The sequence below is a fragment of the Pseudoxanthomonas sp. genome, assembly GCF_051953815.1.
Taxonomy (GTDB): domain Bacteria; phylum Pseudomonadota; class Gammaproteobacteria; order Xanthomonadales; family Xanthomonadaceae; genus Pseudoxanthomonas_A.
Genome location: NZ_JBQCIJ010000046.1, coordinates 1 through 55,630, shown reverse-complemented (window position 1 = coordinate 55,630; position 55,630 = coordinate 1). Strand labels below are relative to the sequence as shown.

The 55,630-nt window shown below is 67.4% G+C and carries 55 protein-coding genes, 1 tRNA gene and 1 pseudogene (1 of these 57 cut by a window edge); 34 read left to right on the top strand and 23 right to left on the bottom strand.

The genetic code is table 11. The features are described 5' to 3' along the window. The 5 genes from lapB to cmk all read right to left on the bottom strand — a co-directional run. Positions 1-871, bottom strand: the 5' portion of a protein-coding gene (gene lapB, locus ACTHN1_RS14170) for a lipopolysaccharide assembly protein LapB (protein ID WP_440471579.1). 308 nt of this gene lie to the left of the window's left edge; only the first 871 of its 1,179 coding nucleotides appear in the window; its start codon is at positions 869-871; its stop codon lies beyond the left edge, outside the window. A 3-nt stretch (positions 872-874) separates the two neighbouring features. Beyond that, on the bottom strand, positions 875-1,153 hold the full coding sequence (locus tag ACTHN1_RS14165) for a LapA family protein (RefSeq protein ID WP_440471578.1): 279 nt from the start codon (positions 1,151-1,153) through the stop codon (positions 875-877). A gap of 116 nt (positions 1,154-1,269) precedes the next feature. Then, entirely contained in the window at positions 1,270-1,575 is a 306-nt protein-coding gene (locus ACTHN1_RS14160) for an integration host factor subunit beta (protein ID WP_141452670.1), read from the bottom strand. A gap of 95 nt (positions 1,576-1,670) precedes the next feature. After that, entirely contained in the window at positions 1,671-3,350 is a 1,680-nt protein-coding gene (gene rpsA / locus ACTHN1_RS14155; protein ID WP_440471577.1) for a 30S ribosomal protein S1, read from the bottom strand. Between the two features lie 202 nt (positions 3,351-3,552). Next, entirely contained in the window at positions 3,553-4,221 is a 669-nt protein-coding gene (gene cmk / locus ACTHN1_RS14150; protein WP_440471576.1) for a (d)CMP kinase, read from the bottom strand. A 159-nt stretch (positions 4,222-4,380) separates the two neighbouring features. Between cmk and ykgO the strand changes: the two genes are divergently transcribed. The 16 genes from ykgO (at position 4,381) to ACTHN1_RS14070 (ending at position 18,712) form a co-directional block, all read left to right on the top strand. After that, positions 4,381-4,506, top strand: coding sequence for a type B 50S ribosomal protein L36 (gene ykgO, locus ACTHN1_RS14145; protein ID WP_005913193.1), 126 nt, complete (start codon positions 4,381-4,383; stop codon positions 4,504-4,506). A gap of 124 nt (positions 4,507-4,630) precedes the next feature. Further along, positions 4,631-4,963, top strand: coding sequence for a hypothetical protein (locus ACTHN1_RS14140; protein ID WP_440471575.1), 333 nt, complete (start codon positions 4,631-4,633; stop codon positions 4,961-4,963). Between the two features lie 20 nt (positions 4,964-4,983). Continuing rightward, entirely contained in the window at positions 4,984-6,021 is a 1,038-nt protein-coding gene (locus ACTHN1_RS14135) for an agmatine deiminase family protein (protein ID WP_440471574.1), read from the top strand. 180 nt (positions 6,022-6,201) lie between these two features. Further along, positions 6,202-7,176, top strand: coding sequence for an aldo/keto reductase (locus ACTHN1_RS14130; protein ID WP_440471573.1), 975 nt, complete (start codon positions 6,202-6,204; stop codon positions 7,174-7,176). A gap of 7 nt (positions 7,177-7,183) precedes the next feature. Continuing rightward, positions 7,184-8,473: an NTP/NDP exchange transporter gene (locus ACTHN1_RS14125; protein ID WP_440471572.1), complete on the top strand. Its 1,290-nt coding sequence runs from the start codon at positions 7,184-7,186 to the stop codon at positions 8,471-8,473. A gap of 88 nt (positions 8,474-8,561) precedes the next feature. Continuing rightward, on the top strand, positions 8,562-9,449 hold the full coding sequence (locus ACTHN1_RS14120; protein WP_440471571.1) for a carbon-nitrogen hydrolase: 888 nt from the start codon (positions 8,562-8,564) through the stop codon (positions 9,447-9,449). 11 nt (positions 9,450-9,460) lie between these two features. After that, complete coding sequence (locus ACTHN1_RS14115; RefSeq protein ID WP_440471570.1) at positions 9,461-9,991, top strand: N-acetyltransferase family protein; 531 nt, start codon at positions 9,461-9,463, stop codon at positions 9,989-9,991. A gap of 4 nt (positions 9,992-9,995) precedes the next feature. After that, positions 9,996-11,240 (top strand): TraB/GumN family protein, encoded by a 1,245-nt coding sequence (locus tag ACTHN1_RS14110; protein WP_440471569.1) that lies wholly within the window; start codon positions 9,996-9,998, stop codon positions 11,238-11,240. 19 nt (positions 11,241-11,259) lie between these two features. Then, positions 11,260-12,105, top strand: coding sequence for a hypothetical protein (locus ACTHN1_RS14105; protein ID WP_440471568.1), 846 nt, complete (start codon positions 11,260-11,262; stop codon positions 12,103-12,105). Positions 12,106-12,187: 82 nt separating this feature from the next. After that, the gene (locus tag ACTHN1_RS14100; protein WP_440471567.1) at positions 12,188-12,712 is read left to right on the top strand and encodes an RNA polymerase sigma factor; all 525 of its coding nucleotides are present in this window, start codon (positions 12,188-12,190) and stop codon (positions 12,710-12,712) included. Between the two features lie 30 nt (positions 12,713-12,742). Further along, entirely contained in the window at positions 12,743-13,054 is a 312-nt protein-coding gene (locus ACTHN1_RS14095) for a DUF4880 domain-containing protein (protein ID WP_440471566.1), read from the top strand. A 126-nt stretch (positions 13,055-13,180) separates the two neighbouring features. Beyond that, on the top strand, positions 13,181-15,433 hold the full coding sequence (locus tag ACTHN1_RS14090) for a TonB-dependent siderophore receptor (protein ID WP_440471565.1): 2,253 nt from the start codon (positions 13,181-13,183) through the stop codon (positions 15,431-15,433). Between the two features lie 169 nt (positions 15,434-15,602). After that, positions 15,603-15,923, top strand: coding sequence for a DUF3649 domain-containing protein (locus ACTHN1_RS14085; RefSeq protein WP_440471564.1), 321 nt, complete (start codon positions 15,603-15,605; stop codon positions 15,921-15,923). After that, positions 15,920-17,545, top strand: a complete 1,626-nt coding sequence (locus tag ACTHN1_RS14080; protein WP_440471563.1) for a PepSY-associated TM helix domain-containing protein — start codon at positions 15,920-15,922, stop codon at positions 17,543-17,545. Before ACTHN1_RS14085 ends, ACTHN1_RS14080 begins: the two co-directional genes overlap by 4 nt. Beyond that, the gene (locus ACTHN1_RS14075; RefSeq protein ID WP_440471562.1) at positions 17,542-17,895 is read left to right on the top strand and encodes a DUF3325 domain-containing protein; all 354 of its coding nucleotides are present in this window, start codon (positions 17,542-17,544) and stop codon (positions 17,893-17,895) included. Before ACTHN1_RS14080 ends, ACTHN1_RS14075 begins: the two co-directional genes overlap by 4 nt. A 40-nt stretch (positions 17,896-17,935) precedes the next feature. Further along, on the top strand, positions 17,936-18,712 hold the full coding sequence (locus tag ACTHN1_RS14070; RefSeq protein ID WP_440471561.1) for a ferredoxin--NADP reductase: 777 nt from the start codon (positions 17,936-17,938) through the stop codon (positions 18,710-18,712). Between the two features lie 80 nt (positions 18,713-18,792). Here ACTHN1_RS14070 and ACTHN1_RS14065 read toward each other — a convergent pair whose 3' ends face one another. From ACTHN1_RS14065 to ACTHN1_RS14055, 3 genes are read right to left on the bottom strand one after another with little or no spacing between them, the layout of a single operon-like run. Continuing rightward, positions 18,793-21,903: an efflux RND transporter permease subunit gene (locus ACTHN1_RS14065; RefSeq protein WP_440471560.1), complete on the bottom strand. Its 3,111-nt coding sequence runs from the start codon at positions 21,901-21,903 to the stop codon at positions 18,793-18,795. Then, positions 21,900-25,415, bottom strand: a complete 3,516-nt coding sequence (locus tag ACTHN1_RS14060) for an efflux RND transporter permease subunit (protein ID WP_440471559.1) — start codon at positions 25,413-25,415, stop codon at positions 21,900-21,902. Before ACTHN1_RS14060 ends, ACTHN1_RS14065 begins: the two co-directional genes overlap by 4 nt. Further along, complete coding sequence (locus ACTHN1_RS14055) at positions 25,412-26,548, bottom strand: efflux RND transporter periplasmic adaptor subunit (RefSeq protein WP_440471558.1); 1,137 nt, start codon at positions 26,546-26,548, stop codon at positions 25,412-25,414. The genes ACTHN1_RS14060 and ACTHN1_RS14055 overlap by 4 nt, the downstream gene beginning before the upstream one ends. Before the next feature lie 293 nt (positions 26,549-26,841). Here ACTHN1_RS14055 and ACTHN1_RS14050 point away from each other — a divergent pair, with 293 nt between their 5' ends. Next, positions 26,842-27,252, top strand: coding sequence for a c-type cytochrome (locus ACTHN1_RS14050; RefSeq protein WP_440471746.1), 411 nt, complete (start codon positions 26,842-26,844; stop codon positions 27,250-27,252). 5 nt (positions 27,253-27,257) lie between these two features. After that, positions 27,258-27,713, top strand: a complete 456-nt coding sequence (locus ACTHN1_RS14045) for a c-type cytochrome (RefSeq protein WP_440471557.1) — start codon at positions 27,258-27,260, stop codon at positions 27,711-27,713. 154 nt (positions 27,714-27,867) lie between these two features. On the opposite strand, the gene ACTHN1_RS14040 is transcribed toward ACTHN1_RS14045, so the two are convergent. Both ACTHN1_RS14040 and ACTHN1_RS14035 read right to left on the bottom strand, forming a co-directional pair. Next, complete coding sequence (locus tag ACTHN1_RS14040) at positions 27,868-29,514, bottom strand: hypothetical protein (RefSeq protein WP_440471556.1); 1,647 nt, start codon at positions 29,512-29,514, stop codon at positions 27,868-27,870. A 15-nt stretch (positions 29,515-29,529) separates the two neighbouring features. Further along, on the bottom strand, positions 29,530-30,126 hold the full coding sequence (locus tag ACTHN1_RS14035; protein WP_440471555.1) for an NfuA family Fe-S biogenesis protein: 597 nt from the start codon (positions 30,124-30,126) through the stop codon (positions 29,530-29,532). A 91-nt stretch (positions 30,127-30,217) separates the two neighbouring features. Between ACTHN1_RS14035 and ACTHN1_RS14030 the strand changes: the two genes are divergently transcribed. The 3 genes from ACTHN1_RS14030 to ACTHN1_RS14020 are packed head-to-tail and all read left to right on the top strand — an operon-like array spanning position 30,218 to position 31,453. Continuing rightward, positions 30,218-30,568 carry a 4a-hydroxytetrahydrobiopterin dehydratase gene (locus ACTHN1_RS14030; RefSeq protein ID WP_440471554.1) on the top strand — a complete coding sequence of 117 codons (351 nt, stop codon included), beginning with the start codon at positions 30,218-30,220 and terminating at the stop codon, positions 30,566-30,568. After that, positions 30,568-30,981, top strand: coding sequence for an energy transducer TonB (locus ACTHN1_RS14025; protein WP_440471553.1), 414 nt, complete (start codon positions 30,568-30,570; stop codon positions 30,979-30,981). Before ACTHN1_RS14030 ends, ACTHN1_RS14025 begins: the two co-directional genes overlap by 1 nt. 7 nt (positions 30,982-30,988) lie before the next feature. Beyond that, on the top strand, positions 30,989-31,453 hold the full coding sequence (locus tag ACTHN1_RS14020) for a hypothetical protein (RefSeq protein ID WP_440471552.1): 465 nt from the start codon (positions 30,989-30,991) through the stop codon (positions 31,451-31,453). Positions 31,454-31,461: 8 nt separating this feature from the next. Here ACTHN1_RS14020 and ACTHN1_RS14015 read toward each other — a convergent pair whose 3' ends face one another. After that, the gene (locus ACTHN1_RS14015) at positions 31,462-32,451 is read right to left on the bottom strand and encodes an RluA family pseudouridine synthase (RefSeq protein WP_440471551.1); all 990 of its coding nucleotides are present in this window, start codon (positions 32,449-32,451) and stop codon (positions 31,462-31,464) included. 418 nt (positions 32,452-32,869) lie between these two features. Here ACTHN1_RS14015 and rne point away from each other — a divergent pair, with 418 nt between their 5' ends. After that, on the top strand, positions 32,870-36,007 hold the full coding sequence (gene rne / locus ACTHN1_RS14010; protein WP_440471745.1) for a ribonuclease E: 3,138 nt from the start codon (positions 32,870-32,872) through the stop codon (positions 36,005-36,007). A gap of 105 nt (positions 36,008-36,112) precedes the next feature. Here the strand turns inward: rne and ACTHN1_RS14005 are convergent, their stop codons facing one another. Then, a complete protein-coding gene (locus ACTHN1_RS14005) occupies positions 36,113-36,760 on the bottom strand; it encodes a response regulator (protein ID WP_440471550.1) in 648 nt (215 codons plus the stop codon). 173 nt (positions 36,761-36,933) lie between these two features. On the opposite strand from ACTHN1_RS14005, the gene ACTHN1_RS14000 reads away from it, so the two are divergent. From ACTHN1_RS14000 to ACTHN1_RS13990, 3 genes are all read left to right on the top strand, one after another. After that, positions 36,934-37,809, top strand: a complete 876-nt coding sequence (locus ACTHN1_RS14000) for a M28 family metallopeptidase (protein ID WP_440471549.1) — start codon at positions 36,934-36,936, stop codon at positions 37,807-37,809. Between the two features lie 241 nt (positions 37,810-38,050). After that, positions 38,051-38,410, top strand: a complete 360-nt coding sequence (locus ACTHN1_RS13995) for a hypothetical protein (RefSeq protein ID WP_440471548.1) — start codon at positions 38,051-38,053, stop codon at positions 38,408-38,410. A 330-nt stretch (positions 38,411-38,740) separates the two neighbouring features. Next, positions 38,741-39,556 carry an isocitrate lyase/PEP mutase family protein gene (locus ACTHN1_RS13990; RefSeq protein WP_440471547.1) on the top strand — a complete coding sequence of 272 codons (816 nt, stop codon included), beginning with the start codon at positions 38,741-38,743 and terminating at the stop codon, positions 39,554-39,556. On the opposite strand, the gene ACTHN1_RS13985 is transcribed toward ACTHN1_RS13990, so the two are convergent. Next, positions 39,520-40,464 (bottom strand): LysR substrate-binding domain-containing protein, encoded by a 945-nt coding sequence (locus ACTHN1_RS13985; protein WP_440471546.1) that lies wholly within the window; start codon positions 40,462-40,464, stop codon positions 39,520-39,522. The two genes, ACTHN1_RS13990 and ACTHN1_RS13985, sit on opposite strands and share 37 nt — an antisense overlap. 121 nt (positions 40,465-40,585) lie before the next feature. Between ACTHN1_RS13985 and ACTHN1_RS13980 the strand changes: the two genes are divergently transcribed. The 3 genes from ACTHN1_RS13980 (at position 40,586) to ACTHN1_RS13970 (ending at position 42,761) form a co-directional block, all read left to right on the top strand. Continuing rightward, positions 40,586-41,296, top strand: coding sequence for a glutathione S-transferase family protein (locus ACTHN1_RS13980; protein ID WP_440471545.1), 711 nt, complete (start codon positions 40,586-40,588; stop codon positions 41,294-41,296). 78 nt (positions 41,297-41,374) lie between these two features. Then, on the top strand, positions 41,375-42,139 hold the full coding sequence (locus ACTHN1_RS13975) for an SDR family oxidoreductase (protein ID WP_440471544.1): 765 nt from the start codon (positions 41,375-41,377) through the stop codon (positions 42,137-42,139). Positions 42,140-42,239: 100 nt separating this feature from the next. Continuing rightward, positions 42,240-42,761, top strand: a complete 522-nt coding sequence (locus ACTHN1_RS13970; RefSeq protein WP_440471543.1) for a hypothetical protein — start codon at positions 42,240-42,242, stop codon at positions 42,759-42,761. On the opposite strand, the gene ACTHN1_RS13965 is transcribed toward ACTHN1_RS13970, so the two are convergent. The 3 genes from ACTHN1_RS13965 to ACTHN1_RS13955 are packed head-to-tail and all read right to left on the bottom strand — an operon-like array spanning position 42,758 to position 44,336. Further along, complete coding sequence (locus ACTHN1_RS13965) at positions 42,758-43,249, bottom strand: SRPBCC family protein (protein ID WP_440471542.1); 492 nt, start codon at positions 43,247-43,249, stop codon at positions 42,758-42,760. The genes ACTHN1_RS13970 and ACTHN1_RS13965 overlap by 4 nt on opposite strands. Positions 43,250-43,287: 38 nt before the next feature. Then, positions 43,288-43,644 carry an ArsR/SmtB family transcription factor gene (locus ACTHN1_RS13960; RefSeq protein WP_440471541.1) on the bottom strand — a complete coding sequence of 119 codons (357 nt, stop codon included), beginning with the start codon at positions 43,642-43,644 and terminating at the stop codon, positions 43,288-43,290. Between the two features lie 2 nt (positions 43,645-43,646). After that, on the bottom strand, positions 43,647-44,336 hold the full coding sequence (locus ACTHN1_RS13955; RefSeq protein ID WP_440471540.1) for a glutathione S-transferase family protein: 690 nt from the start codon (positions 44,334-44,336) through the stop codon (positions 43,647-43,649). A gap of 252 nt (positions 44,337-44,588) precedes the next feature. Here ACTHN1_RS13955 and ACTHN1_RS13950 point away from each other — a divergent pair, with 252 nt between their 5' ends. Beyond that, the gene (locus tag ACTHN1_RS13950) at positions 44,589-45,014 is read left to right on the top strand and encodes a DoxX family protein (protein WP_440471539.1); all 426 of its coding nucleotides are present in this window, start codon (positions 44,589-44,591) and stop codon (positions 45,012-45,014) included. A gap of 15 nt (positions 45,015-45,029) precedes the next feature. On the opposite strand, the gene ACTHN1_RS13945 is transcribed toward ACTHN1_RS13950, so the two are convergent. Together ACTHN1_RS13945 and ACTHN1_RS13940 are read right to left on the bottom strand one after the other, a co-directional pair. Then, positions 45,030-45,776 (bottom strand): LytR/AlgR family response regulator transcription factor, encoded by a 747-nt coding sequence (locus tag ACTHN1_RS13945; RefSeq protein ID WP_440471538.1) that lies wholly within the window; start codon positions 45,774-45,776, stop codon positions 45,030-45,032. Then, positions 45,773-46,879 carry a sensor histidine kinase gene (locus ACTHN1_RS13940; RefSeq protein WP_440471537.1) on the bottom strand — a complete coding sequence of 369 codons (1,107 nt, stop codon included), beginning with the start codon at positions 46,877-46,879 and terminating at the stop codon, positions 45,773-45,775. Before ACTHN1_RS13940 ends, ACTHN1_RS13945 begins: the two co-directional genes overlap by 4 nt. A 229-nt stretch (positions 46,880-47,108) precedes the next feature. Between ACTHN1_RS13940 and ACTHN1_RS13935 the strand changes: the two genes are divergently transcribed. Then, on the top strand, positions 47,109-47,954 hold the full coding sequence (locus ACTHN1_RS13935) for a hypothetical protein (RefSeq protein ID WP_440471536.1): 846 nt from the start codon (positions 47,109-47,111) through the stop codon (positions 47,952-47,954). Positions 47,955-48,051: 97 nt separating this feature from the next. Here ACTHN1_RS13935 and ACTHN1_RS13930 read toward each other — a convergent pair. Together ACTHN1_RS13930 and ACTHN1_RS13925 are read right to left on the bottom strand one after the other, a co-directional pair. Next, positions 48,052-48,141, bottom strand: a tRNA-Ser gene (locus ACTHN1_RS13930). A 222-nt stretch (positions 48,142-48,363) separates the two neighbouring features. Beyond that, positions 48,364-49,371 (bottom strand): LysR family transcriptional regulator, encoded by a 1,008-nt coding sequence (locus tag ACTHN1_RS13925; protein ID WP_440471535.1) that lies wholly within the window; start codon positions 49,369-49,371, stop codon positions 48,364-48,366. Between the two features lie 116 nt (positions 49,372-49,487). Here ACTHN1_RS13925 and ACTHN1_RS13920 point away from each other — a divergent pair, with 116 nt between their 5' ends. Next, the gene (locus ACTHN1_RS13920; RefSeq protein WP_440471534.1) at positions 49,488-50,066 is read left to right on the top strand and encodes an FMN-dependent NADH-azoreductase; all 579 of its coding nucleotides are present in this window, start codon (positions 49,488-49,490) and stop codon (positions 50,064-50,066) included. 165 nt (positions 50,067-50,231) lie between these two features. Next, complete coding sequence (locus ACTHN1_RS13915) at positions 50,232-50,987, top strand: DNA alkylation repair protein (protein ID WP_440471533.1); 756 nt, start codon at positions 50,232-50,234, stop codon at positions 50,985-50,987. Between the two features lie 79 nt (positions 50,988-51,066). Here the strand turns inward: ACTHN1_RS13915 and serS are convergent, their stop codons facing one another. Next, positions 51,067-52,347 carry a serine--tRNA ligase gene (serS, locus tag ACTHN1_RS13910; protein ID WP_440471532.1) on the bottom strand — a complete coding sequence of 427 codons (1,281 nt, stop codon included), beginning with the start codon at positions 52,345-52,347 and terminating at the stop codon, positions 51,067-51,069. A 115-nt stretch (positions 52,348-52,462) separates the two neighbouring features. Here serS and ACTHN1_RS13905 point away from each other — a divergent pair, with 115 nt between their 5' ends. Together ACTHN1_RS13905 and ACTHN1_RS13900 are read left to right on the top strand one after the other, a co-directional pair. Further along, positions 52,463-53,122: an energy transducer TonB gene (locus ACTHN1_RS13905; protein WP_440471531.1), complete on the top strand. Its 660-nt coding sequence runs from the start codon at positions 52,463-52,465 to the stop codon at positions 53,120-53,122. Positions 53,123-53,275: 153 nt separating this feature from the next. Beyond that, on the top strand, positions 53,276-53,857 hold the full coding sequence (locus tag ACTHN1_RS13900; RefSeq protein ID WP_440471530.1) for an energy transducer TonB: 582 nt from the start codon (positions 53,276-53,278) through the stop codon (positions 53,855-53,857). 181 nt (positions 53,858-54,038) lie between these two features. Here ACTHN1_RS13900 and aroA read toward each other — a convergent pair whose 3' ends face one another. Beyond that, positions 54,039-55,343: a 3-phosphoshikimate 1-carboxyvinyltransferase gene (gene aroA / locus ACTHN1_RS13895; protein ID WP_440471529.1), complete on the bottom strand. Its 1,305-nt coding sequence runs from the start codon at positions 55,341-55,343 to the stop codon at positions 54,039-54,041. Positions 55,344-55,450: 107 nt separating this feature from the next. Continuing rightward, positions 55,451-55,630, bottom strand: a pseudogene (locus ACTHN1_RS13890) (prephenate dehydratase); the annotation flags it as partial.

Sequence of the window (55,630 nt, the reverse complement as noted above, 5' to 3'; positions counted from 1 at the left end):
GGACCGGCGCGATGCCCCGATAGTGCTCGCTCATCTCGGAAAGGAACGCGCGCGCGCCGGACAGATCGCCAACCTTTTCGTAGTTGGCCAACAGCCCTGGCAGCACTTCGGGCAGATAGTCGGGGTCATGCCGCGCGGCCCGTTCGTAGGCACGGATGGCCGCTTCATGGTTGCCGGCGTCCGATTCCAGGCGTCCTTCCAGGATACCCGCGCGCACGCTGCCGGCATCGGCCTGGTAGGCGCGGGCGATTGCCGCGCGGGCCGCGGGAACGTCATTGGCGGTGCGATGGCGCTCGGCAAGCTCGCATTCGAACTGCGCCACCAGCTTGCCCATCGCCTCGCCGGTCACTTCCTCGTAGCGCATGGCGTTGTCGATCGCCTTCTCCCAGTCGCGCTCGGCCTGGTAGATGCCAATCAGGTGCTTGAGCGCCTGCGGCGCGCGCTGATCGATGCGGGCGAGATCGCTGAACACCGTTTCCGCGCGATCCAGCAGGCCGGATCGCATGTAGTCCTCGCCCAGCGCCAGCAGGGCCTGGACCTTCTGCTGGTCGCTCAGGTCAGGACGCTGCACCAGTCCCTGGTGCAGCCGGATGGCGCGATCCACCTCGCCCCGGCGGCGGAACAGATGGCCCAGCGCGACCTGGGTCTCAAAGGTTTCCTTGTCCAGTTCCGCGATGTGCAGGAACAGTTCGATGGCCTTGTCGGGCTGCTCGTTGAGCAGATAGTTCAAGCCACGGAAGTAGGTACTGGACAGGCGGCTGACCTGGGTGTCGCCGTGGCGCTGCCCTCCCCGCCGGCCGATGATCCAGCCGCTCAGCGCGGCCAGCGGCAGGAACAGGAAGAACCAGAACCATTCGTTGAGGAATTCCATCGATCAGGGGCCCGTGCCGGAAGTCGGCGTTACGGAGGGAGCGGGTGCCGGAGCCTTGCTGGCCTTGCGCAGGCGGGCATAGAGCGGCAAGACCATCGTCGCCATGACGATGAGGCCGCCAATCAGCACCCCGAACAGCAGCGAGAGGATGATCGCGACGCCGGACGAGGTCGGGATCTCGGTGAACAACAGCTTCAGGACGATCGGCTGCGTGTTGAGCACGCCGATCACCAGACCGGCGGCGAGAAAAATCAGTGCGACAACCAGGCGGACGGTACTCATCGGGCAACTCCCTGTGCTTGCCAGTCGGCGCTAGCTTAGCCGAGCGGCGGCTCCGCGCGTAACCGGATGCGCTCCGCCCTGGAATACAGCCCCGCAGCCTGTCGGGATGGAACAGATCAGTCCGCGCTTTCTTCCACCGGCGTGACATCGCTGACGCGTTCGCGCAGTTCCTTGCCGGGCTTGAAATGGGGAACATGCTTGGCCGGCAGCGCAACCGAATCGCCGGTCTTGGGATTGCGCCCCATGCGGGGCGGACGGTAGTGCAGCGAGAAACTGCCAAAACCGCGGATTTCGATGCGATCGCCCTGCGCCAGCGCCCCTGCCATCATTTCCAGCAACGCCTTCACGGCCAGATCGACATCTTCGGCCTTCAAGTGCGGCTGGCGGCGGGTCAGGATTTCGATGAGTTCTGATTTGGTCATCGCGCAGGCTGTCGGGCGGGTACGTTCCGTACCGGCCCGGGTCTGAGACCCGGGCCGGCCGGAAGCTTGTGTTGCTTACAACGGACTTGCTTGGCTTACTCGGACTTGTTGCCGTCCAGCTGCGCGCGCAGCAGCGCGCCGAGCTGGGTGGTGCCGCCGGAAGCCGACTGGTATTCCTCCAGCACTTCGCGCATCTCGGCTTCGTCCTTGGCCTTGATCGACAGCTGCAGGGTGCGGCCCTTGCGATCCATGCCGATGAACTTGGCTTCGATCTTGTCGCCCACCTTCAGGTGCTGGCTGGCGTCGTCGATGCGCTCGTTGGCGATGTCGCGTGCCGACACATAGCCCTCGATGCCGTCGGCCAGCTCGATCACGGCGCCCTTGGCGTCGACTTCCTTCACCACGCCTTCGACCTTCGAGCCCTTCGGATGCGCCGCCATGTACTGGCCGAACGGATCCTGCTCCAGCTGCTTCACGCCCAGGCTGATGCGCTCGCGCTCCGGGTCGACGGCCAGCACCACGGCTTCCAGCGTGTCGCCCTTCTTGAAGTTGCGCACGATGTCTTCGCCGGTGGTGTTCCAGCTGATGTCGGACAGGTGGACCAGGCCGTCGATGCCGCCGTCCAGGCCGATGAAGATGCCGAAGTCGGTGATCGACTTGATCTGGCCGGACACCTTGTCGTTCTTCTTGTGGGTGGCGGCGAAGGTTTCCCACGGATTGGCGGCAACCTGCTTCATGCCCAGCGAGATGCGACGACGCTCTTCGTCCACGTCCAGCACCATCACTTCGACTTCGTCGCCGACCTGCACGACCTTGGACGGATTGACGTTCTTGTTGGTCCAGTCCATCTCGGACACGTGCACCAGGCCTTCCACGCCCGGCTCGATCTCGACGAACGCGCCGTAATCGGTGACGTTGGAGACCTTGCCGAACACGCGGCTGTTGGCCGGGTAACGGCGGGCGATGTTGTCCCACGGATCCTCGCCCAGCTGCTTCAGGCCCAGCGAGACGCGGTTGCGCTCACGGTCGTACTTGAGCACGCGGACGTCCAGCTCCTGGCCGACCTCGACCACTTCGGACGGATGACGCACGCGCTTCCACGCCATGTCGGTGATGTGCAGCAGGCCGTCGATGCCGCCCAGGTCGACGAACGCGCCGTAGTCGGTGAGGTTCTTGACCACACCCTTCAGCACCACGCCTTCCTGCAGCTTGTCCATCAGCTGCTCGCGCTCTTCCGAATGCTCGCTCTCGACCACCGCGCGGCGGGAGACGACCACATTGTTGCGCTTGCGATCCAGCTTGATGAGCTTGAACTCCAGCTCCTTGCCTTCCAGGTAGCCCGGGTCGCGGACCGGACGGACGTCGACCAGCGAGCCCGGCAGGAACGCACGGACGTCCTTGATGTCGACGGTGAAACCACCCTTGACCTTGCCGCTGATGCGGCCGGTGATGGTTTCGTTCTTCTCCAGCGCCTGCTCCAGCTCGTCCCACACCATGGCGCGCTTGGCCTTCTCGCGCGACAGGACGGTTTCGCCGAAGCCGTTCTCGATCGAGTCGAGGGCCACCTTCACTTCGTCGCCCACGCCCACGTCGATCTCGCCGGCGTCGTTCCGGAACTGTTCGATCGGCACGATGCCTTCGGACTTCAGGCCGGCGTTGATCACCACCACGTCGTTGCGGACTTCCACGACGACGCCGGTGACGATGGCGCCCGGCTTCAGCTTGGCCAGTTGGGTCTGGCTCTGTTCAAACAGTTCGGCAAATGATTCGGTCATTGTTGATTACTCGGTTGGACACACGGACGGGTGCGCGCCTGGCGGCGTTCCCCCGTCCACCCTTTCGGCACGGATGAAAAGTGCCGTGTGTAGTTGAAGTGGAAAAAACCGTCGCCCCGGTGCGGACACCGGAGAACGGGGCTGTTTCTGCTGGCGGATTCCGCGGCGTGCCGGACCCGTGAGTCGCCGCGATGAATTGCGATCAACGGCTCACGATGGCCAGTACGCGCGCCACGACTTCGTCGATGCCCAGGCCGGTGGTGTCGATGTGGACGGCGTCGTCGGCCGGCCGCAGGGGCGCCACCGTGCGCTGCGCGTCACGGGCGTCGCGGGCGAGAATCTCGCGTAGCAGACCGTCTAAGGTAACCGAAACCCCTTTGTCTTTCAACTGCTTATAGCGCCTTTCCGCCCGTTCCTCGGCGCTGGCGGTCAGGAACACCTTGTAGGGGGCGTCCGGGAAGATCACCGTGCCCATGTCGCGGCCGTCCGCGACCAGTCCGGGAGCCTGCCGGAAGGCCCGCTGGCGTTCCTTCAGCGCCGACCGGACCTCGGGAATGGCAGCGATGGCCGAAGCAAGCGCGCCGGTCGTTTCCAGCCGCAACTCCTCGGTGGCGTCGACGTCGTCAACGATGACCCGCAGCCCCTGCGGGCCGTCCTGGAAGCGTACCCGGGTATCGAAGGTGCAGCGGACCAGCGCCGCAGGGTCGGAAATGTCCAGATCCGCCCAGCTCGCGGCCACCCCGACGGCGCGGTAGAGCGCGCCGGAATCCAGGTAATGCCAGCCCAGGCGGTCGGCGACGATGCGGCTGACCGTGCCCTTGCCGGCGCCGGAAGGGCCATCGATGGTGAGGACGGGAGTGCTCTCGGGCATGGGGAATCCTGTGGTTTTGCGCCTATTATGCCGCCCCGCCCGCGCCCTGCCCCCGCCGGTTTCCCGCCAGCCCAGGCAACCACTTGATACAGCTGGGGAAATGCCTTTAGAATAGCGGGCTTCGTTTCGCCCCATATTCTTTTACGCCGAGGTTTCATCATGAAGGTCCTGTCCTCCCTGAAGTCGGCGAAGACCCGTCACCGCGACTGCAAGGTGGTCCGTCGTCGCGGCAAGGTCTTCGTGATCTGCAAGTCCAATCCGCGTTTCAAGGCGCGCCAGCGCTGAGTTTCCGCGTCGCGGGCAGTGCTTCGGCCTGACCTGCGCGGGACTCCCGGAAAGCCGCCTTCGGGCGGTTTTTTGTTGCACGGCATTTGCTATAAAGGCCGCCTCTTTCCCGGGGAAATCCGCCATGAACCGTCGCGTCCTCGTCGTCCCGATGTCCGTGCTGCTGGGCCTGGCCATCCACGCGTCCGCCGCCGATACGCTGCTCATCGAACGGGTGCAGGAGACCGCCACCCAGGCGGCGCCCGTGCGCGGCTGGACCAGCGCGCAGGTGCAGGCGCGCTTCGGGAGTCCGCAGCAGAAACTGGAACCCCGGGGCGGCCAGAAACGCCAGTGGCCTACCATCCAGCGCTGGGTCTACCCCGCCTTCACCATTTATTTCGAACGCGACCGCGTGATCGACGTGGTCGCCAACCAGGCGGGTCCGGACGAAATCGGACCCAAGCCGCCCATCCGCTGATACCGCTGCCGATTCGTACGATGACCGACGCTTTCCGCTTTCCCGCCGAATGGGAGCCCCAGTCCGCGATCCTGATCGCCTGGCCGCATGCCGATACCGACTGGGCCGAACGCCTGGGCGAGGTCGAGGAAACCTACGTGGCGCTGGTCGCGGCGATCACCCGTTTCCAGGACGTGGTGATCTGCGTCGCCGACGACGACCTGCAGATCTACGCCGAGGCGCGCCTGCGCTCGGCGCGTGTGGACATGGAGCGGGTGCGGTTCGTGCCGGCCGAATACGACGACACCTGGCTGCGCGATTCCGGCCCGATCACCCTGCGCGACGGTGGCCGCTTCAAGCTGCTGGATTTCCGCTTCACCGGTTGGGGCGGCAAGTTCGAGGCCAGCCGCGACGATCGTCTGGTCGGCGAACTGTCCGGCATGAACCTGTTTCACAACTACTTCGTCCAAAGCATTGATTTTGCTTTGGAAGGCGGCGCCATCGAGACCGATGGAGAAGGCACCCTGCTGACCACCTGGCAATGCCTGCACGAGCGTCATCCCCAGGCCAGCCGCGAAGAGCTGACCGCCAGGTTGAGCGGATGGCTGAAGCAGGACCGGGTGCTGTGGCTCGACCACGGTTACCTGGAAGGCGACGACACCGACGCCCACATCGACACCCTCGCCCGCTTCGCGCCGGGCAATGCCATCGTGTTCCAGGCCTGCGACGATCCGGGCGATTCCCACTTCGCGGCCCTGCAGGCGATGGCCGCGGATATCGCCGCCCTGCGCACCCGCGACGGCGAACCCTATCGCGCGTTCCCGCTGCCGTGGGCGCGCCCGGTGCTGGACAACGGCCGCCGGCTCGCCGCGTCCTATGCAAACTACCTGATCCTCAACGGCGCAGTACTGATGCCGGCGTACGGGGATCCGGCCGATGCCAGGGCGGCGGAGGTGCTCGCGGCGGCCTACCCTGATCGGGAGATCGTGCAGGTACCCTGCCGTGCGCTGATCTGGCAGAACGGCAGCCTCCACTGCATCACCATGCAGTTGCCGCAGGGCCTGCTCTCCACAGCCTGACGGCAAACGGCGCAGTGCGTATTGACCGGGGCGGATTCGCAAGAATCCGCCCCGTTTCACATTTCAGGTGGAAAGCGCGCGCACTAGGTCTTTCGTTGGGGCGGCGTTGAACGCTTCGTTTACACACGCGTGACACCGATCACTGATAACGCTCGCTTGCCCAAAGCGAAGGAGTCCACGGTGTACACACGACGCCAGTTCCTTGCTTCCACGGCCGCGGCCGCCGCCGGCATCGGCCTGGCGGCCTGCCGCGATTCCGCCCAGGCCGGCTTGTCGCAGGACGCACCGGAGGCGACGCCCGTCGCCAGCGCGACACCGCCACCGCCCGGTCCCCTCAATACACGTCTGATTCCGCGTACGCAGGAGCGCATTCCCGTCATCGGCATGGGCACCTCCGGCAGTTTTGAAGTGGGTCTTGGCGCCGCCGAACAGGATCCGTTGCGCGAGGTGCTGAAACGCTTCTTCGCCGCCGGCGCCAGCGTCATCGATACCGCGCCCACCTACGGCACCGCGGAAGATGTGCTCGGTCCCTTGCTCGCGGAACAGAACCTGCGCCCGAAAGCCTGGCTGGCCACCAAGCTCTCCGGCGTCATCGGCCGCGAGGAAGGACTGGCCCAGTTCAACGACAGCCTGCGTCGCCTGCGGACCGACAAGGTCGAACTGCTGCAGGTCCACAACCTCGGCGACCTGAAGACCCAGCTGGCGCTGGCGCGCGAACTCAAGCAGCAGGGCAAGGTGCGTCATGTGGGCGTCACCCACTACGTCGAGCGCGCGCAGGACGAACTGGCCGATGTCGTCCAGGCGGAGAAGCCCGATTTCCTGCAGATCAACTACTCGGTTGTCTCCCGGGGCGCGGAGAAGCGGGTGCTGCCGCTGGCGCAGGATCTCGGCGTGGGCGTGATGATCAACCGCGCGTTCGAGGACGGCCGGTTGTTCGCCCAGGTCAAGGACAAGCCGCTGCCCGGCTGGGCGGCCGAACTGGGCATCACCAGTTGGGCGCAGGCGTTCCTGAAGTTCGCGTTGAGCCATCCGGCGGTCACGGTGGTGATCCCCGCCACCGGCAAACCGGATCGGCAAAGCGACAACCTGCGCGCCGGTATCGGCCCGGATCTCGATTCCGCCCAGCGCCAGTCGCTGATCTCCCTGTTCGCATGAGCTCCCGATGAGCGCCACGCCGCCCCGCTCCAACCTGATCGCCCGCCTGTTCAATGTCGAGCCCCGCGAAACCGGCGCGGTCGTCGCGGGGCTGTTGCTGTTCTTCCTGCTGTTCACCGGCTACTTCATGCTGCGCCCGGTGCGCGAGACCATGGGCGTGGCCGGCGGCGTGGACAACCTGCAGTGGCTGTTCACGGGTACGTTCGTCGCCACGCTGGCGGCGATGCCGCTGTTCGGCTGGGTGGCGGCGCGGGTGCGGCGCCGGCATATCCTGCCGTGGACCTTTGGTTTCTTCGCGTTGAACCTGCTGGCGTTCGCGGTCCTGTTCGCCTGGCGACCGGAGAACGTCTGGATCGCCCGCACGTTCTACATCTGGCTGTCGGTGTTCAATCTGCTGACCATTTCGCTGGCCTGGAGCGTGCTGGCGGATCTGTTCGTGGTGGCGCAGGCCAAGCGCCTGTTCGCGCTGATGGCCGGTGGCGCGAGCCTGGGCGGGCTGTGCGGGCCGGTGCTGGGCACGCTGCTGGTGGCGCCGCTGGGACACGCCGGACTCGTGCTGCTGTCGGCCCTGTTCCTGGCCGCCAGCATCGCCGCCGCGATGTGGCTGCAACGCTGGCGCGACGCTCATCCGCTGCCGGAGCGCGATGCGCAGGCGCGTTCGCGCCCGCTCGGTGGCAATCCGTTCACCGGCGCCACGGCGGTGTTCCGTTCGCCCTATCTGCTGGGCATCGCCCTGTTCGTGCTGTTGCTGGCGAGCGTGAGCACCTTCCTGTACTTCGAACAGGCGCGGCTGGTGGCCGAGCACTTCCCGGATCGCACCCGCCAGACCCAGGTGTTCGGCCTGATCGACACCATCGTGCAGACCCTGGCCATCCTCACCCAGATCTTCATCACCGGCCAGATCGCGCGGCGGCTCGGCGTGGGCATCCTGCTGGTGCTGGTGCCGCTGGTCACCGCCGCCGGCTTCCTGTGGCTGGCGCTGGCGCCGACCTTCGCGGTGTTCGCGGTGGTGATGGTGGTGCGCCGCGCGGGCGAATACGCGCTGGTGCGGCCCGGTCGCGAGATGCTCTACACGGTGGTCGGCGCCGAGGACAAGTACAAGGCGAAGAACTTCATCGACACCGTGGTCTATCGCGGCGCCGATGCGCTCAGCGGCTGGGTGAAGCGGATGCTGGATCTGGTCGCCGAGCATCCCGCGCTGGCGATGTTCATCGGCGCCGGCATCGCCCTGGTCTGGGCCGGCAATGGCGCCTGGCTGGGGCGGGCCCAGCGACGTCGCGAGCAGGCCGGCGACTGAGTCCGGCGGCACCGGCCGTTCACCCGCGGTCGGCCCGGGGCCCGGCCATCCGCGTTACCATGCGCGTCCGCTCAGACCCGCCTCCGCCATGACCCGCAAGACCTCCCTGCCCGTCGCCCTGATCCAGGAAAAGAACCACGGCGATGCCGATGCCAACCTGTCGGTGATCGAGGATCGCGTGGCCGAGGCCGCCCGCCGCGGGGCCCGTCTGGTGCTGCTGCAGGAACTGCACAACGGCCCGTACTTCTGTCAGCACGAGTCGGTCGCCGAATTCGACCTGGCCGAACCGATTCCCGGCCCCAGCACCGAGCGCCTGGGCCGCCTGGCGAGGCAGCATGGCGTGGTGCTGGTGAGCTCGCTGTTCGAGCGCCGCGCCACCGGGCTGTACCACAACACCGCCGTGGTCTATGAAAAGGACGGCAGCATCGCCGGCAAGTACCGCAAGATGCACATCCCGGACGATCCAGGGTTCTACGAGAAGTTCTATTTCACCCCCGGCGACATCGGCTTCAAGCCAATCGATACCTCGGTGGGCCGCCTCGGCGTGCTGGTGTGCTGGGATCAGTGGTATCCGGAAGCCGCGCGCCTGATGGCGCTGGCCGGCGCCGAACTGCTGCTGTACCCCACCGCGATCGGCTGGGATCCGGATGACGCGCAGGAGGAGAAGAACCGCCAGCGCGACGCGTGGGTGCTGAGCCATCGCGGTCACGCGGTCGCCAACGGCCTGCCGGTGCTCAGCTGCAATCGCGTCGGCCACGAACCTTCGCCGCTGGGCGCGTCCGGCATCCAGTTCTGGGGCAACAGCCACGTGCTCGGCCCGCAAGGCGAATTCCTCGCCGAGGCCGGTACCGACGCCACCCTCCTCAATGTCGAAGTGGACATGGAGCGCAGCGAACACGTGCGCCGGATCTGGCCGTTCCTGCGCGATCGCCGCATAGACGCCTATGGCGATCTGCTCAAGCGCTACATCGACTGAGGCATCACCGCTTGCCCCTGCTCATCCGCGACGCCACCGAGGCCGACATTCCGGCCATCACCGCGCTCTACGCCGAGGAAGTACGCGAACGCGTGGCGACCTACGAGTACGACGTGCCCGACGAAGCGGAAATGGCGCAGCGCCTGCGTGCCGTGCAGGCGGCGGGCTATCCCTATTTCGTCGCCGAGCGTGACGGGCGCTTCGCCGGTTACGCCTATGCCAGCAGCTACCGCAGCCGCATCGGCTACCGCTGGACCGTGGAGGACACGGTCTACATCGCGCCGGATCACCAGGGCCAGGGCATCGGCAGGGCGTTGCTGCAACGCCTGATTGACGCCTGCGAGGCGAAAGGTTTCCGCCAGATGGTGGCGGTGATCGGCGAACCCGCCAATGGCGCTTCGGTCGCTTTGCACGAAAAACTCGGCTTCCACACCGTCGGCGTTTTCCAGGGCCTGGGCCGCAAGCACGGCCGCTGGCTCGATACCGTGCAGATGCAGCGCGCCCTCGGCGCGGGCGTCGGCACGGCCCCTTCCGATGAATGACACCATGAACGACCCCACGCCCTCTCCCGTTCCGGCCATGCACGATCCGCTGGCCGGCCAGCCGCACCAGATCGTCGAACGCGATGGCGTCCGCTACACCCTGCTGGGCACCGCCCATGTTTCGCGCAGCAGCGTGGACGCGGTGCGGGCCGCGGTCGCCAGTGGCGCCTACGACAGCGTGGCGGTCGAACTCGATGCCGGCCGCCTGCAATCGCTCACCGATCCCGACGCGCTGGCGAAGCTGGACCTCATCAAGGTGCTGCGTGAAGGCAAGACCCACCTGTTCGCCGCCAACCTCGCGCTGGCCGCCTACCAGCGCCGACTCGCCGAGCAGCTGGATGTGGAACCGGGCGCCGAGCTCAAGGCCGGCGCGCTCAATGCGCGCGAACGCGGCCTGCCGGTGCACCTGATCGATCGCGAAGTCGGCCTGACCTTCAAGCGCGCCCTGCAGCGGTTGAGCTGGTGGGGCCGGGCCAAGATCAGCGCCGGCATCCTGGCCGGCATGTTCGCCGACGAGGAAGTGGGCGATGCCGAGATCGAGAAGCTCAAGCAGGGCGACATGCTGGAATCCAGCTTCGGCGAGTTCGCCCAGGACAACCCGGCGCTGTATGAAACCGTGATCGCCGAACGCGATCGCTACATGGCCACCCGCCTGCGCCAGGCCGGCAGCGCGTTGCAGGCGGGCGAACGGCCGCACGAAATGCTGGCGGTGGTCGGCGCCGGCCATCTGCACGGCCTGGCCCGGCATCTGCGCGAGGACCGGGACGAGCCGGCGGCCACCCTGGCCGAGCTCGAACACATTCCCGAGAAGAGCAGCATTCCGTGGTTCACCCTCCTGCTGACGGCGTTCGTGCTCGGCGGTTTCGCCTGGGGTTTCTATCGCGGCGGCGTCGACGTCGGCTCCGATCTCATCGTCCAGTGGGTGCTGGTGACCGGCGTGCTGGGCGCGCTGGGTTGCGCCATCGCCGGCGGACATCCCCTGAGCATCGTGGCCGCGTTCATCGCGTCCCCCCTTACGCCGCTGCACCCGGCATTGGCGTCGGGCACGGTCAGCGCGCTGGTCGAAGCCACCCTGCGCAAGCCCACCTATGCGGACTTCATGGCCCTGCGCGACGACGTGCAGACCCTGCGCGGCTGGTGGCGCAACCGGGTGGCGCGCATCCTGCTCAACTTCTTCCTGACCAGCTTCGGCACCGCCATCGGCGTCTGGACGGGCGGCCTGCGCATGCTGGGCAAGCTGTTCGGCTGAGCTCCTCCTCCGCATGCCCATGCGCGATCCGCTCGCCGTCCTGTGGTCGCAGTTGCAACGCTGGAAAATCGATCCCTCCCTGCGAGTACCCGCGGAATGGCGTCGTCGCGGCGACGTGCTGGATCGCCTGGAAGCGACCGGCTTCCAGGCCGACCCTATGCTCTTCCGGCAGTCGGAAGACCTGCGCGCGGAGCTGGAAGACATCCATGGCGCGTTCTGTGCCTCGCTGCGCGAGGCCATCCGGAGCGGTCGCGGCGCCGACGCCCTTGCCGCCCTGCCAGGTCCGTCCACGGCCGGCGAGGCGCCCCACGGCGATGACTACGATGCGCTGGACACGCTGATCGCTCAAGTGCTGGCCGTGGATGCGCCATCCGCCGACATCGGCGTGCTGCGGCCCGGGATGGTGTTTTATCAACCGACGCCGGCACGGCACCTGTTCGCGTTGCTGCGGCGGCTGGACCTGCGCGAATCCGACGTCCTGATCGATCTCGGCTCCGGGCTGGGCCATCTGCCACTGCTGGCCGCCATCCTCACCCCCGCGACCTGCCTGGGCGTCGAACTGGAGCCCGCGTACGTCGCCAGCGCGCGGCTCAGCGCCGAAGCGTTGGCCCTGGAACGGGTGCGATTCATCGCCGACGACGCACGTGCCGCCGACCTTTCCACCGGTACCGTGTTCTATCTGTATTCCCCTTTCACCGGAGCAATGCTCGCCGACATGCTGGCCATCCTGGCCCGGCATGCCCGAACGCGGCCGCTGCGTGTCGTCACCCTGGGTCCCTGCACCCACCCTGTGGCGGACGTCACCTGGCTGCGCACCGACGAAGCTGTTCGCGGCGACGTCCCCGTGCTGTTTCACAGCCGCTGACGCCCATCCCGCGCCCGATGGCGGTTGCCCGCTCAAATGATAATGACTATCATTTGCATAAATTGTCATAACAGCCGACGGCATGGATGGATTCACCCGCGTTTTCGTCCGCGAGCGCCAGCGCATCGTTCACCTGGTCCGCCGCATCGTCGGCTGTGACTGCACGGCCGAGGACATCGTGCAGGACACCTACCTGCGGCTGAAGGATCGCCAGTTGGGCGAAGCCGATCTGAGCCTGGTGTTCCGCACGGCGCAGAACCTGGCGCTGGATCACCTGCGCGCACGCCGCGTGCGCAGCGAGCACGCGCGGCAGAGCGCCCAAGAGGCGGACGCGGCCTGCACGCCGGAACAGACCGTCGACAGTCGCGCGAGGCTGGAAGGTCTCCTGCGCATCCTGCGCACGCTCCCGCCGCGGACGCAGCGGGTGTTCCTGATGCAACGCATCGACGGCTGCACCTATCCCCAGATCGGCAAGGCGCTGGGCGTATCGACCAGCACCGTCGAAAAAGAGATGATGCTGGCCATGCAGCGATGCCGCGACTTCCTGCACCAACGTGCCCAGGCGGAGTCAACGCCGCTGCCCGGCGAACGTTGCCCCTTGACCTGACCCGCACACAGGCCCCGCTCGCAGGCACCCATGTCGGCACCCCACGAGACCCCATCCCCGCAAGACCAGGCCATCGCCTGGTACGTGCGCCTGCATTCGGGCACGCCGATGGACGACGCCGAGCAGAACCGTTTCCTGGCCTGGCTGGAAACGCCCGCACACCAGATCGCCTGGGAAGAGACCCTGCAATTGTCGGATCAACTGGAACAGCCTGCGCGATGGCTGGCGGATGAATCCGGCCACGTCGCGTCTCGTTCCATGTCCTTTCGACGCAATCCCTGGTGGCTGGCCATTGCGGCCCTGCTGCTGTCGGGCGTGGGCCTGTATTACCTGTTTCGCTGAGCCTGCTTGCCAGGCGATTCCGCTGAGAACGACACGCCCACGCTTGTTGAGTGATTCCCGTTGCCGGCGCGTTGTACGTCCGCACCCCACCCGGGGCGAACGTCACGTCACTCCAGGAATCACATCATGTCTCCCACCCTCGTTCCCACCCTTCCCTTCCGCCATCCGCTGGCGCAAGCCATCGCCCTGGCCTGCGCCCTGCTGCCCGCGCTCGCCGGCGCGCAGGCGGCCTCCGGCGGTCCCACCACGCTGGACGCGGTCGAGGTCCATGGCGAAAAGGAAAACAAGCACTCCTATACCGTCCGCGAAACCGGCAGCGCGACCAAATTGAACCTGTCGCTGCGCGAAACGCCGCAATCGGTCACCGTCATCACCCGCCAGCGCCTGGACGACATGGGGCTCTTCAGCCTGTCGGGCGTGATGCAGCAGGTCACCGGCGTGTTCGTCCAGTACACCGACAGCGAGCGTGTCAGCTACAACTCGCGCGGCTACGCCATCAACAACATCCAGGTCGACGGCATGCTCAACACCGGCGGCTACGTGAAAGCCGACGGCGATTCGGCGGTCTACGAACGCATCGAGGTGGTGCGCGGCGCCACCGGCCTGACCACCGGCGCCGGCGATCCCTCCGGCACCATCAACCTGATACGCAAGCGCCCCACCTCCGAGTTCGCGATGACCACCGCGCTCACCGTGGGCCGCTGGAGCAATCATCGCTTCGAAACCGATATCAGCGGCCCGCTGGGCTGGGGCGGCCGCCTGCGTGGCCGTCTGGTCGCCGCCAAGCAGCAAAGCGACTCCTGGCGCGACTTCTACACCCTGGACAAGGATGTCCTGTACGGCGTCATCGAAGCCGACCTGAGCCCACGCACGCTGCTCACCGCCGGCTACGACTACCAATCGCCGGAAACCCGGGGCGCCACCTGGGGCACGGTGCCCTACTGGATGGCCGATGGGCGGCTGGCGCGGCTGCCACGCAACACCAATTTCTCGGCAAAGTGGAGTTCCTGGCCACGTGAGGACCGGCAGGCGTTCGCCCGCCTGGAGCAGGGCTTCGGCAATGGTTGGCTGGCGCGGTTGGCCTACACCCGCGCCGACAGCGACACCGATGGTTACATGTTCTACGGTGGCAACGGTTTCCCGCGCCCCGACGGTGGCGGCATCACCGTGTGGAACTCGCGCTTCCTCGGCAGCACCCGCAGTGATGCCTGGGAATTCAATGTCGGCGGCCCGTTCCGTTTGTTCGGGCGCGAGCACACACTGCTGGCCGGCTACAGCACACTGACCCAGCGCGAGTACACGCCCTACACCGAGAACGTGCTGCCACCCGGCTACGCCAGTTGGGACGAGTACCTGCGTATTCCCGATTGGCGCAGTTGGGATGGCAACGTGCCCCGGTTCGGCGTCGTGCGTTATGGACACGACGGCTATCGGTCGCGGGTCAAGCAGACCGCCGGCTTCGTCGCGGCGCGCCTGACCTTCACCGATGCGCTCAAGGCCGTCGTCGGCGCGCGTTCCAGCAACTGGGAAACCGCGAACGAGGAGCGCTACAACGCCGCCGGCACTCTGGAAGCGCGTGGCGGCTACCAGGTCGATGACGTGTTCACGCCCTACGCCGGCGTGCTGTACGACTTCAGCGACCGGCTCACGGCGTACGCCAGCTACACCAGCATCTTCAAGCCGCAGGAGTACCGCGACCGCGACAACCGCTACCTGGATCCGATCGAGGGCGGCAGCTACGAGTTGGGTCTGAAGGGCGAATTCTTCGATGGCGGACTCAACGCGAGCGCGGCGGTGTTCCGCAGCGAACAGGACAACCTCGCCGAAATCGATGATTCGGTCCCGCCGATCATCGTCAACGGCTCGCCCACCTATGCCTATAAGTCCACCGGCAAGGGCAACAAGGTGCAGGGCTGGGAACTGGAACTGCAGGGCCAGTTCAACGAGAACTGGAACATCGCCGGCGGCTTCACCCACGCAAAGGCGGAGAACGCGGCCGGCGTGCGCATCAACACCATGCAGCCGGTGGATCTGTTCCGTCTCAACACGTACTACCGCCTGCCCGGCCGCTGGAACCGCCTGAGCATCGGCGGTGGCGTCACCTGGCAGGGCAAGCTCACCGGTACCGGCAACCGCCCCACCGGCGCCTACAACCCGGCCACCGGCACCCCCTTGACCCAACGCGGCGCACCGTTGGAACAACCCGCGTTCCATCTGCTCAACCTGTCGGCCACCTATCGCTTCAGCGACAACATCAGCGCCAGCCTCAACATCAACAACCTGCTGGACAAGGACTATTACAGCCGGATGGGTTTCTACAACGGCGTGCATTGGGGCGAGCCGCGTAACGTCACGCTGAACCTGCGGATCCGGCTCTGATTTCCCGCATACGCCGCACCGGTCCCGACATCCATTGAGGGATGCCGGGGCCTGGATCGTTGTCAGTGGATGGACACCGGCGCCGCGCGCCGGCCGCCGCCAGGGAAGGCGGCACGCGGACAGGTGGCATCAGTGCCCGCCTGTCTCCCGCCCCGGCCTGGACTTGTTCGTGAACGCTCCCTTCCCTCCTTTTCCACCACGCATCGCCGACGTATTCCGGCATCCCCGCGCCGGCATCACCTCGCGCAGCATCGCGGCCATCGTCGGCGGCTATGCCCTGGCCGCCACCACTTCGTCCTTTCTCGCCCTGGCGCTGCCGATGGAGCGCGCGCAGGCCGTGCTGACCGGCATGCTGCTCGCGATCGTCGCATGCGCCTGCGCGGCATTGTGGGCCTTCGCCACACGTTCGGCGCTGCGCGCTTGGCTCGGCATCGCGTTGCCGGCGCTGGCCATGGGAGCGGCTACCGTCTGGCTCGGGCGTCCGGCATGAAGCAGGGATTCCGCCAATCCATGGCCTGGCTGCACACCTGGACCGGGCTGCTGGTGGGCTGGTTCCTGCTGCTGATCTTCATGGCCGGGACCGCCAGTTATTACCGCGAGGAAATCAGCCGCTGGATGCGCCCGGAAGTGCCCACGACCACCGCGCGCGGGGCGGTGGCGGCCGAACGCGCCGTGCAATACCTGCAACGACACGCCGCACACGCCGAAAGCTGGACCGTTACCCTGCCGGACGAACGCAACGGCGCCCTGCGGGTGTTCTGGCGCAATCCGGAATCGGCCTCGCCGCCGCAGGAAGGCACGCGTCGCGGACGTCGCGGTGGCCGCTTCGGCGACGCCACCGTCAATCCCGATACCGGCGAGGCCATCGCCGCGCGCGAAACCCGTGGCGGCGACTTCTTCTACCGCCTGCATTTCGATCTGCACTACCTTCCGGTCGTGTGGGCGCGCTATCTGGTCGGTTTCTGCGCGATGTTCATGCTGGTGGCGATCATCACCGGTGTGATCACCCACAAGAAGATCTTCAAGGACTTCTTCACCTTCCGGCCCGGCAAGGGCCAGCGTTCGTGGCTGGATTTCCACAACGTGAGCGCGGTGATGGCACTGCCCTACCACGCGATGATCACCTATACCGGCATCGTCACCCTGATGTTCATGTACCTGCCCTGGGGTGTGCAGGCGGCCTATCCGGATGACGAAGACGCATTCTTCAGCGCGGCGTTCGCCCAGTTCGGCGAACCACGCGAGGCCACCGGCCAGCCGGCGCGGGGAATCGCCATCGCGCAGTTGCTGGAGACCTCCCGCCTGCATTGGCGGGGAGGCGAGCCCGGCGGTTTCAGCGTGCAGCATCCCGGCGACGCCGGCGCGGTGGTGGATGTTTTCCAGCGGACCGCCAAGCGCCTGTCGATCGACACGCCGTCGCTGCGGTTCGATGGCGTCAGCGGCCATCTGCTTGATGCCAGCCCAGCGCCGGGCGGCGCCACCCGCACCCGTGGGGTGTTGTATGGCCTGCACCTGGCCCGCTTCGCCGATCCGCTGCTGCGCGCGCTGTTTTTCCTGTCCGGGCTGGCCGGCTGCCTGATGGTCGCCAGCGGCGTGATCCTGTGGGCGATCAAAGAGCGTCCCAAGCACCTGAAAGCGGGACGCATCGGCTTCGGCCTGCGCCTGGTGGATGCGCTCAACATCGGCACGGTCGCGGGCCTGCCGATCGCGTTCGCCGCCTATTTCTGGGGCAATCGCCTGCTGCCGCTGACCCTTGTCGAACGCGCCTCCGCCGAGGCGAACGTGTTCTTCATCGCCTGGGCGCTGGCGCTGCTGGCGGCGTTCGCCTGGCCCCGGCGCGCGATGTGGGCGTGGCAGCTCTATCTGGCCGCCTTGCTGTTCCTGCTCCTGCCCCTGCTCAACGCACTGACCACCTCGACGCATCTGGGGGTATCCATCGCGTGTCACGACTGGGTGCTCGCGGGCTTCGACCTGACCATGCTCGCTTTGGGCGCCGGACTGGCGTGTGCGGGTCGCCGCATGCAGCGCTGGCAGCCGCCGGTGAGCGCGGCGACGCGACGACGACAGGCCGCCGGCGCCCCGGACGCGGCAACGACGGAGGCCACCGCATGAGCCTGCCACTGTTCCTGTTGTTGACCACGCTGGCCTATTCCGGCTTCACCGCGTTGTGCTTGTCGATGGAAAAGCATCAGATGGATCTGCATGGCACCGCGCGTGCCGGCGCGGCGCGCATGCGCTGGTGGCGCGGGCTGGGTTGGATTCTGCTGATACTCGCGCTGCTCGTCGCCAGCCAGGCGGAAGGCTGGGCCCGGGGTCCGGTCATCTGGCTGGGCGCGATGACCGCCGCGGGACTGTCGCTCGCGCTCGGCGTGCTGCCTTATCGCCCCCGCTGGCTGACTGGCCTCGGCTGGACCCTGGCAGGCCTCACCACACTCGCGGCACTGCATGCGTGGTTGGCATGAGTCCCTGCCCTTGCCGTTCTTCCCGTTCCGGAGTCCATCGATGAGCCTGCACGCAATCGAGCGCGTCACCCATGTCCATCACTGGAACGACAACCTGTTCTCGTTCCGCACCACCCGCGATCCCGGCCTGCGCTTCGAGAGCGGGCATTTCGTGATGATTGGACTGGAGGTCGAGGGGCGTCCGCTGATGCGCGCCTACAGCATCGCCAGCCCGCACTGGGAAGAACATCTGGAATTCTTCAGCATCAAGGTCCAGGAAGGTCAGTTGACCTCGCGCCTCCAGCATCTGCGGGTGGGCGATCCGGTACTGGTCAGCCGCAAGCCCACCGGGACGCTGGTGCTGCATGACCTGCATCCCGGCAGGCACCTGTATCTGCTGGGCACCGGCACCGGGTTGGCGCCGTTCATGAGCATCATCCAGGACCCGGAAACCTACGAGCGCTACGAGAAAGTCATCGTCGCCCACGGGGTGCGTCATGTCAGCGACCTGGCCTATTCGGCTTTCATCGAGCGGGAACTGCCCGAACATCCGTTCCTAGGCGCGCAGATCCGGCGGAAACTGATCTACCACCCCACCGTGACCCGCGAGGACTTCCGCAACCAGGGCCGGCTCACCGACCGGATCGCCGACGGCCGGCTAGCCGCTTCCAGTGGACTGCCGCCGCCGCATCCGGAGCGCGACCGCTTCATGATCTGCGGCAGTCCGGCGATGCTGGCGGAAATCCGCGCGCTGCTGGATCAGCTGGGTTTCCAGTGTTCGCCGCGCACCGGCCATCCGGGCGATTACGTGTTCGAGCGTGCGTTCGTGGAGAAGTAGCTCCTCTCCGCGCCTCGGCCGACAGAAAAAGAAGGCCGGCTTTCGCCGGCCTTCCTGTCAGGTTAGGTCCGCCGCGCACGCTACTCCGTGTGCAAGGCGGTCAGGCTGGCCGCGGCCGCCGGCGCGTCGCCCTTGCCGCGTGCACGCCGGATCGCGCGCACCGTGCCGTTGCGCAGGTCATCGAGAAGGGCGTAGATGGTTGGCAGGAACAGCAGGCTGACCACCGTGGAGAACGCCAATCCACCGGCGATGGCGCGGGCCATCGGGAAATATGGCGGACCGTCACCGGCCAGCTGCGTGTTGCTGATGGCGATGGGCACCATCGCCAGGATCGCGGTACCCATGGTCATCATGATTGGACGCAACCGCTCGCGGCTGCCTTCCACCAGCGCGTCGGTCCGGGACATGCCACGCCGTCGCAGGTTGTTGATGTGCTCGATCATCACGATGCCATTGTTCACCACCACGCCCATCAGCACCAGGATGCCGATGAAGGCCATGATGTTGAACTCGGTCCCGGTCAGCCAGAACAGCCAGAACACGCCCAGCACCGAGAACAGCACGCCGCTCATGATCGCCGACGGGAACAGCATCGATTCGAACACCGCAGCCATCACCACGTAGATCATGATCAGGGCGATCAGCAGGTTGAACATCATCTGCTGCATGGCTTCCTGATCCTCCTGGAAACCGCCGCCGTCGAAGCTGTAGGTGTAGCCGGCCGGATACGCGAGCGGCTTGAGCGTGTCCTCCATCGCCTTGCGGGCTTCCGGCATCGACACCTTGTCCGCCAGGTTGGCCTGGATGGTCAGGGTGGTCTGCCGGTTGGAACGCTGGACTTCGTTGGCCGAAGGCTTGACGGCCACATCGACCATCGCCAGCAGCGGCACCGTCCGGCCGTCCGGCGCCCGCACCGTGAACGACTCCAGATCCTCGGACCCGTAGTGCTCGGCGCCGGAGAAGCGTACCCACACCGGTACCTCGTTCTCGCCACGGCGGAACTCGCGCAGCGGCGCGCCACGCAGGGCCAGTTCGACGAAGCGGCCCACTTCCTGGGCGCTGAAGCCGAATGCCAGCGCGCGCTCGCGATCCACCCGCACCGCCAGCTCGCTGTTGCGGTCACCGCTGTTCACGCGCACGTCGGTCAGTTCCTTGCGCTTGGCCAGGATCGGCACGACTTCGTTGGCAAGTTCGGTCAGGGTCTGGGTGGAGTCGCCCACCAGTTGCACCGATACGCTCTGCGCCTGCTGGCCGCCCCCGCCACCCGGACCGCCCTGGTCACCGATACCGATGTTGGCGCGCGCCGACTTCGGCAGATCCTTGCGGATGGCGTCAATCAGCCGCTTGCTCTCGGTGATGTCCTTGGTGTCGAGCTTGATGTTGGTGCCGCCCCAGCCCTGCTCACTGAAGAACGAATAGATCTGGGTGATCTTGAAGCGCTTGCGGTTGGCTTCCAGGTAGGCTTCGATCTTGCCGACTTCCTGCGACATCTGCTCCTTGGTGTAGGCGCCTTTCCACTGATAGAAGATCCGGGTTTCGCCGGCGTCCTCGCCACCGAACATGTTGGTCTTCATCTGGGTCATCGGCACCACGCTGGCCGCGATGATCAGCAGAATGCCCAGCACGCTCCAGCCGCGATGGGCCAGGGTCCAGCGCAGCAGGCCGGCATAGCGGCGCTGCATGCGCGGGATCAGGCCATCGGGCTTGCTCACCGCCGGCGGCGTTTTCAGGCGCGCCGAGATCATCGGGATCAGGCTCACCGCCACCAGCCAGGACGCCAGCAGCGACACCGAGATGGTGATGGCGATCTGGGACAGGAAGATGCTCAGCATGTTGCGCTCGCCGAACATCGTCGGCACGAACACGATGCAGTGGCAGAGCGTGCCCGCCGACAGCGCGATGGCGACATGGCGGGTGCCGATGATGGAAGCCAGCACCGGCTGTCCCGGCATCCGTTCGCGTTCCTGGTAGATGCTCTCCACCACCACCACCGCGTTGTCCACGAGCATGCCTACCGCCAGCAGCAGGCCCATCATGCTGAGGATGTTCAGGGTGACGCCGGCGAAGTACATGAAGCCCAGGGTCATCACGAAGCAGATCGGAATCGCCAGGGTCACCATCAGCGTCGACGGCCAGTGGCGCAGGAAGAAGAACAGCACCGCGATCGACAGCACCAGGCCGATGCCGCCGGCCTCGGCCAGGCTGAGCAGCGAGGAGGTGACGTTGTCGCCCTGGTTGTCCATCACCAGCACCTGCACGTCGTTCAACGCCGGGCTCTCGCGGATGGCTTCCACTTCCTTCAGCGCCGCGCTGGAGACTTCCACCAGGTTGGCATTGCGCTCCTTGAAGATGTCCAGGCCCACCGCCGCGCGCCCGTCCAGGCGGCGGCCATAGTCCATTCGCGCGGGCTTCAGCCGGACCTCGGCGATGTCGCCCAGTCGCAGGCCGCTGTTGTTCAGCACCAGCGAACGCAGTTGCTCAAGGTCGGCCAATTCACCCACGGGCTGCACGCGCAGGCGGCGGCCGCCGTCGGTGATCTGCCCCGCCGACACCGAGAAGTTCACCGCCTGCAGGCGCGTGGTCAGCTCGTTGAGGCTGAGGTTGTGCGCCGTCAGCCGATCCGGCTCGATCGCGATCTCCACTTCATTGGCCGGCGCGCCGGAGACCTCGACCCGGGCCACGCCGGGAATGCGTTCCAGCCGGCGCTTGAACTCCCGGTCGATCATGTCGTACGCGCCGGTCAGATCGGTGGCGCTGGCCAGGCGTACCCGCAGGACCGGTTCGTCGGTGGTCGAGAACTTGAAGACGAAGTAGCGCTGCAGATCATCCGGCAGGTCGTCGCGGATGGCGTCGATGCGCTCGCGCGCCTCCGAGGCGGCGATGGCCACGTCGCGGTTCCAGTCCGAGAACTGGATGAAGATGTTGGCTCCGTCCGAACGCGCGGAGCTGTCCATCCGCTTGATGCCGGTCATGGTCGAGAGGGTTTCCTCGACCGGTCGCAGCACCGTGCGCTCGACCTCTTCCGGGGTCGAGCCGGTATACGGCAGCTGCACCATGATGAACGGTGGCGACACGTCCGGGAATGCTTCCAGCGGCAACCGGATCGCCGCGATCATGCCGATCACGAACAACGACACGAAGAACATGACCGTCGTGACGGGCCGCTTGATGCTGAACTCGGCGACGCTCATGCATGCTCCGCGGCGGTCGGGCCACCTTCACCGTCGATGCCTTCGGCCGAGGCGCGGTTGCGGCGGCCGCGCTCCAGGTAGTAGTCATCGGCGCGGCGATCCAGCAGGTTGTAGACCACCGGAATCACCAGCAGGGTCAGCAGCGTCGACACCAGCAGGCCGCCGATCACTGTGATCGCCATCGGCGAACGCACCTCGGCGCCCGGACTGCCGAACAGCGGCGCCACGGCCAGCGGCAGGAAGCCGAACAGGGTGCACAGCGTGGTCATCACGATCGGCCGCAGGCGGGAACGCGCACCCTCGATCAATGCCTCGCGCTTGGCCACGCCGGCCTCGCGCAATTGATTGACCTTGTCGATCAGGATGATCGCGTTCTTCACCACCAGTCCGACCAGCAGGATCAAGCCGATGAACACCACCACCGACACCGGCGAGCGCGTCATCAGCAGCGCCAGCACCGCGCCGACCAGGGCCAGCGGGATGGTGAACAGGATGACGAACGGATGCAGCAGCGATTCGAACTGCGAGGCCATCACCAGGTACACCAGGAACACCGCCAGCGCGAACGCGAACAGCAGCGAGCGCACCGACTCGGCCAGTTCCTCGCCCTGGCCGCCGATGTGCATGCCGATGGCCGCACCCAGCGGCTCCTTAGCCACCATGTCGCGCACCTCGGCGACGGCACCGCCCAGATCGATGTCGCGCAGATTGGCCGACACGACGGCCACGCGGATCTGGTCGGTGCGGTGGATTTCGCTGGGGCCGGTGGTCGAGACCACGTCGGCGACCGCGTCCAGGGTCACCGGCCGGCTGCTGCCCGGGTTGACGATCAGGCGGCGGATGCTCTCCACGCTGGCGCGGTCGGTTTCCTGCGCGCGCACCAGCACGTCGATCTTGCGGTCGCGGAAGCTGTAGCGGGTCGCGACTTCGCCGCGCACCTTCTTCACCACGACGTCGGCGATCTGGCGGGTGGTCAGGCCCAGCGCGCCGGCGCGATCCTGATCGAAACGGATCTGGATTTCCGGGAACCCCTCTTCCACCGTCGACTTGACGTCGGCGTAGTGCGGGTTCTTGCGCAGCATCGCCGCCAGCTTGCGGCCGGCCTGCTCGATCGACGCCAGATCCTGTCCGCGCAGTTCCACTTCCAGCGGGGTGGAGAAACTGAACAGCTCGGGACGCGCGAAGTCCACCTGCACGCCGGCCTTCGAGGCCATGGTCGCGCGCAGGCGCTCGGTTTCCTCGGCCTCGATCTTCTCGCTGCCGCCACCGGCCATCACCACCGTCAGCTTGCCGATGTTCTCGCCGCTCTCGGTCGGGCTGGCGTCCAGGCGGGTGCCGCTGCCACTGACACCGTACAGCGACTGCACGCCGGCGTCCTTGGCGTGTTTTTCCTGCAGTTCGCGGACCAGCGCGTCGGTTTCCTTCAGCGGCGTGCCCGGCGGCAGCTTGACCGTCATCTCGAAGCGGTCCTGCGCCAGCTGCGGTATCAGATCCGCGCCCAGCATCGGCACCGCCAGCAGGGTCACGCCGAATGCCGCGGCGGCGAAGCCCAGCACCAGCCACGGCCGCGCCAGCGAGGCCGGCAACAGGCGCAGGTACGCCCGCTCGGCGCCGTTGTAAGGCTTCATCACCAGCGTGCTGAGCGTGCGCATGATCGGACCGATCACCGCCACCAGCCCGCGCCACGCCTTCACCACGAACCAGGCGATGGCGAAGAACACGCTGCGGAAGACCAGTCCCACCAGATGACCGATGAAGGCGAACGGCCGCTGCCAGCCTGACTTGGGCTGCCAGCGCGGATGCGGCGCTTCCTCCGGGAACGCCAGCGGCGGGCGGCCCTTGAGCGAGCTCAGCATCGGGATCAGGGTCATCGCCACCACCAGCGAGATCGCGATGGCGATCGCCACGGTCAGCGCCTGATCGCGGAACAGCTGTCCGGCGATGCCTTCCACGAACACCAGCGGCAGGAACACCGCCACGGTGGTCAGGGTCGAGGCCACCACCGCCATGCTCACCTCGCGGGTGCCGGCAATCGCGGCCTCCAGGATGCCCAGCCCGCGTTCGCGTGCCTTGGCGATGCTTTCCAGCACGACGATGGAGTCGTCCACCACCAGGCCGGTCGCCAGCGCCAGGCCACCCAGCGACATCACGTTGAGGCTCAGCCCCAGCTGGCCCATGAAGAAGAAGGTGGTGATGATCGACACCGGCAACGACAGGCTGATGACGAACGTGCTCCAGCCATCGCGCAGGAACATGAAGATGATCAGGATCGCCAGGATGCCGCCGATGACCGCATCCTTCTTGACGTCGGCAATGGCTTGCTCGATGAACAGCGACTGGTCCTCGATGGTGGTCAGCTCGACATCCGGCGGAATCTGGCTCTTCAGTTCCTCCAGCTTCTTCTTGACCGCGTCGGCCGTGGACACGGTGTTGGCGTCGCCTTCCTTGTAGATCGCCAGTTCCACCGCTTCCTTGCCGGCCAGGCGGATGATCGCCTCGCGTTCCTTGTAGCCCTGGCGGACCTCCGCGACGTCCTTCAGGCGCACCGCCATGCCGCCGGCGATGGTGCTGGTATCGCCGGAAGACGCGCTCTGCACCGAAGCCGCCGCGGCCATCGCCGCCGCCGAACCGGTGGACGCGGCGATCGCCGCCATCTGCGCGGCCGCCGACTGCGCCGCGCTGTTGCCACCGTTGGTCTGCGCGGTGATCAGCATCTCGCGGATTTCATTGACCGTGGCGAACTGGTTGACCGTCCGCACCAGGTAACGCTGCGAGCCTTCTTCCAGGCGGCCGCCGGAGATGTTGATGTTCTCCTGCTGCAGGCGCTGGATGACGTTGTCGATCGGCAGGTTGAGCTGCGCCAGCTTCTGCTGATCGATGTCGACCTGGATCTCGTCTTCCAGGCCGCCGCCGACCTTGACCGCGGCCACGCCCTCGACGGGCTCCAGTTTCTTTTTCAGATCGTCGTCGGCATAGCGGCGCAGCTCGGTGAGCAGGCGCACCGCGTCGGCGTCGTTGGCCGGCGCGTTCTTGTTGGACAGCGCCAGGCGGACGATCGGCTCGGTCGACGGATTGAAGCGCAGCAGCACCGGAGCCTTGGCCTCCAGCGGCAGCTGCAGCACTTCCATCTTGTCGCGGACTTCCAGGCTGGCCTGGTCCATGTCCGTGCCCCAGGCGAATTCCAGCACCACGTCGCTCTGGCCGGTACGCGAGACCGACTTGAGCTTGCGCAGGTTCTTGACCACGCCCAGCGCTTCCTCGACCGGCTCGGAAATCAGGGTCTCGATTTCCGAAGGCGCCGCGCCGGTGTACTCGGTGCGCACGGTCAGGGTCGGATAACTCAGATCCGGCAGCAGGTTGACCTTCAGGCTGCCCAGGGCGATGACGCCGAACAGCAGCATGGTGACCGTGATCATCGCGATGGTCACCCGGCGGCGGGTGGAGAACTCCACCAGGCCGCCGCCCAGCCGTCCCTGCGGCTGGGAATCGTGGGGATCCGGGTGGCCGCTCATTGCTTGCTACCGGCCTTGGGCGGGTCCTTCGCCGCGACCGTCTTGGGCACCGGATCGCCAATCACCTGCACGCTGCTGCCGTCGCGCAGGGCGACCTTGCCGGCGGTGACCACGCGATCACCCGCCTTCAGCCCTTCGCGGATTTCCAGCCATTCGCCATCGGCGTAACCCACCTTCACCGGCACCCGCGCGGCCTTGCCGTCACGGACCACGAACACCGCCGGGTCGCCGTCGTCCAGCAGCGCGATGCGCGGCACCACCAGCGCGTCGGCGCGCTGGTCGTAATCGATGCGGATGCGGCTGAACATGCCCGGCTGCAGGGTCTTGTCGGCGAACGCGCAGACCACCCGGAAGGTGCCGCTGCCGGCATCCACCACGCTGGCCACGCGATCGACCACGCCTTCGAAGGTCTTGCCCGGCAGCGCGTCGGCCTGCAGCAGGACCGGCAGGCCGGCCTTGAGGGTCGCCAGCTCACGCTCGGGCACGTTGAGCGTGGCTTCGAGCCGCGAGTTGTCGACGATGCGGAAGATCGGCGTGTTGATCTGGACGAAGTTGCCGGTCTTGATCGAGCGCGAAGCAATCATGCCGGAGATCGGCGCCACCACCGTGGTGTAGGAGAGCTCCAGCTTGGTCAGGTTGTACTGCGCGCGCGCGTTCTCCAGATCGAACTTGATCTGGTCGACGTCGTTGGCGCTGATCATCTGCTGATCGACCAGTTGGCGGGCGCGGTGATAGTTGTTCTCCAGCTTGCGCATCTGCGCCTCGGCCTGGGCCACCGCCAGGCGCGCGCGATCCGGATCCAGCCGCACCAGCGCCTGCCCGGCGCTGACCTGCTGGCCTTCCTCGACCATCACCGCCAGCGCCACGCCGGAGGTCTTGGCGACCACCTGCGACTCGGCGCGCGGCTCCAGGGTGGTGGTGCCGGTATAGCTGGCGGCCACCGCGCGGCGGCTGGCCGCCACCGCCTCCACCGGCACCGCATCGGCGGCCTTGGCCTGCTCCCCGTTCTTGGCCTGGGCTTCGGGCGCGGGGCCACCGCCCTTGCAGGCGGACAGGGCCAGCACGCCGCAAAGGAGGGGCAGCATGGCCAGACGCAGGGGGGAGCGGCCGGATTGGGGGTGGGCTCGGGACATGTGGGTGGACCGTGGTGGTGTTGTTTAGGTGTTGTATCAAGGTATATCACCCGTTCAGCCCGATTCATGCGCCGAAGGTCATGGTGACCAGCGTCCGTAATGGCGGCTGTCGGGGCGATGCGCCGCGGTCGAAGTCGGATGAATCACGTGCCGGAAGCCTGCGGCGGGAGCACGACACGGGGATGACCGTTCGGCGGATGGCGGCATTCGTGACGTTAACGTTATACTCCGCGCAGCCAAGCGCTGCGGTTGGACGCGGCGCGCGCAAATGAGAGTCCCGGATTAACGACATGATGCGACCGCTTCCGCTCGCCGCTTGCCTTGCCTTGGCCGCCGCCCTGCCGATGGCTGCCCTGACCGCCCAGACCCCCACCAGTGAAACGGCGCCCGCGCCCGCTCCCACGGCGGCGGCTCCGGCGGCCACTCCCGCCGCTCAGGCGGCCGCGCCGATGACCGGCAACGCCGACAAGGGCCGCACCCTGACCTACACCTGCCAGGGCTGCCACGGCATCACCGGCTACAAGAACGCCTACCCGAACTACCACGTGCCGCGCATCGGCGGCCAGTCGGCGGAATACCTAGTCAATGCGCTGACCGAGTACAAGAAGGGCGCCCGCAAGCACCCGACCATGCAGGCGCAGTCCGAGAGCTTCTCGGATCAGGACATCGCCGACATCGCCGCCTTCCTTTCCACCGTCAAGTAACCGTCATGCCCAACGCCAAGCACGCCCAGCGTCTAGCCATCGCCCTGCTCGCTGCCCTCGCCCTGGTGGCATGTTCCAAGGTGGAAACCAACGAGACCGCCGCCGCCGATCCCGGCCACGCCAGTGGCGAACACGGCTCCAGTTCCTCCGCCGGTCTGCCGGCCGGCCGCATCGCCGCCGGCGAACAGCTGGCCAATGCCAAGGGCAAGGCCACCGGACAGAGCTGCATCGACTGCCATGGCGCCGAAGGCAATGCCCCGATCGACGGCACTTACCCGAAGCTGGGTGGCCAGTACGCCGACTACATAGCACATGCCCTGCAGGCCTATCGCGCCGGCGACCGCCAGCACGCCCTGATGTCGCCCCAGGCCGCCGGCCTGAGCGATCAGGACATCTCGGACCTGGCCGCGTACTTCGGTTCGCGCGAGTCCAAGCTGCGCGATCTGCACGGCGTGCACTGAAGCCGCCTGCCACACGCATCCTCGTCGAAACGGAGCCGCAAGGCTCCGTTTCTTTTTTTGCCGCCAGAACAGAGGCCGGCTAGTCTTTACCGGGATCAAGCGCGGCTCCGTCCTTGGCCTGGCCCCGAGCCGCCACGCACCGCGAAAGATGCCCTCAGGAATCCGTCGGAATGGGCGTGCGCTTGGTCGGAATCTCCGGCGGCGGGCGCGCCGAAGCCGGTTGCTCGTTGAGGTTGGGGTCGAACAGGCCGCAGCCCCCTCCCAATTGCAGCACCGACACCACGCAACGGATCTTCTTGCTGGTGCCGGGAATCGGAATCACCGCCTCGCGGATGTTGCGCCGGACCCATTCGGCGAGCAGGGACTCGTTCGGTACCCAGTACTTGTCGAAACTGGTGGGCTCGTAGTCGTAGGGCGCTCGTTGCAGCCAGGTTCCGGAGCTGTCGATCTTCTCGCGTGTCCATTGATCGTTGCCGCCGCCGGGCGCGCCGCGATCAGCGGTGGCCGGACCGCTGTCGCCGGCACCTGTGGGCACGCGCACGCTGCCGTCGGCGTTGAACAGTCCCGGCTTCTGCCCCGCATTCGCCCCGCTGTCACCGGCCACATTGCGCCGCGACGCCCCCCAATCATCGCCGCGTTGCGGCGTCGCCCAGCCACCGCTGCGATCCGCCTGCGCGGGACCGGAACGCGTCGCGCCCGGCTGTACGCCGGACGTGGACGCGGGCGTCGCCGCCTGCGATCCGGCGCCGCTGTCGCGGGAAACGCTCGGCGCCGGCGTGCTCGCGGACGCCGCGGATCCCGTCGTGGCGGCGGTGCTGCGCGCGGCAATCTCGCGCTCGCGCACACCCGGCGCGGGACGCTGCAGATCGCGGACCGGCGCCACCCGGGTCGGGACCTGCGCCGTGCGTACCTGCGGCAAGGGCGCCGCGACTTCACGTTCCTGGACCTGCGGCACCGGCCGGGTCAACTGCGGAGCCGCGATGCCACGCTGGGTATCCACGCGCGGCACCGTGGGTGTTTCCACCACGGTGACCTCGCGCTGCGGCACGCTCATCTCGCGCGGCGTGATGGTGGGCGCGGTGACCGGATCGCGACGCAGGTTCGGTGCCGGCAGCACGTAGGCGCGAGGCGGCTCCGGTGTCTCGGTCACCTGCACCGGTTGCGGCGGCTGGGGCGCCGGTTCGCTGACTTCACGCTCGCGGACCTGCGGCGTCTCGGTCGCCAGGGTTGGCGAAGGCGGCACGATCTCGGGCATCCGCCGGGGCGTGGGCGCCGTGCTGGCCTCCTGCGATGCGGCTTCCCCTCCCGATGCTGCGGCGGCCGGCGAAGACGTGGCCTGTGGCGCGCCGCCACCGGTTTCCTCCGGTGTGCCGCGCCCCACGAATTCCACCTGCACGCGGCTGCTGTCGCCAGCCTCGGCCGGTTGCGGCGGCAAGCGCACCACCGCCACCCAGACCAGCAGCAACAGGAACAGCAGGTGCATCAGCAGACTGGTGAAGCCCGCCAGCCAGCGGATACCGCGCTCCTCGCGCGGAGGCGGATCCCAATCCTGGTAGAACAGCGAGCGCAGTCCGCGCCAGAAGCCCAACGCCGGCGCGATCGCGCCAGGCGGACGTGGCGGGCGCGCCACCAGATCCGACACGATGGCTTCCGACTTGTCGCGACTTATCATGCCCAGGCGTTCGGGCAACGCGCGCAGCCACAGGCCCCAGCCGTACGGCAGGCCCGTATGGCGCTCGAGCATCGGGGCCGCCTTGCGCGGCAACAGCGCCTGGATGATGAGTTCGGCGGCTCTCGTCACCGGCGCGGGGCTGCGTCAGGCCGCGTTGCCGCGGGGAATATAGGGAGCCGCCCCGGTCTCGTGATCGGTGGCATCACGCACCGCGGTCACGCCGGGCACGCGTCCGGTGAGGGTCTTCTCGATGCCCTGCTTCAGGGTCACGTCGGCCATGCCGCAGCCGTGGCAGCCGCCGCCGAAACGCAGGTACACCACGCCCTCGCCGGTGACCTCTTCCACCGCCACCTTGCCCTTGTGCTGGGCCAGCTGCGGATTGATCTCGTTCTCCACCACCCAGCGCACCCGCTCGACCAGCGAGGCCGAATCGGTCGGCGCCTCGCCCTTGATCTTGGGCGCCTTGATGGTGAGTTGGGTGCTGGCGCCCTGGTAGACGTAGTCGATCTCGGCGCCATCCAGCCAGGCCACGCTGGCCGCGTCCACGTACAGGGTGAATCCGTCGCAATCCACCGCCCATTCGTCGCCGGCCAGATCGCGCGGTTCGGCGAACTCGAGCCGCGCGTCCGCGCGCGGAGTGCCGGCATGCACCGCACTCAAGCGAACGCCGAGCCCGGGCAGCGCCTCGCGCTCGATCAGTTTGCGGAAATGGGTCTGTGCGCTGTCGGAAATCTGGATCATGCGGGGTATTCTAGCGTTCCGGCCGGGGCTTGCCCGTCCGGACCATCGTAACGTGTGCCGGCGTTCAGCGGACCGGCTTTCCGGAGGACCCATGACCGACTTGATCCCCCTCGCCCAGGCCCATTGCGTGCCCCTGCGTGGAGGCGAACACAAGCTGGGCCAGGCCCGCATCGCCGAACTGATGCCGGAGCTGCCCGGCTGGGAACTGGTCGAGGACGGCCATGCGCTGTGCAAGACCTTCGCGTTCGCCAATTACTACGAAACCATGGCGTTCGTGAACGCCCTGGCGTACCTCGCCCATCGCGAGGATCACCATCCCGATTTGGGCGTACATTACAACCGCGCGGTGGTCCGCTATTCGACCCATGACGTCGGCGGACTCAGCGAGAACGACTTCATCTGCGCGGCCAAGGCCGAAGCGCTGGCAACCGGAGGACCGTGATGAAACCCCTTTCCCTGTTGGCGACTTCCGCCCTGCTGACGGCCACGCTGGCGGCCTGCGGCGGATCCGGCGCGCCCGCCGCGCAGGTGCCGCCACCGACCGAACTGGCCGCGGTGGACACGCCGCCGCCGCAATACCCGATCGAACTGGCCTGCGCCGGTGTCGGCGGTGTGTCCACGCTGAAGGTCGTCGTCGGCGTCGAAGGCGTTCCCACCGAAGTGGGCGTGTTCAAGAGCAGCGGTCAACCCGCGCTGGACGAGGCGGCCCAGAAAGCCGTGCACGGTTGGCACTTCAAGGCCGCTACGCGCAACGGCCAACCGGTCGCGCAGACCATCCAGGTGCCGGTGACGTTCACTCCGCCGCAGGAACGCCCGAATCAGTGTTTCGCACTGGATTCGCAACGCCAGGGATGACGACGGGTTGCTGAAGCTGCTGCTCGCGTGGTCGCTGGCGCAAGCCCAGCCCGCCGATGTTCCCTTGCCTCCTCCGCCGGAAGCGCCGGCGGCGGTGATCTACCAGCCGGTCCGGGTCGATGCGCGTGTCGCCAGCGCGGAGTCGGTTCCCGGAGACGCCCGCGCCGCAGACATGCTGATGTCGCTCGTCGACCCACAGACGCTGCGGGTCGCGTTGACCATCCGGCATGGAGAGCGGGAGAGCGTGAACACGGCGGGCATCCGTGCCTGGCGCGCCGGTGACGACCTGCAGATCGTCGTGCCGCTGGTCTCGACCGCAGCCACGCCGTTCGAACCGCGTTGCTGCCCCGCCTATTCCTACGCCGAAATCGAACTCACCCTGCCCGGTGGCCTGCCCCGGCAGGTCACGGTGCGCAGCGAGCGCCCGCAGATGCAGGTCATCGCCGAACAATCCCTCGTGCCGCAGCGCTGAGGCACGGCTCAGCCCAGCCGGTCCAGCACTTCCGCCAGTTCCGGTGCCAGCGGCGCGTTGAGCAGATAAGGTGTCCTGCCGCCGTCCAATGCGAACTCCAGCGAAGCGGCATGCAGGAACAGCCGCTTCAGCCCGACCTGATCGCGCAGACGCTTGTTGACCGCGGGCTCCCCGTACTTGTCGTCGCCCGCCACCGGGTGGCCCAGGTGTTGCGCGTGGACGCGGATCTGATGGGTGCGACCGGTCTCGATGACCACCTCGCAATAGGAATGGCCGCCGCGGCGTTCCAGCACCCGGAAATGACTGAGCGACGCCTTGCCGGCGGGATTGACCTGGACATGGCGTTCGCCGCCCTGGCGCAGGCCGACGTGCAGGGGCGCGTCCACGCTCATCACCCCGTCGGGCATCCGTCCGACCAGCAGGGTCAGGTAGCGCTTCTCGATGCCGCGGCCTTCGTCGCTGTCGTTCTCGCGCATCAGCGCCTGCAGTTCGGAGAGCGCCGAGCGCTTCTTGGCCATGATGAGCAGACCGGAGGTGTCGCGGTCCAGCCGATGCACCAGTTCCAGGGTCTGCCCGGGGCGCAGCGCCCGCATCGTTTCGATGGCGCCATGGCTGATGCCGCTGCCACCGTGGCTGGCCACGCCGGAAGGCTTGTTGATGACCAGCAGGCGCGCGTCCTCGAACACGATCGCCGCTTCCATCCGCTGCAGGAAGCCTGTCGGCGGCGGCATCTTGTCTCCCGTTTCCGTGAGACTGACGGGGGGAATCCGGACTTCATCCCCCGCTTCCAGCTTCCGTTCTGCCTTGGCCCGGCCACCGTTGACCCGGACCTGCCCGCTCCGGACCAGCTTGTAGACCAGGCTCCGCGGAGCCCCTTTCAGCTGGCCCAGCAGGAAATTGTCCAGCCGCTGCCCGCTCCGATCTTCCGGGACCCTGACCAGGCGGACGGCGGCTTTGGTCCCGGAGGGAGGCGATGAGGCGGGGGGCGGAGCGGTCATGGTCACTATTATTCTGTTACACTCGGCGGGCGAGATAAGGGTTTGATTTCGCAGGGAGTTGTCGGCTTGGAAGCAAGCCGTGGGCCAGAAGCCCGGCTCCTCGCGATTCCGGCAGGTGCGCGGCCACCGCCCCAGGGGCGGCCATGTTAGCGGCTTGCCGGCGAGCCCGGATACCGCCGGACGCGTGACGGCGCCCGTTGCTGAACATGTCCCGCGCGGCGCCACCACTGGTTGGGAAGCTGCCGCCGGCCCGTAACACATAGTAAAAAGCGCTCCCGCGGCGTGCCGTGGTGTCGTAGCGCTGGAAACCCAACCTGCCCCGCTGCGCCTGCGCGAGGGGCGGAGCACCGTTCCAGAGGCGAAACGCCACGGCGTTCCGCGCGGTAGTAGCGCGCGAGGAACGCAAACAATGAAACGCATGTTGATCAATGCGACGCAGGCTGAAGAACTGCGCGTCGCCATCGTGGACGGCCAGACCCTTTACGACATCGATATCGAACAGCCGTCGAAAGAGCAGAAGAAGTCCAACATCTACAAGGGCCGCATCACCCGGCTCGAACCCTCCCTCGAAGCCGCCTTCGTCGACTACGGCGCGGACCGCCATGGCTTCCTGCCGCTGAAGGAAATCTCCCGCGATTACTTCCAGGCGGGCGTCGACCACAACAAGGCCGGCCTGCGCGAACTGCTGCGCGAAGGCCAGGAAGTCGTCGTCCAGGTGGACAAGGACGAGCGCGGCAACAAGGGCGCCGCCCTGACCACGTTCATCTCCCTGGCCGGCCGCTACATGGTGCTGATGCCCAACTCGCCCACCGCCGGTGGCGTGTCCCGCCGCATCGAGGGGGACGACCGTGCCGAGCTGAAGAAGGCGATGGACTCGCTGGCCATCCCCGACGACATGGGCGTGATCATCCGCACCGCCGGCGTCGGTCGCGACGCCGAGGAACTGCAATGGGACCTCGACTATCTGCTGCAGGTCTGGAAGGCCATTGCCGAGGCCGCTCTGACCAAGCCGGCGCCGTTCCTGATCTACCAGGAGTCGCGCCTGATCGTGCGCGCCCTGCGCGACTACCTGCGTGCCGACATCGGCGAAATCCTGGTCGACACCGAGGAGCTGTACGAGACCGCGCATGAGTTCATGCAGCAGGTCATGCCGCAGAGCCTGCGCAAGCTCAAGCACTACAAGGACGACATCCCGCTGTTCAACCGCTTCCAGATCGAGTCCCAGATCGAAGGCGCGTATGAACGCAATGTCCGCCTGCCGTCCGGCGGCTCCATCGTGGTCGATCAGACCGAGGCGCTGACCGCCATCGACGTCAACTCGGCCCGCGCCACCAAGGGCGGCGACATCGAGGAGACCGCGTTCCACACCAATCTGGAGGCGGCCGAGGAAGTGGCCCGCCAGCTGCGCCTGCGCGATCTGGGCGGCCTGGTGGTCATCGACTTCATCGACATGTCCAGCAACAAGCACCAGCGCGAGGTGGAGAACCGCCTGCAGAACGCGCTGAAGTACGACCGCGCCCGCGTGCAGCTGGGCCGCATCTCGCGCTTCGGCCTGATGGAGATGAGCCGCCAGCGCCTGCGCCCGTCGCTGGGTGAGTCCAGCCAGATCGTCTGCCCGCGCTGCGACGGCCATGGCCGCATGCGCAGCGTGGAATCGCTGTCGCTGTCCATCATCCGCGTCGCCGAGGAGCACGCGATGAAGGAGAACACCGGGCAGGTCCTGGTGCAGGCGCCGGTGGAAATCGCCAACTTCCTGCTCAACGAGAAGCGTGGCGCGCTGCGCGAGATCGAGACCCGCCACGACGCGCCGATCATCATCGTCGCCGACGAGGCCCTGCACACCCCGCACTACGAAGTCACCCGCATCCGCGAGAACGAGCTGGGCGAGGAGAGCACCAAGCCGAGCTACCAGCGCGGCACTCCGCGCAAGCTGCCGGTGCACGCGCTGACCAAGGCGCAGCTGAACATCCCGGCCGCACCCGCCGTCACCCACGTCAAGCATTCTCAACCGGCTCCGATCCGCGAGGAACGCGAAGCGCCGGCGCCCGTCGCCGCCGCTCCCGCCCCGGCCCCCGCGCCTGTCGCGGCGCCCGCCTCCGGCGGCCTGTTCGGTTGGCTGAAGCGCCTGGTGGGCGCCGAAAGCGCACCGGCGCCCGCGCCGCAGCCGCGTCAGCAGGACAACAATCGCTCGTCGCGCAACGATCGTAATGACCGCAACGCGCGTCGCGACAACCGCCAGCAGCAGAACCAGGGCGGCCGTGGCGGCAACGGGCAGCAGCGCCGCGACGAAGGCGGCCGTGGCAAGGGCCAGCAGAACGCCGGCGGCCAGAATCCGCAGAACGCGCAGCAGAAGCCGCGCGGCGAACAGTCGCAGAAGCAGGGTCAGCCCCAGCAGCAGAAGCAGAAGCAACCACAGCAACCGCAGAAGCAGCAGGGCCAGCAGCAGACCCAGAAGCCGCGCGGAGAACAGGCACCGCCCGCGCAGAAGCCGCAGGCACCACAAGCCCCGCAGGCGGCTCCGAAACAGGAAGCGGTCGTGCCGGCCAACGTGGCCGTCGCGCCCGCCGAAGTCGATGCGAGCAAGATCGCCCCCGTTGCTGCGGTCGCCGCCGTCGAGGCGCGTCCCGTGCAGCCCCAGACGGTTCCCGTGACCACCGAGGCCGAAGCCGAAGCATCGGCACAGGCGAGCGCGCCGGTCGATGGCGAAGCGATGGCTGGCGATGCCGCGACCGGTGACGGTTCCGGCCGCCGCCGCCGCGGACGTCGTGGTGGCCGTCGTCGTCGTCGTGGCAACGGCGAAGGCGCCGCGCTGACCGACGATCAGGCCGGCGACGATACCTTCGATGGCGGTACCGACGAGCAGGATGTCGTGGCACATCGTTCGCAGCCCGAGTTCGATTTCGACGATGAGGAATCGGCCCCCGCCGCCCCTGCCCCGGCTCGCCCCGCGGACAGCCAGCGTCCGGTCGCCGCCGCTCCGGCCGCACCGGTCGTGGAGCCGCCGGCTCCGGTGGTTGCACCCGTGCAGGAGAAGCCCGCTCCCGTGGCAGCCGTGAGCGACACCCTGCCCGCGGAAGTGGTCGCCGAAGCCAAGGCCGAAGTGGCCGCGGTGGCGGACAACGCCGAAGCCCGCGCCGCCATTGTCGAAACCGTCAAGGCGGAAACCGGAACCGGCAGCGGGATCGTCCAGGCGGTCCAGCAGGAAATCGTGGAAACCACCGTCTCCGCCCTGCCCGCGCAGGACGCGCCGACGGTGCCGATGACGGATGCGGTGGAAGCCCTCGCCAACGCGCAGGAACCGGAACCGACGGCCAGCGAAAGCGTGGAAAGCGCCCCGGTGGTCAAGTCGGCCGCGCCTTCCGCGCCGGCCCGCGGCACCACCGGCTCGCTGTTCTTCGCCCTGGACGCGGACACGCCGCCTTCGGTGACGCGCGGCCTGTTCGAGCCCGTCGCCACGCCGAAGCCGACGACACCGGAGGCTTCCACCGGGCTGGCGCACAACGACGACGACACGCCGGTCGATCCGGATCATCCGGAAAGCGAACGCAGCGCCTGATTCCGGGCCAATGCGTCAAAAAAGGAAACCGGCTGGTGACAGCCGGTTTTTCTTTTGGGTCGATGACAGTCGCGTTGGCGGCGCGCGGACAACCGGCCGGAACGGCTACAGCGCGCGCGCGGGATCCAGCAGGCCGTACTGCGCCGCCAGCCGTGCCAACGCGATGTTGTCGCTGACGCCCGCCTTCTCGAACAGGCGCGTCTTGTGGGTGTTGACGGTCTTGGCGCTCAGGCTCAGACGCTTGGCGATCTCTTCCTGGCGCATGCCCTGGATCAGCAGCATGGCGACCTCCAGCTCACGCGGCGACAGCGCATCAAAGGGAGAACCATCGCCGGACACATTGAGCAGGGCCAGATTCTGGGCCACGCTGCTGCCCAGATAGCGCTTGCCGCGCGCCACGTCGCGCACCGCGCGGATCAGTTCCTGGGCGTCGCCGCCCTTGCCGAGATAACCGGATGCGCCGGCTTCCAGCAGCCGCTTGGGCAACGGGCCGTCTTCCAGCACCGACACGATGATCACCCGGCTGTCCTGGTCCGCGCGCACGATGCGCTCGGTCACCTCCAGGCCGCTGTAGCCGGGCAGATGCAGATCGCACAGCACCACATCCGGCTTGAGCTTGCGGATCTGCGGCAGGGCCTCTTCGCCGCTTTCGGCTTCCCCCACCACTTCCAGGTCGGTTTCCTGCGCGAGGATCATCCGCATGCCGGTACGCACCAGCGCGTGATCGTCGATCAGGAACACTCGAATCGTCATTGCCACATCCCCTTCCGAGCCTTGGCTCGATACCGAGCCTATTCCCGGAACGCGGCCGTCGCAACTCACATTCTAGCCGCTCGTCCGCATGCGACCGATCTCCCACAGGTCATGGTTGGAGCGACTGCGGGCTCGTGCATACTCGGCATCCAACCTGTTTGGGGGAATCTTGAATGACATCGAAAACACCTCTGCGCCCGCTCTGGGCCGGCCTGTTGCTGCTGCTCGCCCTGCCGACCCTTGCCGCCGATGGCGGCGGTGGTGCCGCCACCTGGAAGGAACAGGTCGCGCGCATCAGCGAAGGCGCCGATACCGGCGCGCGCGGGCTTGCCATCACCCGTCGCCTGGATGCGCTGAACGTCCCGTGGCGCGAGGAAGCCTTCGAGCAGAAAGAAAAGCAGGGCCGCAACCTGCTTGCGGATCTGGGAGGAAAGGAAGGTGCTCCGCTGCTGCTGATCGGCGCCCACTATGACCGCGTCGCCGTCGGCCATGGCGCGACCGACAACGCTTCCGGCTCCGCCGCGGTGCTGGAACTGGCCGCGCGCCTCAAGGCGCGTCCGCTGACGAATCACCGGGTGCAGATCGCATTCTGGGATCTGGAAGAAGCCGGCCTGCTGGGTTCGCATGCGTACGTGACCACGCCGGACCGCGAAAAACCCGCGCTGTATGTCAATTTCGATGTGTTCGGCTGGGGCGATACCCTGTGGATGATGTCGCCGCAGGCGGACACGCCGCTGATCGGCGCGCTGCGCAAGGCCAGCGAGACCCGCAAGATTGGATTCCAGCCCGGCGAGCACTATCCGCCGACCGATCATCTCGCCTTCCTCAAGGAGGAATGGCCCGCCGTGTCCTTCTCGCTGGTGGGCGGCACGGAGATTGATCCGATCCTGGCTGTGTTCGCCGGGAAGACGCCCGCGACGCCGCCGAAGGTGATGCAGGTGATCCACAGTCCCCGCGATACGATCGCCGAACTCGACGATGGGCGCGTGGGCGACGCGCTGGATGTCATCGAACAGGGATTGCGCGACTGGGACGCGGCCGCGCACTGACGCGGACACGCGCCGGGGCGATGTGCGAGAACCGCCCCGGCTTTCCGGACGGCGACGGTGTCGGGCTCGCGACTGACCGCCGGGCACCTGCATCGGCAGGCGTTGGGCTCTCTCGTGGTTTCCGGGTCATCAGCCGGTCCGGAAAGCGGGCCGGGATGGTCGGCGCCTGCCACTGCGCAGGTTTATACGCAGCCCGGCGCGAAGGACACGTGTAGAGAACGTTGCCCCAGGCGCATCACCCGTGCACGCCACCACTCATAGCGATGAGCCCGCGGCGCATTGCGTCGTGCGCCAAGGCGCAGGCATCTCTTTTCTTTGCACGGAGATGACATTCCTGTCGCTAGCCTGTGGGGAACCGATGCCGCCTCGCCGCACCATGATGACGCTCGACCTTCCCCACTCGCCCGGTCATGACGGCAGCTTCTTGCTGTCGATCAACGAATCCGCCCCCCTGCATTTTCCGTCCCGGATCTCGGCGCTCGCCTACGCCAGCAAACTCGCCTGGCAACGCGAGCAACTGGGCCTGGACTACGCCATCAATGTGGAAGGCGGCGACGGAAAGTGGCGACTGTTCCGGGGTGTCCGCAGACTGCGGGCCTGACCCGCCTCCGTGGACATCGGATTTTTCCTACATCAGTTCGGGCTATGCACCGACTGACACTCCCGCCTGGCCCCGGCATTCTGGCTCCGTTCCCGGAAGCACGCCCTGCGACGGTCAGGATGACCGCTCTGCAAAGGAGAACGGGCGCCGCCTTGAGCAAGCGGAAGCGGCCCGGGAACCTCCCCCTTCAAGGTCCGGCCTGGATGGTGCCGGACCTTTCTTTTTTTGGGTTTCCGTCTGCGGCCGCCAGGTTGCGAAGATGTCCGAAAACGGTGAGTCCATTGCCCGCGCTCATGGCAACATCGCGCTGATTCCCACTGGACCTCCGCCATGCCCACCATCAGTGAACGTACCGCCCTGTTCCGCCAATTGCATGCCGATGGCCTGCTGCTCCTCGCCAACGCCTGGGATGCCGGCACCGCGCGGCTGATTGAATCCCTGGGCGCGCGCGCCTGCGCCACCACCAGTGCCGGCCTGGCCTGGGCGCAGGGTTACGCCGATGGCGATCACCTGCCCGTATCGCGCCTGTTCGACAGCGTCGCGACCATCGCCCGCGTGCTGCACACGCCGCTGACGATCGATATCGAAGGGGGCTATTCCGATGACCCCGATACCGTCGCCGATACGGTCCTGCGATTGGTTCAACAAGGCGTATCGGGCATCAACCTGGAAGACGGCGGCAGCCATCCCGGTTTGCTGTGCGACAAGATCGCGCGCATCCGCGCACGCTGCCGCGAGGCCGGCGTGGACGTGTTCATCAACGCGCGCACCGATGTCTATCTGCGCCGGCTCGCGCCCGCCGGCGCGGACAGCGTGCGCGAAACGCTGGAGCGAGCCGCGCGCTATCGCCAGGCGGGCGCGGATGGTCTGTTCGTTCCCGGCGCGGTCGAAGAAAACGAGATTGCCGCCATCGCCGATGCCGCGCAGCTGCCGCTCAACCTCCTCTGGCGCGCGGCCCTGCCGGATCGCGCGCGGCTGCTCCGCGTGGGTGTGCGCCGGCTCAGCGCCGGTTCCGCCCTGGCCGAATCGGTGGCCGGGCATCTGCGCGCCCGCACGCAGGCATTCCTGGGCCAAGGCCCGGGCCTGACCGCGGATCCGCAGGCGATGGGTTACGGCGAACTCAACGCGCTGTTCGCTTCCACGTGATCCGGACGCGCCTCGTCGTCGCCCAGGCAATCCACCAGGAAATCGACGGTGGCGCGCACGCCGGGCAACTGTCCCCGCCGGTGCGGCATCACCAGGGTGGTGGTGACCCGGCCGGCGCGCCAGCCCGGCAGCACCCGGCGCAGGCGGCCATCGGCCAGGTCCCGCCGGCACAGTGATTCGGGCAGGCAGGCGATGCCCAGGCCCGCGATCGCCGCGGCACGCAACACCCGCGATTCATTGGCAATCATGCGCGCCGGTGGCGCGACCTGCGCGATGTCGGTCTCCGCGTCTTCCCGGACCAGGTTCCAGCGGCTGACGCCGGCCCCGGTCAACAAGCCGGCATGGTGTTCCAGCGCCGCCGGCGTGGCGGGCGTGTCCGCGCTTTCCAGGTAACCGGGCGAGGCCACCAGCACGATGCTCTCCTGGCGCACCCGCCGCTGCACCAGCTCCGAATCCGGCAAGGGCGTGAAGTGGCTGCGCACCGCGATGTCATAGCCTTCCTGGATGAGGTCGACAAAGCGATCCGTCACATCCAGTTGCACGCGCAGGCGTGGAAACCGCTGCGCGAGCCGCGGCAGGTGGGGTGCCAGTTGTTCCTGCGCCACCGGCACCGAGGCGGTGATGCGCACGACGCCGCTGGGTTCGGCGACCCGCTGGCGCACCACGTCCTGCGCCGCCTCGGCTTCGATGATGGACGCCCGCGCATGTTCGTAGAAATCCCGGCCCACCTCGGTCAGGGTGAAGCTGCGCGAGCTGCGATGAATCAACCGCGCCTGCAGCGCGTCCTCCAGTTCGGCCACCCGTTTGCTCAGGGTCGACTTGGGCAAACCCAGCCGGCGCGAGGCCGGCGCGAAACCGCCGTGCTCCACGGCGGCGACAAGGAAGACGAGGTCGTTGAGGTTGATCACTGAAAGTCCATGTCTGTGGACGATGAGTCGCCATTCTGCCGGCTACACGGACAAAGTCCACGGCCTTACTGTTTTTCAACCGGCCGGGTTCCCTTTCTTTCGACTTCCACAGGACTTTCCAATGAACACCACCACCTTGCTGTACGGCGTCCCTTCCGGCTGTTCCTTCGGCTCGATCGTCGCCCTGGAATGGCTGGGCCTGCCGTACCGGTTGAGCCGCATCGCGATGCCCGAGGACGTGACCAGCGACGATTACCGCCGCCTCAATCCTGTCGCCGAGACCCCGACCCTGATCACGCCGGACGGGGAAGCCATCAGCGAGAGCATGGCCATCCTCAACCACCTCGGCGCCCGCGGCCTGGGCACGGGGCTGGCGTTCGCCCAGGGCACGCGCGATTTCGACCGCCTCAACCAGATGCTGGCCTTCCTCAACACCACCTTCTTCAACGCCTTCAGCCCCCTCTGGCATGCCCTGGAACACGGCAGCGAAGGCACCGAAAAGCGGGTGCTGACCGACTACGGGCGGGGCAAGGTCGAACGCGCGCACGCCGTGCTGGAACGAATGCTGGGTGACCGTCCCTGGCTGCTGGGCGACCAGCGCACGCTGGCGGACGCCTACTTCATCGGCATCGCCCGCTGGACCCGATATCACGACGTCGCCGACCGCCGCGACTATCCCCGCCTGCAACGCCTGTTCGAGCAACTGGAGGCGGATCCGGCGGTGATTTTCGCTCACGCCATCGAAGCCGAACGCCCGGCGGTGTCGGCGGGCGGATTCCTCGGACATGTCTCGCTGCGCGAGGTGCTGGAGCCCTCGCGCGCGGCGGCCTGAGCCGGCGACCGCAAGAACCGGAGAGCCGGAACGGGGCGCCACGAAGACACTGGCGCCCCGTTTCCATCAGGACATTCCATGAAGATTCTGCAAGGCAAGATCGCCATCGTCACCGGCGCCAGTTCCGGCATCGGCCGGGCCAGCGCGCGGCTGTTCGCGCAGGAAGGCGCGCGCATCGTCGCCGTGGCCCGTGGCGAGGAACGACTGCAGGCGCTGGTCGCCGACATCCGGGACGACGGTGGCGAAGCCGTCGCGATCGTCGGCGACGTGCGCGACGAGGAATGCGCGCAGGCGGCGGTGCAGGCCGCCATCGATCATTTCGGCGGCCTGGACATCGCGTTCAACAATGCCGGCACGCTCGGTGAGATGGGTCCCACGCCCGGGTTGTCCGTCGCCGGCTGGCGCGAAACGATGGACATCAATCTGACCAGCGCCTTCCTTGCCGCCAAACATCAACTGCCCGCGATGCGCGCCCGCGGCGGCGGTTCGTTGATTTTCACCTCGACCTTCGTCGGGCATACGGTCGGCCTGCCCGGCGCCGCCGCCTATGCGGCCAGCAAGGCGGGCCTGCTCGGATTGACCCGCGCGCTGGCAGCGGAATTCGGCGCCGAGGGCATCCGGGTCAATGCCCTGCTCCCTGGCGGTACCGACACGCCGATGGCGCGGGCCATGAACGGCACGCCCGACGCCTGGGCCTTCGTCGAGAACCTGCACGCGCTCAAGCGCATCGCCAGCCCGGAAGAACAGGCACGTTCGGCGCTGTATCTGGCGTCGGATGCGTCCTCCTTCACCACCGGCACCGCCCTGCTGGTCGACGGCGGCGTCTCGATCACCCGCATGTAGCACGGGCCGCGCCCCTTCCCTCGCCTCCCCGCGCGCCCCGCGTTAGAGTGGCGGCGGGGATTTCACCGGCCGGCTTGCCGGCCGACACAAGGGGACCATCATGAAGACGATCATCGCCTGCGGCGCAGGTGCGGTGCTGTGCCTGGCTCATGCGGCGGTATCCGCGCAGGACGTGCCACTGACGCAGGAGCAGCAGATCCTGATGCGGGCGACCCAGAACGTCGCCACCCGCACCGAGACCGTCACCCAGATCCTCAACTACTGCACGCGGCAGGACTCCGGCTTCGCCCAATCCGGCCTGGACAGCCTGCGCGCCTGGCGCGCGCGCAACCAGGCCTACGTGGACCTGGGACCGGCACTGCGCGAGGAACTCTACGTACTGGGCTCGCGCCAGTTCGGCATGAGCCGCCAGGAAACCGAGGAAACGCTGATGAGCGCGGTGCAGGAAGTCGCCGGCACCTTCGCCGAGGAAATGGAGAAGGTCGACGACCCCGCCCGCCGCCGCCACGCCTGCGACGCCTATGCGGCGAAGATCCGCGACGGCGAACTGGACATCGGCTTCGAGCGGCCCGAGGTCAAGGCCATGCTCGACGCGCGCCTGGAGCAGGCCCGGAAGCGCTAGCCCGTGCCCCTGTCGGCCGCCTGCGTCGCCAGCCACGCGCCCAGCCTGTCCAACCCGACTTCGGTTCCTTCCCGGCGCTCGCCGTGGTCGGCGTAGCCATCCAGGAACACCACCTGTTCGGTGAACGACATCAGCGTGCCGCCCGCATCCGGCTGGAAAGCCACCGTGACCAGCGACACCGAGATGCGTCGTTCGCCCATCAGCAGGTCGTACGCATAGACGATGCGCCGGTCGGGCACGATGTCGAGGAAATGCGCGCGGAACACGTGCGCCCGGCCATCGCCATCGCGCACCTCGCTGTACTCGCTGCCACCGACGCGGAAATCCAGCGCATAGCCGGCGTTGCGCCAGTCGTCATGGCACGAGAACCATGCCTGCTTGGCGTCGGCCCGCGACCACGCCGAGAACGCCCGCGCCGGCGTCGCCTGCAGTTTGCGTTCGATGCGGAAGCTGGTATGGGCTTCGGATGGGGTGGAACCGGGACTCATGGGTGCTCCTTGAAAGTGGATGTTCAGAGGATGGGGTGTCATGTCGCGCCATCCCGCTCGCTCTCCTCGGTCGCGGCCAGGAACGCGTCCAGGCGATCGAAGCGCCGGCGCCAGGTGCGCTCGCGCTCGGCGGCCCAGGCTTCGACCTGGGCCAGCGCGCCGGGCACCAGTTGGAAGGTGCGCACCCGCCCCCGCTTTTCCGAGTTAACCAGCCCGCCGCGCTCCAGCACCGCCAGGTGCTTCACCACCGACGGCATCGCCAGTTTCAGTGGCCGCGCCAGTTCCGACACCGACGCCGGCCCCTGGCTGAGCTGATCGACCATGCGCCGCCGACTGCTGTCCGACAGCGCATGGAACAGCGCGTCCAGGCGCGCGGCCTGCCGTGAGCCGGGCATGCTCAGCCGGCCTCCGGCGCAAGCAGATGCGCCGGCATCGCATCGCGGTACGGGAACAGATGGAAATACGGCCGCGCCTCCTCGTAGGTTCGCCGTACCGAGGGCCGCGCCATCAAGCGCTCGAAGTAGCGGATCAGATTCCGATGCGACGGGGGGAACGGCCGGACGATGCCGGCATAGAACAGCGCCGGAGCGGCGGCGCAATCCGCAAGCGTGAACCGGTCCGAGACCGCCCACTCCCGTCCTTCCAGGTGCGCTTCGAGCATGCCGTAAGCGGTATCGAGCGTGGCCGCGGCCTCGTTGACGCCCCGCGGGTCACGCTCGTGTTCGCCGCGCAGACGATCAAGGACGAACTTCTGCATCGGCTGCTGCATGTACAGGTCGAAGAAGCGGTCCCACAGGCGGGTTTCCCGTGCGGTGTCCGGATCCGCCGGAACCAGGGCGGCGTTGCCGGGGTGATACCGATCCAGATACTCGATGATGATGCTGGATTCAGGCACCACGACGCCGCGTCCCACGTCGTGCAGCACCGGCATTTTCCCGACCGGCCAGATGTCCAGCAACGGTTCGCGCGACGCGGGATTGCCCGGTTCGACCTGTTCGCCGCGGAACTCGTTTCCCTGCTCGTACAGCGCAATGAGGACCTTGTGGCAGAACGAGGCGAGCGGGTGGTAGTACAGCAACAGATCCATCGATGTCTCCCGGAGCCGGTGGCGAGCTAATAGTTTCACGATTGGATAAGTATTAGATCAGCCGTCCATGGCCTGCAAGTGCCCTCCTTCGGTCCGGTTGGTCATCGTGGCAGTGCCCTTTGTCCCAGCGTCGTTGCCTGGCGAAAGCCCGACGCCGATTGTCGTGCGCATTCCCTGCTTGCCCGGAAGCCCGCCATGCGCTCGCTGTTGAACGGTTACCCCTGGATCCGTCTCGAAACATCCCTCCATCTCATGCGCGTAATCACGGCGGTGCTGTTCATGGCGCATGCCGCGGTCCGCATCACCAACGACACCATTCCCCGCTTCGCCGAATTCATGGAGGGCCAGGGTTTCCCGCATGGCGCGGTCTGGGTCTGGGCGATCACCCTCTACGAGCTCACGGCCGGCACCCTGCTGATACTCAACATGGGTGTGCGCTGGGCGGCTTCGGGTCTGGCGGTGATCGCGGCCGTCGGCATCCTCCTCATCCACTGGAAGAACGGCTGGTTCGTCGGTGAACACGGCGTCGGTGGCAGCGAATACAGCATCGCCCTGCTGGTCATGCTGCTGGTCGTCGCGGCGCACGATGCGCGCCGGCGACTCGCCGGTTCGATGTCCGCGCAACACCCGGCGGATACGGCGCCGCCCGCCTTCGTGCGGCTGACCGGCAACGAGTGAATCCGATCGACTTCGCTAGCCGGGCGTCGGAATGCCGCGCCGGATCAGGCCGTGAATCTGATCGCGGTAGTTGCGGCCGCTGACCAGTCGCCGGCCCGTGTGCAGATCCAGCCGATAGCGGCCCGAACCCATCGGCATGATTTCGCGAATCGCGCCGGCGCGGACGATGGTCGAACGATGCACGCGCAGGAATGCCGTGGTGTCCAGTTCCGCCTCGAAGGACGCCAGGGTGCGCCGCAATGTGTAGCGCCCCTGCTGGCAGTCGATGTCCAGGTAATTGCCCTGCGCCTCGACGACATTGATCTGGCTTTCCGGCACCAGCTGCACGCGCTGCCCGACCTGGAGGGGTATCCGACGAACACCATCGTCGGTCGCCGCGCCCTGCAATCCCTGCAGCGTCAGCCGCTCGCGAAGGCGTTCGACGGTCTGTTGCAGGCGCTCGGCGGACAACGGTTTCAGAAGGTAGTCCACCGCGCGCGCGTCGAAGGCCCGCGCACCGTGTTCGTGATAGGCGGTGACGAACACCACCAGCGGCGCCGGGCCACGCCATTGCGCGAGCGCGGAAAATCCGTCACCGCCCGGCATCTCGATATCCAGGAACAACACGTCGATGGCGGAATCACGGGCCGCGCCCAGCAGTTCCACCACGTCCACGCATTCGGCCACCACGGTGATGCTGGTTCCGGCCACCTTTTCCAACAGCCGGCGCAGACGGGCGCGTGACAACGGTTCATCGTCCACGATGGCGGCTTTCAGGCTCACGCCACGCGCTCCAGTGGCGATGCCCCGGCTTTCTCCATCGCGACCGACATGGGAACCTCCAGCTCCACCACGTAGCGGTCCGGCGCGGCATCCGGCTGCGACAGCCGCGCGCGCGCGCCGTACAGCAGTTGCAGCCGCCCGGACACGCTGCGCAGTCCAACGCCGTGGCCGGCGACGGTGGCCGCCCCGGGTTCGATGCTGTTTTCCACCGCCAGCCGGAGCAGGCCGTCGGTCACTTCGGCCCGGATCAGCAGCCAACCCGGTGACCGGCGGCGCGCGATGCCGTGGACGATGGCGTTTTCCACCAACGGCTGCAGGATCAGCACCGGCACCCGCACATCCAGGCAGTCCGGGTCGATCTGCCGGCGCACCTGCAGGCGGCTGGTCAGGCGGATCTTCTCGATCATCAGGTAGTGATCGACCACCGCGAGTTCATCGCGCAGCGGTCGTTCCTGCACTTCGTCCTGCTTCAATCCGTCGCGCAGCAGCGCCGACAGCGAAACCAGCATGCGGTCCGCCAGATCCCGATCCACATGCACCATCTCCGCCACCGAGTTCAGCGCGTTGAACAGGAAGTGCGGGTTGACCTGGGCGCGCAGCGCTTCAAGCCGGGTCGAAACCAGACTCTTCTCGATGTCGGCGATGCGCTTCTCGCGCTCGCGCGCGCGCTCGTAATAGACGAAGGCGTGCGCGACGCCAATCACGGTCCATGCCGTCATCAGATTGTTGCGGACGCTGGTGATCAGCACCTCGCCGAAGCCGGGCAGTTCGTCGTACCACTCGAACACCGGATCGGTGACGTACACATAGGCCGCCTTGAGGATGATGATCGCCGCCACGCCCAGCGACTGCACCGCCAGCGCGCGCAGCACGGCGCCCCGCTCGACCGGAAAGCGCCGCACCAGCCACAGGATGCCCAGGCTGAAGGGCACCCAGGTCATCCAGCCGCCGAAGCTGAAGTGCAGCGCGCGCGACCACGCGATGGGTTTGCCGTCGGTGTCGCCCATCGCCACGACCTGGCTGGCGAACATCACCGAGTAGGCGGTCCACCACAGCAGGACCATCCAGACGATCAGGGGAATCTTGAGAGGGCGCTTGTCCACGGGCGCCACCCTACCGCCCAACCGCTCCGCCGTACAGGCGTTCCGGCGCCTTTTTCGCGATGCGCCGGAGGCGCGTGGCGTTCATCACGCCGCCGGTGCCGTTCGTCACAGCCCGATGGCGGCCCGCGGTCGGGACCAAGAAAGATGGCCGCGCTCCCCGCCGGGCGGACAGCGCCAGGAAGCCACCGCTTCCCTGCGCGGACGACGGCTTCCCACACGAGAGGATCCCATGGCGCACCGCGTTCTTTCCCTGCTTCCGCTGACCCTGGCCGGGGTGGCATCCGTCGCCTGGGCCGGCGAATGCGAAAACAATTTCAGCAAGTCCGGCAGCGTGTTCTCCGGCGCCGATTTCTCCAGCAAGGTGACCGTGCCCGACCTGTCGGTGGCCGATGCCATGGGTCAGCTGCGCGGCATCATGATCGCGGAGAAGATGGACGTCATCACCGAGGATGCCGCCACCGGCACCATGTTGGTGGAGCAACGCTCGACCAACTTCGTCCGCGCCGTGCCCACGTTGATCAACGTCAGCCAGGAAGGCGCCGCCGCGGTAGTGGAAATGACGGTCAAGACCGAGAAGGGCCAGTTCGCCAAGGCCGACGCGATGCGCCCCTACATGTGCCAGCTGATGGCCAAGATCAAGAGCGGCAAGGAAGGAAAGCTGGCCGGCGCGCAGGGCGCGCGGACCCAAAACGTGGCCGACACCACCTTCAAGGATGTCTATGTGTTCTCCCGCGAGATCGCCCGCGAGGCCAAGGGCAATGCGCTGGCGGTGAATGCTCGCCACAAGGGGCGCAAGTACAGCCTGAAGGGACGGGTGGACTACATCCAGGAAGATGGCGCGGAGTACAACGTTTCTTTCGACATTCCCGACGAAAGCGACGTGCTGATCAAGGTGCCCGGCGACGACCAGCCGCGCGTCGGCGTGGCCTGCCTGTTCAACTCCAATCAACTAGCCAACGTGCTGACCTTCCGCAAGGGCGACTATGCGACCTTCACCGGCAGCTTCCACCGCTACGACGACTTCAAGCGCATGCTGTGGCTGGAGAACTGCGTGCAGACGAAGAAGAAGAAATGATCGCCCACCAGCGCCGGCCGTCTGTCGGCGCCCGCCCTCCAAACTTGCCGTTCCGGATACAAGAACGCCCCCGAGCAGGGGGCGTTTCCGTTTGGATTGGCGGAGAGAGTGGGATTCGAACCCACGGAAGGTTTGACCCTTCGCCGGTTTTCAAGACCGGTGCCTTAAACCGCTCGGCCATCTCTCCGTTGCATTTTCAACACCACGCCGGCGCTGCGCGCCGGTTCGCCGGTTTGACCATCGACCTTGGGGTCGATGTTCGCTGCGGCCTTCGGCCTCCACAGTCAGGACCGGTGCCTTAAACCGCTCGGCCATCTCCGTTGCATTTTCAACACTACGCCGATGCTGCGCGTCGGTTCGCCGGTCGCGGCGACCGGCGCGCATTTTCGCATGAAGCCGCGTCGCGTGCTTACGAGGCTTTCTTGACCTTGGCGGCCTTGGCGTTGTCCAGGGCCAGTTCCAGGGCTTTTTCCGCGGCTTCGGAACACTTGCCGCCGCAGTCCAGGCGCGAGGCCTCGATCTGCTGCGGCAGGTGTTCGGCGAGGAAGTCGATGAACACCCGCACCGCCGGCAGCAGGCCGCGGCGCGAGGCGAACACGGCGTGGCAGATGCCCTGGGGCAGCGACCATTCCGGCAGCACCACTTCCAGTTCGCCCTTGCGCACGGCTTCGGCGCAGACGGTTTCCGGCAGCAGGGTGATGCCATAGCCGTCCTTCGCCATCGCCTGCAGCAGCGGGAAGTCGAAGCCGGCCAGGCGCGGCTGCAGTTCGACCCGGCGCACTTCGCCGTCGGGACCGTGCAGTTCCCAGCGCTGGCGCGCCTCGTCCTCGCTGATGCTCAGGGTGACGTGCTGGGCCAGATCTTCGGGCGCCTGCGGACGGCCGGCGCGGTTGAGGTACTTGGGACTGGCGACCAGCAGTTCCTGGATCTGACCGAAGCTGCGCATCACCAGGCTGCCGTCGTCATCCAGCTTGGCGCGCACGCGCAGCGCGACGTCATAGCCTTCGTTGATGATGTCGACGCGGCGGTTGTTGACGTGCAGTTGCAGGCGCACCTTCGGGTACTTGTCGAGGAACTTGGGCAGGATCTTCGGCAACTGCATCTGCGCCACCGCCACCGGCACGCTGACGCGCACCACGCCGCGCGGTTCCGCACTCAGGCGATCAACCACCTCGCGCGCGGCCTGGGCCTCGGCCAGCATCGTCTGCGCGTGGCGGTGCACGCTCATGCCGACATCGGTGACGGCGAAGCGGCGGGTGGAACGCTGCAACAGGCGCACGCCCAGGTCCGTTTCCAGCTGGCTGATGCGGCGACTGAGGCGCGACTTGGGGATGCCCAGCGCGCGTTCGGCCGCGGCGAAGCCGCCGTGGTCGACCACCATGGCGAAGTAGTACAGGTCGTTGAGGTCGTGCTGCATGACTATAGTTCCATTATCAGAACAATCAGTGGTATTAGACCAGCTTTATCCTATTTCAGCAACAACCCAAGATGGCACCCAACGCGGCAAGGCCGCATTCGCCGGACAAAGCCATCATGAAACTATTGCACATCGACAGCAGCGCGCTGGCCAACAACTCGGTCACCCGCCAGCTCACCGCCGCCATCGTAGCCCGTTGGCAGGACCAGGTGCCTGGTCTGAAGGTCACCTACCGGGATCTGGACGCCCAGCCCCTGCCCCATCTGACCGGACCGGTGCTGGCCAAGGTCGATCCGGCCGTGGCCGAAGCCTCCGAGGAAACCCTGCGCCAGTTCCTGGACGCGGACGTGGTGGTGATTGGCGCGCCGATGTACAACTTCGGCATTCCCTCCACCCTGAAGGCCTGGATTGATCGGGTCGCGGTGGCCGGGCGCACCTTCCGCTATACGGAGAAGGGTCCGGAAGGCCTGGCCGGCAACAAGAAGGTGATCATCGCCAGCGGCCGCGGCGGCATCCACAGCGGCGCCGCCAGCGATTTCCAGGAGCCCTACCTCAAGTTCGTGCTGGGTTTCCTGGGCATCACCGACGTGGAGTTCGTCCGCGCCGAGGGCGTGAATTACTCGCCGCAGCACCGCGCCGACGCGATGGCCAGCGCGCTGGCCTCGATTCCGCTTCCGCAGCGGCTGGCGGCCTGATTGCCGGCGCTTCTCCCTCCCTGTTCCTTCCTCAGCTGTCCTCTCCTTGTCGGGCCCGCATCAGCGGGCCCTTTTTCTTTGTCATCGATTCCGGATGGCGTGCAGGACCGAATCGCGCCGTCGTCGCGCCGCCGCTATGCTTCGGCACCCGACCGGATGCTTCCGATGCCCGCCCAGAAGTCCTCCGCGCGCGCCGCGGCCCCGCGTTCCCGCAAGGCCCAGGCCGCGCTCATCGAAAACGTGGACGTCTCACAGGCATTGGCCCTGCTGCAACAGGCGGCCAGCGCGGCCCATCGCGCCGGCCTGGCCCGCTTCGGCATTCCCGACACGCACGCACTCGGCGTGCCGATGGCGACGATCCAGGCCATCGGCAAGCGGATTGGCCGCCAGCACGCGCTGGCGCCGGAACTGTGGGACAGCGGCGTCTATGAGGCGCGGCTGCTGGTGGCGTTCGTCGCGGATCCGGCCCGCCTGAGCGGCGCGCAGATGGACCGCTGGTGCCGGGATTTCGACAACTGGGCGGTCTGCGACACGCTCTGCTTCCATCTGTTCGACCGCACTCCGCATGCCTGGGCCAAGGTGCAGCCGTGGAGCCGGCGGCGCGGTGAATTCGAGAAGCGCGCCGCTTTCGCCCTGCTCGCCGGCCTGGCGGTGCACGACAAGCAGGCGCCGGACGAACCGTTCGCCGAAGGGCTGCGCCTGGTCGAAGCAGCCGCCGCGGATCCGCGCAACTTCGTCAAGAAGGCCGTCAGCTGGGCGCTGCGCGCCATCGGCCAGCGCCGGGCCGGGCTGCATGCGCCCGCCATCGCGCTGGCACGCCGGCTGGCGGCGTCGGAGGATGCCGCCGAGCGCTGGGTGGGCAAGGATGCGCTGCGCGACCTGACCCGTCCGCAGGTTTTGCAGCGGGTGGCGCGGCGCTGAGGGAAGAGCAAATCCCCTCGGTCCCCTTCTTCGAAGGGGGAGGCAGCGAAGCGGGCTTCCGCCTAGCCGGCCAGGCGGATCAGGCGATGCGGTCGGCGCCGCCCATGTAGGGACGCAGCACTTCGGGCACCGTGATCGAACCGTCGGCGTTCTGGTAGTTCTCCATCACCGCGATCAGCGCGCGGCCCACCGCGGTGCCGGAACCGTTGAGGGTATGCACCGGCTCGGGCTTGCCGGTCGCCGGATTGCGCCAGCGCGCCTGCATGCGACGGGCCTGGAAATCCTCGCAGTTGGAACACGAGGAAATCTCGCGGTAGGTCTGCTGCGACGGCAGCCAGACTTCCAGATCGTAGGTCTTGGTCGCGGAAAAGCCCATGTCGCCCGAGCACAGCAGCACGCGGCGGTACGGCAGGCCCAGCTTCTCCAGCACCACTTCTGCGCTGCGGGTCATGCGCTCGTGCTCGTCGTAGCTTTCCGACGGGCGCGCGATCGAAACCAGTTCGACCTTCTCGAACTGGTGCTGGCGGATGAAGCCGCGCACGTCGCGGCCGCTGCTGCCGGCTTCGGAGCGGAAGCACAACGAATGCGCGGTCATGCGCAGCGGCAGGCGGGCGTCGTCGACGATCTCGTCGCGGACGATGTTGGTCAGCGAGATCTCCGAGGTGGAGATGAGGTAACGCTTGTGCTCGCCCAGCTGGGTGCTGAACATGTCCTCTTCGAACTTGGGCAGCTGGCCGGTGCCGTACAGGCTCTCGGCGTTGACGATCAGCGGCACGTTGGTTTCCTCGTAGCCGTGTTCGCCGGTGTGCAGATCCAGCATGAACTGCGCCAGCGCGCGGTGCAGGCGGGCCAGCTGGCCGCGCAGCACGGTGAAGCGGGCGCCGGAAATCTTGGCGGCGGTGTCGCCATCCAGCCAGCCGTGGCGGGCGCCGAGTTCGACGTGATCCTTGACCGGGAAATCGAACGCGGGCGGGGTGCCCCAGCGATGCTGTTCGACGTTCTGGCTCTCGTCGCTGCCGTTCGGGACGCTGGCGTGCGGCAGGTTGGGAATGCCGAGCGCGATCGCTTCGATTTCGCCGCGGATTTCCTCCAGCTTCGCTTCCGACGCCTTCAGCTCGTCACCGAAGCCGGCCACCTCGGCCATCAGCGCGGCCACGTCCTCGCCCTTGGCCTTGGCCTGGCCGATCGCCTTGGAACGGGTGTTGCGCAGGTTCTGCAATTCCTCGGTGCGCTTCTGGATCTGCTTGCGCGCCGATTCCAGATCGGCCAGCCGGGACACGTCCAGGTCGAAGCCCCGGCTGTCCTTCAGGCGTTGGGCGAGTTCGGCGGTCTGGGTGCGGAGCAGTGCGGGATCGAGCATGGGAATCGGAGCGAAGGTTCGACAGGACGCCGATTATCGCCTTTTATGCGTCGTCATGCCTCGCAGCGTTCACCCCGGGCGTGGCAGAATCGGCGCAGCCACCACGGTGCCTTCCATGTCCGCTTCCCGCGAATCCCCGGATTCCGAACTCGTGTTCCGCCTGCCCCGCCGCACCCTGCGCATCGCCGCCATCGCCTTCGGCGCCGGCCTGTTGCTGTTCGTGATCGTCTGGCTGGCCGGTCGTGGCGACGACGGTTTCTACCAGCCCGAGGCCACGGCCGAGGGCAGCAAGCCGGTGCTGGAGGCATTGCCCGAACCCCTGCCCGCGCGCGGTGGCGCCAGCGGCCTGGAGGAACCCCGCCAGGAAGGCAACGAGCGCCCGCAGTTGGTCGAACAGGCGCCGATGCCCGCGCCGATCGAGGAAACCCCGGCGCCGGCCGCCCCCGCCACTCCGGACGCGCCCACGGCCCAGGCCACCGGCGTGACCCTGGCGCCCGGCGACCAGCCGGTGCCGATCGCGGGGCAGACACCGCCGCCCGACTACCCCGCCGCCGCCCTGCGCCGCGGCGATGCCGGCACGGTGATGGTGCGGGTCGAAGTCGGCGCCGATGGCGTGCCCACCGATGTATCCGTCGAGACCCGCAGCGGTTCGCGCGATCTGGATCGCGCCGCGCTCGACGCGGTGCGCCGCTGGCGCTTCAATCCGGCCCAGCGCGATGGCCAGCCGGTCTCGTCCAGCGTGGTGGTTCCGATCGACTTCAATCTGCAGCAGTAGTCCGCAGCTGGCGTGCAGCTGAACCGGCGACGCGCCAGCTGAATCGCAACTTTCGCGGTTCGCGCGCCTTTACGGCCAGCTCACGCGATGCCAACAAACCTCCATGCAAGACTCGATGCCAACGCAGCAACGCGTGGACGAGGAGGTTTTTCCATGGCGCATACCCATCCCCAGCCCGAGTGGAGTCCCGCCGACACGGCCGATGCATCGCCGCCGCGGGAGAAGAACGCATCCCTGCTCCTGCTCTGGTTGATTGCCCTCATCGCGGTCGTCGCGGCGGGCCTGGCCTGGTACAAGCAACGCCAGCCGTCGCCGCTTTCCCTTGAGAACACGGCGCCGCCGGTGACCACACCAGCCCTCACCGCGCCTGACGAGCGCGCGCCCGCCATCGCCTCGCGCACCGAAAAACCGCGTGCCGATGCCCGCCGCTCGACCACCGCTTCGGCGGAACGGGCGGCGCGTTCGCAGGCGCCGCGCCTGTTGGCGGGCAATCCTTCGCCGCAGTATCCGGCCTCCGCGTTACGCGCCGGTATCGGTGGCACGGTCATGGTGCGCGCGGAACTCGACGCCAGCGGCCAACCGGTCGATGTCGACGTGATCCGCCGCAGCGGCAATCGCGATCTGGACCGCGCCGCCGTGCAGGCCGTGCGCAAGTGGCGCTTCGAGCCGGCCATGCGCAACGGCAAGGGCGTTGCCAGCACGGTGCAGGTGCCGGTGGATTTCAAGCCCATCTGATGGCGGAATCGAATCCGCGAATGAAAAAGGGGAGCCGGCAACGGCTTCCCTTTTTTCTGGCTGACGGTGCAGGAGCGACCTGAGTCGCGCCCCGGTTTCCCGTTCCTGACCCGGTAATCCCCGCATCTGATCGAATACGGCCGCGACTGACGTCGCTCCTGCCGGGAAATTTTTTCCGACGTCAGGCGGGTCGCAGGGCGAAGCCGGCGCCGGTCGCCAGCGTGTCGAAGCCGGGGAACGAGGTCGCCACGTTGGCGATGTCGCCCACCTGCACCTCGCCCCGGCTGCGCTGGCCGGCGACGGCGAACGACATGGCGATGCGGTGGTCGCCGTGGCTGTCGATGCGACCACTGCCCAGCGCGCCGGGATGGATGGTGCCGCCGTCCGGCGTTTCATTGACCTGCAACCCGAGGGTACGCAGGCCGGCGGCCATGGTGGCGAGCCGATCGGATTCCTTCACCCGCAGCTCCGCCGCGCCGCGGACCACGGTCGGACCTTCCGCGCAGGCGGCGGCCACGAACAGCGCCGGGAACTCGTCGATCATGTCCGGCACCAGCGCCTCCGGCACTTCGATGCCGCGCAGTGGCGCATGCCGCACCACCAGATCCGCCACCGGCTCGCCGCCCTGCTCCGCCCGGTTTTCCTCGCGGATGTCGGCACCCATCAGGCGCAGCGCGGTCAACAGGCCGGTGCGGCGCGGATTCAGGCCGACCGCGCGCAGGCGCAGTTCCGAGCCGGGCACGATGCTGGCGGCGACCAGGAAGAACGCCGAGGAGGAGAAGTCCGCCGGGACCACGACATCGGTCGCGCGCAGGCGCTGGCCGCCGCGCAGGCGCGCATGGCCCGGCGAGAATTCGATGTCCGCGCCGAATGCGGCCAGCATGCGCTCGGTGTAGTCGCGGGTCGGATGCGGCTCGTGCACGATGGTTTCGCCCTGCGCGTACAGACCCGCCAGCAGCACCGCCGACTTCACTTGCGCGCTGGCCACTTCCAGGGTGTAGTCGATGCCGCGCAGCGGCTGGCCGCCGTGGATGCGCAGCGGCGGCAGGCCGCCCTCTTCCGTATCGATGCGCGCGCCCATCCGCGCCAATGGCCCGGTGATGCGGCGCATCGGCCGGCGCGACAGCGATTCGTCGCCGATCAGCACGCTGTCGAACGGCTGCGCGGCCAGCAGGCCGGCCAGCAGGCGCATGCCGGTGCCGGCATTACCGCAGTCCAGCGCGCCCTCCGCGGCCTTCAGGCCATCGACGCCCACGCCGTGCACGACGCGGCGCGAGGGCGACGGGGTTTCGATACGCACGCCGAGCCGCGAGAAGATCACGGCGGTGGCGCGGGTGTCCTCGCCTTCCAGAAAGCCGTCGATCGTCGAGGTGCCATCGGCCAGCGCAGCGAACATCACCGCGCGGTGCGACACCGACTTGTCGCCGGGGATGTCCAGGGTGCCGTGCAGCGGTTGGCCGGCGGAAGCGATCCAGTCTTGTTTCATGAGTGTGGGGATTCGGGATTCGGAAGTGGAGATTCGGTACGACGGGCGGGCTGGGTCGTGATCGATGGTGTGGCGAATCACGAATCCCTACGCCCGAATCCCGGCCTTCAGGGCACCGCAACCGGGTACGACCCCAGCACCTTGATCTGCGCCGAATGCTGCTTCAGTTCGGCCAGCGCCTGCTTCATCGCCTCGTCGTCGATGTGGCCGGCCAGGTCGATGAAGAAGCCGTACTCCCACTTGGCGTGGTGCGAGGGCCGCGATTCGATCCGGTTCATGCTGATGCC

Bases quoted from the DNA above. Each gene is read 5' to 3' on its own strand.
- serS (WP_440471532.1), bottom strand. From the start codon at position 52,347: ATGCTCGATCCCGCACTGCTCCGCACCCAGACCGCCGAACTCGCCCAA.
- ACTHN1_RS13915 (WP_440471533.1), top strand. From the start codon at position 50,232: ATGCCCGCCCAGAAGTCCTCCGCGCGCGCCGCGGCCCCGCGTTCCCGC.
- ACTHN1_RS14135 (WP_440471574.1), top strand. From the start codon at position 4,984: ATGACCGACGCTTTCCGCTTTCCCGCCGAATGGGAGCCCCAGTCCGCG.
- aroA (WP_440471529.1), bottom strand. From the start codon at position 55,343: ATGAAACAAGACTGGATCGCTTCCGCCGGCCAACCGCTGCACGGCACC.
- ACTHN1_RS14025 (WP_440471553.1), top strand. From the start codon at position 30,568: ATGAAACCCCTTTCCCTGTTGGCGACTTCCGCCCTGCTGACGGCCACG.
- ACTHN1_RS14015 (WP_440471551.1), bottom strand. From the start codon at position 32,451: ATGACCGCTCCGCCCCCCGCCTCATCGCCTCCCTCCGGGACCAAAGCC.
- ACTHN1_RS13965 (WP_440471542.1), bottom strand. From the start codon at position 43,249: ATGAGTCCCGGTTCCACCCCATCCGAAGCCCATACCAGCTTCCGCATC.
- ACTHN1_RS14160 (WP_141452670.1), bottom strand. From the start codon at position 1,575: ATGACCAAATCAGAACTCATCGAAATCCTGACCCGCCGCCAGCCGCAC.
- ACTHN1_RS13990 (WP_440471547.1), top strand. From the start codon at position 38,741: ATGCCCACCATCAGTGAACGTACCGCCCTGTTCCGCCAATTGCATGCC.
- ACTHN1_RS14100 (WP_440471567.1), top strand. From the start codon at position 12,188: ATGGATGGATTCACCCGCGTTTTCGTCCGCGAGCGCCAGCGCATCGTT.
- ACTHN1_RS13955 (WP_440471540.1), bottom strand. From the start codon at position 44,336: ATGGATCTGTTGCTGTACTACCACCCGCTCGCCTCGTTCTGCCACAAG.
- ACTHN1_RS14120 (WP_440471571.1), top strand. From the start codon at position 8,562: ATGACCCGCAAGACCTCCCTGCCCGTCGCCCTGATCCAGGAAAAGAAC.
- ACTHN1_RS14075 (WP_440471562.1), top strand. From the start codon at position 17,542: ATGAGCCTGCCACTGTTCCTGTTGTTGACCACGCTGGCCTATTCCGGC.
- ACTHN1_RS13970 (WP_440471543.1), top strand. From the start codon at position 42,240: ATGAAGACGATCATCGCCTGCGGCGCAGGTGCGGTGCTGTGCCTGGCT.
- rne (WP_440471745.1), top strand. From the start codon at position 32,870: ATGTTGATCAATGCGACGCAGGCTGAAGAACTGCGCGTCGCCATCGTG.
- ACTHN1_RS14080 (WP_440471563.1), top strand. From the start codon at position 15,920: ATGAAGCAGGGATTCCGCCAATCCATGGCCTGGCTGCACACCTGGACC.
- ACTHN1_RS14050 (WP_440471746.1), top strand. From the start codon at position 26,842: ATGCGACCGCTTCCGCTCGCCGCTTGCCTTGCCTTGGCCGCCGCCCTG.
- cmk (WP_440471576.1), bottom strand. From the start codon at position 4,221: ATGCCCGAGAGCACTCCCGTCCTCACCATCGATGGCCCTTCCGGCGCC.
- ACTHN1_RS13905 (WP_440471531.1), top strand. From the start codon at position 52,463: ATGTCCGCTTCCCGCGAATCCCCGGATTCCGAACTCGTGTTCCGCCTG.
- ACTHN1_RS14105 (WP_440471568.1), top strand. From the start codon at position 11,260: ATGCGCGATCCGCTCGCCGTCCTGTGGTCGCAGTTGCAACGCTGGAAA.
- ACTHN1_RS14140 (WP_440471575.1), top strand. From the start codon at position 4,631: ATGAACCGTCGCGTCCTCGTCGTCCCGATGTCCGTGCTGCTGGGCCTG.
- ACTHN1_RS14095 (WP_440471566.1), top strand. From the start codon at position 12,743: ATGTCGGCACCCCACGAGACCCCATCCCCGCAAGACCAGGCCATCGCC.
- rpsA (WP_440471577.1), bottom strand. From the start codon at position 3,350: ATGACCGAATCATTTGCCGAACTGTTTGAACAGAGCCAGACCCAACTG.
- ACTHN1_RS13935 (WP_440471536.1), top strand. From the start codon at position 47,109: ATGGCGCACCGCGTTCTTTCCCTGCTTCCGCTGACCCTGGCCGGGGTG.
- ACTHN1_RS14090 (WP_440471565.1), top strand. From the start codon at position 13,181: ATGTCTCCCACCCTCGTTCCCACCCTTCCCTTCCGCCATCCGCTGGCG.
- ykgO (WP_005913193.1), top strand. From the start codon at position 4,381: ATGAAGGTCCTGTCCTCCCTGAAGTCGGCGAAGACCCGTCACCGCGAC.
- ACTHN1_RS13980 (WP_440471545.1), top strand. From the start codon at position 40,586: ATGAACACCACCACCTTGCTGTACGGCGTCCCTTCCGGCTGTTCCTTC.
- ACTHN1_RS13975 (WP_440471544.1), top strand. From the start codon at position 41,375: ATGAAGATTCTGCAAGGCAAGATCGCCATCGTCACCGGCGCCAGTTCC.
- ACTHN1_RS13950 (WP_440471539.1), top strand. From the start codon at position 44,589: ATGCGCGTAATCACGGCGGTGCTGTTCATGGCGCATGCCGCGGTCCGC.
- ACTHN1_RS14070 (WP_440471561.1), top strand. From the start codon at position 17,936: ATGAGCCTGCACGCAATCGAGCGCGTCACCCATGTCCATCACTGGAAC.
- ACTHN1_RS14165 (WP_440471578.1), bottom strand. From the start codon at position 1,153: ATGAGTACCGTCCGCCTGGTTGTCGCACTGATTTTTCTCGCCGCCGGT.
- ACTHN1_RS13900 (WP_440471530.1), top strand. From the start codon at position 53,276: ATGGCGCATACCCATCCCCAGCCCGAGTGGAGTCCCGCCGACACGGCC.
- ACTHN1_RS14125 (WP_440471572.1), top strand. From the start codon at position 7,184: ATGAGCGCCACGCCGCCCCGCTCCAACCTGATCGCCCGCCTGTTCAAT.
- ACTHN1_RS14065 (WP_440471560.1), bottom strand. From the start codon at position 21,903: ATGAGCGTCGCCGAGTTCAGCATCAAGCGGCCCGTCACGACGGTCATG.
- ACTHN1_RS14045 (WP_440471557.1), top strand. From the start codon at position 27,258: ATGCCCAACGCCAAGCACGCCCAGCGTCTAGCCATCGCCCTGCTCGCT.
- ACTHN1_RS14055 (WP_440471558.1), bottom strand. From the start codon at position 26,548: ATGTCCCGAGCCCACCCCCAATCCGGCCGCTCCCCCCTGCGTCTGGCC.
- ACTHN1_RS14060 (WP_440471559.1), bottom strand. From the start codon at position 25,415: ATGAGCGGCCACCCGGATCCCCACGATTCCCAGCCGCAGGGACGGCTG.
- ACTHN1_RS13920 (WP_440471534.1), top strand. From the start codon at position 49,488: ATGAAACTATTGCACATCGACAGCAGCGCGCTGGCCAACAACTCGGTC.
- ACTHN1_RS14000 (WP_440471549.1), top strand. From the start codon at position 36,934: ATGACATCGAAAACACCTCTGCGCCCGCTCTGGGCCGGCCTGTTGCTG.
- ACTHN1_RS14005 (WP_440471550.1), bottom strand. From the start codon at position 36,760: ATGACGATTCGAGTGTTCCTGATCGACGATCACGCGCTGGTGCGTACC.
- ACTHN1_RS14035 (WP_440471555.1), bottom strand. From the start codon at position 30,126: ATGATCCAGATTTCCGACAGCGCACAGACCCATTTCCGCAAACTGATC.
- ACTHN1_RS13925 (WP_440471535.1), bottom strand. From the start codon at position 49,371: ATGCAGCACGACCTCAACGACCTGTACTACTTCGCCATGGTGGTCGAC.
- ACTHN1_RS14110 (WP_440471569.1), top strand. From the start codon at position 9,996: ATGAACGACCCCACGCCCTCTCCCGTTCCGGCCATGCACGATCCGCTG.
- ACTHN1_RS14030 (WP_440471554.1), top strand. From the start codon at position 30,218: ATGACCGACTTGATCCCCCTCGCCCAGGCCCATTGCGTGCCCCTGCGT.
- ACTHN1_RS13960 (WP_440471541.1), bottom strand. From the start codon at position 43,644: ATGCCCGGCTCACGGCAGGCCGCGCGCCTGGACGCGCTGTTCCATGCG.